The 57,671-nt window shown below is 53.1% G+C and carries 52 protein-coding genes and 3 pseudogenes (1 of these 55 cut by a window edge); 26 read left to right on the top strand and 29 right to left on the bottom strand.

Annotation, left to right across the window (positions count from 1 at the left end; genetic code table 11):
* On the top strand, positions 1 to 2,176 hold the 3' portion of the coding sequence (locus ACP4CD_RS17070; RefSeq protein ID WP_426991779.1) for a UPF0182 family protein. 455 nt of this gene lie to the left of the window's left edge; only the last 2,176 of its 2,631 coding nucleotides appear in the window; the start codon falls outside the window, past its left edge; the stop codon is at positions 2,174 to 2,176.
* A gap of 38 nt (positions 2,177 to 2,214) precedes the next feature.
* Here ACP4CD_RS17070 and ACP4CD_RS17065 read toward each other — a convergent pair whose 3' ends face one another.
* Positions 2,215 to 2,661: an Rsd/AlgQ family anti-sigma factor gene (locus ACP4CD_RS17065; protein WP_426991777.1), complete on the bottom strand. Its 447-nt coding sequence runs from the start codon at positions 2,659 to 2,661 to the stop codon at positions 2,215 to 2,217.
* Positions 2,662 to 2,760: 99 nt separating this feature from the next.
* Here ACP4CD_RS17065 and ACP4CD_RS17060 point away from each other — a divergent pair, with 99 nt between their 5' ends.
* Complete coding sequence (locus tag ACP4CD_RS17060) at positions 2,761 to 3,600, top strand: hypothetical protein (protein ID WP_426991775.1); 840 nt, start codon at positions 2,761 to 2,763, stop codon at positions 3,598 to 3,600.
* Between the two features lie 35 nt (positions 3,601 to 3,635).
* Here the strand turns inward: ACP4CD_RS17060 and ACP4CD_RS17055 are convergent, their stop codons facing one another.
* The 3 genes from ACP4CD_RS17055 to ACP4CD_RS17045 all read right to left on the bottom strand — a co-directional run bounded on the left by ACP4CD_RS17055 (position 3,636) and on the right by ACP4CD_RS17045 (position 5,607).
* Positions 3,636 to 4,022, bottom strand: coding sequence for a hypothetical protein (locus ACP4CD_RS17055; protein ID WP_064031462.1), 387 nt, complete (start codon positions 4,020 to 4,022; stop codon positions 3,636 to 3,638).
* Positions 4,023 to 4,186: 164 nt separating this feature from the next.
* Entirely contained in the window at positions 4,187 to 5,020 is an 834-nt protein-coding gene (locus ACP4CD_RS17050; protein WP_281021834.1) for an SDR family oxidoreductase, read from the bottom strand.
* Positions 5,017 to 5,607, bottom strand: a complete 591-nt coding sequence (locus ACP4CD_RS17045; RefSeq protein ID WP_426991773.1) for a DUF4124 domain-containing protein — start codon at positions 5,605 to 5,607, stop codon at positions 5,017 to 5,019. The genes ACP4CD_RS17050 and ACP4CD_RS17045 overlap by 4 nt, the downstream gene beginning before the upstream one ends.
* Positions 5,608 to 5,685: 78 nt before the next feature.
* Between ACP4CD_RS17045 and recC the strand changes: the two genes are divergently transcribed.
* From recC to ACP4CD_RS17025, 4 genes are all read left to right on the top strand, one after another.
* On the top strand, positions 5,686 to 8,493 hold the full coding sequence (gene recC, locus ACP4CD_RS17040; RefSeq protein ID WP_426991772.1) for an exodeoxyribonuclease V subunit gamma: 2,808 nt from the start codon (positions 5,686 to 5,688) through the stop codon (positions 8,491 to 8,493).
* 83 nt (positions 8,494 to 8,576) lie between these two features.
* Positions 8,577 to 8,780: a hypothetical protein gene (locus tag ACP4CD_RS17035; protein ID WP_426991771.1), complete on the top strand. Its 204-nt coding sequence runs from the start codon at positions 8,577 to 8,579 to the stop codon at positions 8,778 to 8,780.
* A complete protein-coding gene (gene recB / locus ACP4CD_RS17030) occupies positions 8,770 to 12,288 on the top strand; it encodes an exodeoxyribonuclease V subunit beta (RefSeq protein ID WP_426991769.1) in 3,519 nt (1,172 codons plus the stop codon). The genes ACP4CD_RS17035 and recB overlap by 11 nt, the downstream gene beginning before the upstream one ends.
* Positions 12,289 to 12,390: 102 nt before the next feature.
* Positions 12,391 to 12,576 carry a YjfB family protein gene (locus ACP4CD_RS17025; protein ID WP_071160817.1) on the top strand — a complete coding sequence of 62 codons (186 nt, stop codon included), beginning with the start codon at positions 12,391 to 12,393 and terminating at the stop codon, positions 12,574 to 12,576.
* Positions 12,577 to 12,615: 39 nt separating this feature from the next.
* On the opposite strand, the gene ACP4CD_RS17020 is transcribed toward ACP4CD_RS17025, so the two are convergent.
* Positions 12,616 to 13,002: a hypothetical protein gene (locus ACP4CD_RS17020; RefSeq protein WP_426991767.1), complete on the bottom strand. Its 387-nt coding sequence runs from the start codon at positions 13,000 to 13,002 to the stop codon at positions 12,616 to 12,618.
* Between the two features lie 248 nt (positions 13,003 to 13,250).
* Between ACP4CD_RS17020 and ACP4CD_RS17015 the strand changes: the two genes are divergently transcribed.
* Positions 13,251 to 13,643, top strand: a complete 393-nt coding sequence (locus tag ACP4CD_RS17015; protein WP_426991765.1) for a DUF5675 family protein — start codon at positions 13,251 to 13,253, stop codon at positions 13,641 to 13,643.
* A 61-nt stretch (positions 13,644 to 13,704) separates the two neighbouring features.
* On the opposite strand, the gene ACP4CD_RS17010 is transcribed toward ACP4CD_RS17015, so the two are convergent.
* The 3 genes from ACP4CD_RS17010 to ACP4CD_RS17000 form a co-directional block, all read right to left on the bottom strand.
* Positions 13,705 to 14,895 (bottom strand): Wadjet anti-phage system protein JetD domain-containing protein, encoded by a 1,191-nt coding sequence (locus ACP4CD_RS17010; protein ID WP_426991764.1) that lies wholly within the window; start codon positions 14,893 to 14,895, stop codon positions 13,705 to 13,707.
* Positions 14,892 to 18,269 carry an ATP-binding protein gene (locus tag ACP4CD_RS17005; protein ID WP_426994702.1) on the bottom strand — a complete coding sequence of 1,126 codons (3,378 nt, stop codon included), beginning with the start codon at positions 18,267 to 18,269 and terminating at the stop codon, positions 14,892 to 14,894. The genes ACP4CD_RS17010 and ACP4CD_RS17005 overlap by 4 nt, the downstream gene beginning before the upstream one ends.
* Before the next feature lie 127 nt (positions 18,270 to 18,396).
* Positions 18,397 to 19,029 (bottom strand): DUF4194 domain-containing protein, encoded by a 633-nt coding sequence (locus ACP4CD_RS17000; RefSeq protein ID WP_313730920.1) that lies wholly within the window; start codon positions 19,027 to 19,029, stop codon positions 18,397 to 18,399.
* 144 nt (positions 19,030 to 19,173) lie between these two features.
* On the opposite strand from ACP4CD_RS17000, the gene ACP4CD_RS16995 reads away from it, so the two are divergent.
* Together ACP4CD_RS16995 and ACP4CD_RS16990 are read left to right on the top strand one after the other, a co-directional pair.
* Positions 19,174 to 19,449: a type II toxin-antitoxin system Phd/YefM family antitoxin gene (locus ACP4CD_RS16995; RefSeq protein ID WP_426991762.1), complete on the top strand. Its 276-nt coding sequence runs from the start codon at positions 19,174 to 19,176 to the stop codon at positions 19,447 to 19,449.
* Positions 19,449 to 19,838, top strand: coding sequence for a type II toxin-antitoxin system RelE/ParE family toxin (locus tag ACP4CD_RS16990; RefSeq protein WP_426991760.1), 390 nt, complete (start codon positions 19,449 to 19,451; stop codon positions 19,836 to 19,838). Before ACP4CD_RS16995 ends, ACP4CD_RS16990 begins: the two co-directional genes overlap by 1 nt.
* A 565-nt stretch (positions 19,839 to 20,403) precedes the next feature.
* Here the strand turns inward: ACP4CD_RS16990 and ACP4CD_RS16985 are convergent.
* From ACP4CD_RS16985 to gmk, 12 genes are all read right to left on the bottom strand, one after another.
* Positions 20,404 to 21,978 carry an RNA-directed DNA polymerase gene (locus ACP4CD_RS16985; protein WP_426991759.1) on the bottom strand — a complete coding sequence of 525 codons (1,575 nt, stop codon included), beginning with the start codon at positions 21,976 to 21,978 and terminating at the stop codon, positions 20,404 to 20,406.
* Positions 21,979 to 22,118: 140 nt separating this feature from the next.
* Complete coding sequence (locus ACP4CD_RS16980; RefSeq protein WP_426991758.1) at positions 22,119 to 22,337, bottom strand: CopG family ribbon-helix-helix protein; 219 nt, start codon at positions 22,335 to 22,337, stop codon at positions 22,119 to 22,121.
* An 89-nt stretch (positions 22,338 to 22,426) separates the two neighbouring features.
* Entirely contained in the window at positions 22,427 to 22,813 is a 387-nt protein-coding gene (locus tag ACP4CD_RS16975) for a type II toxin-antitoxin system VapC family toxin (RefSeq protein WP_426991757.1), read from the bottom strand.
* A complete protein-coding gene (locus ACP4CD_RS16970) occupies positions 22,814 to 23,047 on the bottom strand; it encodes a type II toxin-antitoxin system Phd/YefM family antitoxin (protein ID WP_064031447.1) in 234 nt (77 codons plus the stop codon).
* A gap of 83 nt (positions 23,048 to 23,130) precedes the next feature.
* Positions 23,131 to 24,585, bottom strand: a complete 1,455-nt coding sequence (locus tag ACP4CD_RS16965) for a DUF3375 domain-containing protein (protein ID WP_426991756.1) — start codon at positions 24,583 to 24,585, stop codon at positions 23,131 to 23,133.
* Positions 24,582 to 25,940 carry a DNA recombination protein RmuC gene (locus ACP4CD_RS16960; protein ID WP_426991755.1) on the bottom strand — a complete coding sequence of 453 codons (1,359 nt, stop codon included), beginning with the start codon at positions 25,938 to 25,940 and terminating at the stop codon, positions 24,582 to 24,584. The genes ACP4CD_RS16965 and ACP4CD_RS16960 overlap by 4 nt, the downstream gene beginning before the upstream one ends.
* 214 nt (positions 25,941 to 26,154) lie before the next feature.
* Positions 26,155 to 27,114, bottom strand: a complete 960-nt coding sequence (locus tag ACP4CD_RS16955) for an SdiA-regulated domain-containing protein (protein ID WP_426991753.1) — start codon at positions 27,112 to 27,114, stop codon at positions 26,155 to 26,157.
* A gap of 49 nt (positions 27,115 to 27,163) precedes the next feature.
* A complete protein-coding gene (locus ACP4CD_RS16950) occupies positions 27,164 to 27,841 on the bottom strand; it encodes a lamin tail domain-containing protein (RefSeq protein ID WP_071160830.1) in 678 nt (225 codons plus the stop codon).
* 245 nt (positions 27,842 to 28,086) lie between these two features.
* Positions 28,087 to 28,293: a DUF1640 domain-containing protein gene (locus ACP4CD_RS16945; protein ID WP_426991751.1), complete on the bottom strand. Its 207-nt coding sequence runs from the start codon at positions 28,291 to 28,293 to the stop codon at positions 28,087 to 28,089.
* A 119-nt stretch (positions 28,294 to 28,412) separates the two neighbouring features.
* Positions 28,413 to 29,633 carry a glutamate-1-semialdehyde 2,1-aminomutase gene (hemL, locus tag ACP4CD_RS16940; protein ID WP_426991749.1) on the bottom strand — a complete coding sequence of 407 codons (1,221 nt, stop codon included), beginning with the start codon at positions 29,631 to 29,633 and terminating at the stop codon, positions 28,413 to 28,415.
* A 737-nt stretch (positions 29,634 to 30,370) separates the two neighbouring features.
* Complete coding sequence (locus ACP4CD_RS16935; protein ID WP_426991747.1) at positions 30,371 to 30,823, bottom strand: hypothetical protein; 453 nt, start codon at positions 30,821 to 30,823, stop codon at positions 30,371 to 30,373.
* 15 nt (positions 30,824 to 30,838) lie between these two features.
* Entirely contained in the window at positions 30,839 to 31,453 is a 615-nt protein-coding gene (gene gmk, locus ACP4CD_RS16930) for a guanylate kinase (protein WP_064031438.1), read from the bottom strand.
* A gap of 119 nt (positions 31,454 to 31,572) precedes the next feature.
* Between gmk and dnaA the strand changes: the two are divergent.
* The 4 genes and pseudogenes from dnaA (at position 31,573) to gyrB (ending at position 38,512) form a co-directional block, all read left to right on the top strand.
* A pseudogene (gene dnaA / locus ACP4CD_RS16925) lies at positions 31,573 to 32,887 on the top strand (chromosomal replication initiator protein DnaA).
* Between the two features lie 918 nt (positions 32,888 to 33,805).
* On the top strand, positions 33,806 to 34,909 hold the full coding sequence (gene dnaN, locus ACP4CD_RS16920) for a DNA polymerase III subunit beta (RefSeq protein WP_313730906.1): 1,104 nt from the start codon (positions 33,806 to 33,808) through the stop codon (positions 34,907 to 34,909).
* Positions 34,910 to 34,917: 8 nt separating this feature from the next.
* Entirely contained in the window at positions 34,918 to 35,991 is a 1,074-nt protein-coding gene (gene recF / locus ACP4CD_RS16915) for a DNA replication/repair protein RecF (RefSeq protein ID WP_426991744.1), read from the top strand.
* Positions 35,992 to 36,106: 115 nt separating this feature from the next.
* Entirely contained in the window at positions 36,107 to 38,512 is a 2,406-nt protein-coding gene (gene gyrB, locus ACP4CD_RS16910) for a DNA topoisomerase (ATP-hydrolyzing) subunit B (protein ID WP_168033531.1), read from the top strand.
* A gap of 121 nt (positions 38,513 to 38,633) precedes the next feature.
* Here the strand turns inward: gyrB and ACP4CD_RS16905 are convergent, their stop codons facing one another.
* Positions 38,634 to 39,524 carry a LysR family transcriptional regulator gene (locus ACP4CD_RS16905; RefSeq protein WP_426991741.1) on the bottom strand — a complete coding sequence of 297 codons (891 nt, stop codon included), beginning with the start codon at positions 39,522 to 39,524 and terminating at the stop codon, positions 38,634 to 38,636.
* Positions 39,525 to 39,689: 165 nt separating this feature from the next.
* Here ACP4CD_RS16905 and ACP4CD_RS16900 point away from each other — a divergent pair, with 165 nt between their 5' ends.
* The 10 genes from ACP4CD_RS16900 (at position 39,690) to ACP4CD_RS16855 (ending at position 51,491) form a co-directional block, all read left to right on the top strand.
* Positions 39,690 to 40,409, top strand: coding sequence for a pirin family protein (locus tag ACP4CD_RS16900; protein ID WP_426991739.1), 720 nt, complete (start codon positions 39,690 to 39,692; stop codon positions 40,407 to 40,409).
* A gap of 6 nt (positions 40,410 to 40,415) precedes the next feature.
* Positions 40,416 to 40,994: an antibiotic biosynthesis monooxygenase gene (locus ACP4CD_RS16895; protein ID WP_426991737.1), complete on the top strand. Its 579-nt coding sequence runs from the start codon at positions 40,416 to 40,418 to the stop codon at positions 40,992 to 40,994.
* Between the two features lie 111 nt (positions 40,995 to 41,105).
* Positions 41,106 to 41,930: a helix-turn-helix transcriptional regulator gene (locus ACP4CD_RS16890; RefSeq protein ID WP_426991735.1), complete on the top strand. Its 825-nt coding sequence runs from the start codon at positions 41,106 to 41,108 to the stop codon at positions 41,928 to 41,930.
* A 250-nt stretch (positions 41,931 to 42,180) separates the two neighbouring features.
* Complete coding sequence (locus ACP4CD_RS16885) at positions 42,181 to 42,846, top strand: hydrolase (RefSeq protein WP_020485644.1); 666 nt, start codon at positions 42,181 to 42,183, stop codon at positions 42,844 to 42,846.
* A 57-nt stretch (positions 42,847 to 42,903) separates the two neighbouring features.
* Positions 42,904 to 44,781 (top strand): amidohydrolase, encoded by a 1,878-nt coding sequence (locus ACP4CD_RS16880; protein ID WP_426991733.1) that lies wholly within the window; start codon positions 42,904 to 42,906, stop codon positions 44,779 to 44,781.
* Between the two features lie 44 nt (positions 44,782 to 44,825).
* A complete protein-coding gene (locus ACP4CD_RS16875; RefSeq protein WP_426991731.1) occupies positions 44,826 to 45,884 on the top strand; it encodes an alginate export family protein in 1,059 nt (352 codons plus the stop codon).
* On the top strand, positions 45,884 to 46,183 hold the full coding sequence (locus ACP4CD_RS16870; RefSeq protein WP_426991730.1) for an alginate export family protein: 300 nt from the start codon (positions 45,884 to 45,886) through the stop codon (positions 46,181 to 46,183). The genes ACP4CD_RS16875 and ACP4CD_RS16870 overlap by 1 nt, the downstream gene beginning before the upstream one ends.
* A 93-nt stretch (positions 46,184 to 46,276) precedes the next feature.
* Positions 46,277 to 47,698 (top strand): mechanosensitive ion channel domain-containing protein, encoded by a 1,422-nt coding sequence (locus tag ACP4CD_RS16865; protein ID WP_426991728.1) that lies wholly within the window; start codon positions 46,277 to 46,279, stop codon positions 47,696 to 47,698.
* Between the two features lie 946 nt (positions 47,699 to 48,644).
* A complete protein-coding gene (locus ACP4CD_RS16860; RefSeq protein ID WP_313729428.1) occupies positions 48,645 to 50,660 on the top strand; it encodes an AIPR family protein in 2,016 nt (671 codons plus the stop codon).
* Positions 50,661 to 50,879: 219 nt separating this feature from the next.
* On the top strand, positions 50,880 to 51,491 hold the full coding sequence (locus tag ACP4CD_RS16855; protein ID WP_426991725.1) for a hypothetical protein: 612 nt from the start codon (positions 50,880 to 50,882) through the stop codon (positions 51,489 to 51,491).
* A gap of 306 nt (positions 51,492 to 51,797) precedes the next feature.
* Here the strand turns inward: ACP4CD_RS16855 and ACP4CD_RS16850 are convergent.
* Positions 51,798 to 51,899: pseudogene (locus tag ACP4CD_RS16850) on the bottom strand (transposase domain-containing protein); the annotation flags it as partial.
* A 1-nt stretch (position 51,900) separates the two neighbouring features.
* On the opposite strand from ACP4CD_RS16850, the gene ACP4CD_RS16845 reads away from it, so the two are divergent.
* Positions 51,901 to 52,227 (top strand): hypothetical protein, encoded by a 327-nt coding sequence (locus ACP4CD_RS16845; protein WP_313729426.1) that lies wholly within the window; start codon positions 51,901 to 51,903, stop codon positions 52,225 to 52,227.
* Between the two features lie 180 nt (positions 52,228 to 52,407).
* On the opposite strand, the gene ACP4CD_RS16840 is transcribed toward ACP4CD_RS16845, so the two are convergent.
* Positions 52,408 to 52,713 (bottom strand): BrnA antitoxin family protein, encoded by a 306-nt coding sequence (locus ACP4CD_RS16840; protein ID WP_313729425.1) that lies wholly within the window; start codon positions 52,711 to 52,713, stop codon positions 52,408 to 52,410.
* Positions 52,697 to 52,966, bottom strand: coding sequence for a BrnT family toxin (locus ACP4CD_RS16835; RefSeq protein WP_313729424.1), 270 nt, complete (start codon positions 52,964 to 52,966; stop codon positions 52,697 to 52,699). The genes ACP4CD_RS16840 and ACP4CD_RS16835 overlap by 17 nt, the downstream gene beginning before the upstream one ends.
* 970 nt (positions 52,967 to 53,936) lie before the next feature.
* Here ACP4CD_RS16835 and ACP4CD_RS16830 point away from each other — a divergent pair.
* Complete coding sequence (locus ACP4CD_RS16830; RefSeq protein ID WP_064024640.1) at positions 53,937 to 54,557, top strand: hypothetical protein; 621 nt, start codon at positions 53,937 to 53,939, stop codon at positions 54,555 to 54,557.
* Positions 54,558 to 54,614: 57 nt separating this feature from the next.
* A pseudogene (locus ACP4CD_RS16825) lies at positions 54,615 to 54,740 on the top strand (IS66 family transposase); the annotation flags it as partial.
* A gap of 163 nt (positions 54,741 to 54,903) precedes the next feature.
* On the opposite strand, the gene ACP4CD_RS16820 reads toward ACP4CD_RS16825, so the two are convergent.
* From ACP4CD_RS16820 to ACP4CD_RS16800, 5 genes are all read right to left on the bottom strand, one after another.
* Entirely contained in the window at positions 54,904 to 55,350 is a 447-nt protein-coding gene (locus ACP4CD_RS16820) for an abscisic acid-deficient protein Aba4 family protein (RefSeq protein ID WP_426991722.1), read from the bottom strand.
* Positions 55,351 to 55,474: 124 nt separating this feature from the next.
* A complete protein-coding gene (locus tag ACP4CD_RS16815; protein WP_426991720.1) occupies positions 55,475 to 55,915 on the bottom strand; it encodes an SRPBCC domain-containing protein in 441 nt (146 codons plus the stop codon).
* Between the two features lie 183 nt (positions 55,916 to 56,098).
* Complete coding sequence (locus ACP4CD_RS16810) at positions 56,099 to 56,371, bottom strand: hypothetical protein (RefSeq protein WP_426991718.1); 273 nt, start codon at positions 56,369 to 56,371, stop codon at positions 56,099 to 56,101.
* A 162-nt stretch (positions 56,372 to 56,533) separates the two neighbouring features.
* On the bottom strand, positions 56,534 to 57,178 hold the full coding sequence (locus ACP4CD_RS16805; RefSeq protein ID WP_157197712.1) for a hypothetical protein: 645 nt from the start codon (positions 57,176 to 57,178) through the stop codon (positions 56,534 to 56,536).
* Positions 57,175 to 57,504 carry a hypothetical protein gene (locus tag ACP4CD_RS16800; protein WP_426991717.1) on the bottom strand — a complete coding sequence of 110 codons (330 nt, stop codon included), beginning with the start codon at positions 57,502 to 57,504 and terminating at the stop codon, positions 57,175 to 57,177. The genes ACP4CD_RS16805 and ACP4CD_RS16800 overlap by 4 nt, the downstream gene beginning before the upstream one ends.
* Positions 57,505 to 57,671 lie beyond the last annotated feature (167 nt).

Below are 57,671 nucleotides of genomic sequence, written 5' to 3'. Positions count from 1 at the left end.
CGGCAACGACGTCAGCTTTTACATGTTTGCCTACCCGATCTACATACTGATTCAGAAAGAGTTGCTGATCACCGCCACTCTAGTGTTGGCGGCCACCGGCGTGCTCTATTGGCTGGAGCACATCTTCGTTCCCAACCAGAGCAAGGAATTCCCGCTTGGCGCGAAAATCCATCTGGGCGCACTGTTCCTGTTCGTCGTTGCTTTCGTGATCTGGGGATATTTGCTGGAGCGTTTCTCGCTACTGTACGTGGACAGCAACGAACCGGTGTTTTTCGGCCCCGGCTTCGTTGAGTTGCACTATCAGCTGCCGCTGATCTGGCTGGAAATCTTCTTCGTGGTAGCGATCGCCGCGGCCGCGCTGTTCTACGTGTTTTCCGAACGCCATCGCAGCAAGGTGCCGGCGGTGCTGGCGACCTTGGGTTTACTGAGCGTGGGCGGATTGAAACACACGCATTCTATTCCCGAGATGATCGAGAAATTCATCGTCAAGCCCAATTTTACGCGTACCGAAAGCGAATCGATGTTGAGTAACATCGACGCCACGTTGGCGGCATACGACCTGAACAATATCAAAACTATTGATTTTCAGGTCAATCTGGACGCCACCAAGGACATCGAAGAGTGGTCGACCAAAAAGCATTTCGAAAATATTCCGGTTTGGGACCGCGAATTTTTGATCGACAGTTACATGCAATTGCAAGGCATACGGCCGTATTACGTGTTTCCGACCGTCGACGAGGATCGATATTTCATCAACGGCCATCATCAACAAGTCAATCTGGCCGCACGCGAGGTCAATATCGAACGCCTGCCCAAGGAAGCGCAAAACTGGGAAAACAAACACCTGCGCTATACGCACGGTTATGGCGCGGTGATTTCGCCGGCCGCTCAAGACGCCGGCATCCCTATCGTTTGGTATTTGCGCGACCTGAACATGAGTTCCGAAGTTGGCTTCTCGGTCACGCACCCGGATATTTACTACGGTCAGGAAAAGTATCAATACGCGATCGTACCGAACAATTTAACGGTCAAGGACATTTCCAGCTCGCGCGACAGCAGCAACTACGAAGGCAAATCCGGCATCCCGATTCCATCGTATTTTCGGAAAATGTTGCTGGCGTTTTATTTGCGGGACGAAAAGATCTTTTTCTCGCCGAACATTTCCAACCAAAGCAAGGTGTTGATCCGCCGCAATATCGACGAGCGGATTACCGCACTGACGCCGTTCCTGCATCTGGATAAAGATCCCTATCTGGTCGTCGACAAAGACCGGCTCTATTGGATTCAGGACGCTTACACGCTATCCAATTACTATCCGGTCTCCAAGCCGGCCGCCGACGATTATTTGGACGGCAAGCATAAATTCAATTACATTCGCAATTCGGTGAAAATCGTTGTTGACGCCTATGACGGCGACGTCGATTACTACATCTCCGATCCCAAAGATCCGATTATCGCCGCCTATAATCGGGCATATCCAGGGCTATTCAAAAAGCTCAAGGATATGCCCGACCAACTGCTGCAACATTTGCGTTATCCGCGCGATCTGTACTACATGCAGATGAAGATCTACGCAAAGTATCATCAGCGCAGCCCGGAGCTTTTCTACGAGCAGGCCGAAACCTGGGAATACGCTAGCGTGGACGGCCAATCGGTGTTGCCTTATTTCATTACGATGGACTTCGACCGCTGTAACGACGAAGAAGAATTCGTCATGATCAATCCAATGACGCCGGTGCACAGAGACAATTTGAGCATGGTAGGCGTTGCCGGCACGATGGACCCGATTAATTGCGATCACAGCTACCAACCCGGCTTGACGATATTCAAGTTTCCCAAAGCGGTCCAGGTCAACGGTCCATCCCAGGTCAATGCGCTGATCGACCAAAATCCGGAAATCGCCGCCCAATTCACGCTATGGAACCAACAAGGCTCCGAAGTCCGGAAAGGCCGTATGGTGATATTGCCGATGGGCAATTCGATACTGTATGTACAGCCGATTTATATGTTGGCGACCAAAACCCGGATACCGGAGCTGGCCAGGGTCATCGTTTCGATCGGCAATCAAGTGGTGATGGATAAAACGCTACTGGCGGCCTTCAGCCGAATGAAAGACTTGTTCGTCAAAGGTGCCAGCGGTTCGGCTTCCGGCACCTCGGGCGATGAACCGAAATAGCTTGCCGCCGGCGTTGGATCGGCGGTAGCGAAGATCGGTCAATGCAACAGCATGGAACAAAGCCGGTCTTCAAGTTCCATCCGCTCGGCAAGATGTTCGCCGAGTTCGGACAGATCGCTGGCTAAATTGTCGGTCTTGAAATTGCGCCGGCCGTCATCGTAGCGTTCGCTGAACGTCACCGCCGACTCGGTGGTATTCGAGTACACCGGATAAATCTTGCCTGCGTAAGACAGCAATTCCGACGCGCCTTTAGCGTCGCTCAATACGTGCTCGTAAATCCCAAAATGACCAAGCGACACGTAATCGATCAGCAGTTGCGAGAATTGGGATAGCATCGGCCTAACCTGACCAGCGTCTCTGAAAGGTTTCATTTCCGCGATTTGGCAATACAGGGACCAAAGCGCGCTACGTTCCTCGCGCAGGGCTTCAACCCAGTGCAGATGGGTGGATGTGGTTTCGGTCACTGACGAATGGGATGCGATCACGGTACGTCTCCTTTTCAAATTGACGAAGTCTAAATTTAAGTGAGTTATTAATAAGCTTCAACAATCTGTTAATTAATAAAGATAATTTTCTCGAAAAATGTGACCCACTCTGCACCTTACCGCTTTGTTTTTACCGCGCTCGCCTGCGAAGCCAAACCGCTGATCCGAGCCTGGAGTCTGAAAAAGACTTCCGACAGTTCGGCATTTTCGATGTACACCGGCCCTGCCGGTACCGTGGTCGTCAGCGGTATCGGCAAAACGGCGATGGCCGGCGCGGTGGCGTATGCCTTAGCCCTGCGGCCGGTAACTAATCCGGTATTGCTTAATCTCGGCGTCGCCGGTCATCCGGAATATCCGATCGGCCACGTCTGTTTGGCCGACAAGGTCGTCGACGCCGACACCGGCCGCTGTTTCTTTCCGCAGCTGCCGTTCGACCTTCTCTGCCCGACCGCCAGCCTGATCACCTCGTCGAAACCGAACACGGCATACCTCCAAGACGCCTTATATGACATGGAAGCGTCGGCGTTTTACGAAACCGCCGTCCGCTTCGGCAGCAGCGAATTGATCCATTGCTTGAAAATCGTCTCCGACAACCCCGGTCGATCGATAGCGGCGATTAGCGAAATTCAAGTCGAAAGCTGGATAGGCACTCAGGTGCCGATGATCGAGAACGTACTCGGACAATTACAGGGCTTACGTCGGCAAATCGCCGTGGGTGGCGGAAACGATTGGTATGACGCTTGTCTGGCTCGTTGGCATTTCAGCGTCAGCAATGCCGGCAAACTGAAGAACCTGCTGGCTCGGTGGGACCTACTGACAAAACACGCCGAACCCGACTGGGACCCTTCTACGTTGAGAAGCGCCGCCGATGCGTTGAATTGGCTGGAAAATAAATTGGCGGAGATGCCGTTTTCGTTGCGCGAAACCGACGGGGGATAAAAAACAGGGTGCCAAAGGCACCCTGTTAAAAAACATTACAGCAATTTTTTCAGACCTTCGGTACCGGCTTTAGCTTTTGCCAAATGCTCTTTCGCTTCTTGCAGGTTCGCGGATTTCGCGGAAGTGATAGCTGCTTTCAGGTGACCCCTGACTTTGGAGTTTTCTCTGGAAACTTTGTCGTTGGCGTTGATTTCTTCTGAGAAATCAGCGGCTTTTTTGATCAGAGCCGCAACTTCGGCGTCTTCCGCGCCGTTGTTGATTGCGGCTTCGGCTGCACTGATGCGCTCGATCACGATGTTGACCGCGTCGATTGGCTTATAACTAACCCGGCCTTTGTCGGACTCGGCGCTGGCCGAAGTCGAAAAAGAACCCATCGCGACAGCCAAGGAGAAAGCGACAACAGCACTTTTGAAAATTTTCATGTAATAAACCTCACAGTTGTTTTTATTAAGAACATAGACTGGTTAATAGACCGCGTTAACCGCCATATGTCGGGCCGGGATAATAGCATAGATCATGCGGTTTGCGACCCGTTTATTACCCCTAAATGACCTCGAAAACGGCCATTTCCTTTAAAATACCAATGTTATTCGACGCTGACCAGCAAGCGGTCCAGCCAAGCCGTCGGCAATAGCCGTTTCAACCAGGCGAACACATAGGTCGGCAGCGTGACCGGATAGCGGCTGCGCGGCTTTTCCGACTCCAACGCATGGCGGACTTTTTCGGCCACCGCCGTCGCCGGCAATGTAAACGGCGAAGCCGGACCTTGCTTTTGCAGTCGGGCTTCCATCGCCAGATAAGTGTCTCGATGCGCGCTGTGTTCCGGATCGATGTATTTTTGGTAAAGCGCGAAAGCGTTCTGCCGGAAATTGCTCTTGATCGGACCGGGTTCTATCAGCACGATGTGAATGCCGCTGCCGCGCAACTCCAATCTCAAGGTATCGGCCAAACCTTCCAACGCGTATTTGCTGGCGTTGTACGCGCCGCGAAATTTCATCGCCACAAAACCCAGCACCGAACTGTTGTAAATGATCCGGCCATGGCCCTGTTTGCGCATCAGCGGCAAGATCAGATTGGTCAATTCGTGAGTACCGAATAAATTGGTTTCGAACTGATGCCGCAACACCTCGCGGCTCAAATCCTCGACCGCGCCGGGCTGACCAAACGCGCCGTTGTTGAACAAGGCGTCGATTCGACCGCCGGTCAGTTCTACCAAGGCCGCGACGGCCACCTGGATACTGGCCGAATCGGCCAGATCCAGTTGCAGACATTCGTATCCCTCCGACCGCAAGCGTTCGACATCCTCGGGTTTACGCGCCGAGCAGATTACCCGGTGACCGCGCTCGCGTAAGTAATAGGCGGTGCTGTAGCCGATACCCGACGAACAGCCGGTGATCAGCACGATTTTGCTGGAGGTCATGGTGGACTTAATTCCGATTCAGTGAAAGTAAAGGTCTTACCGCTGCTGCAATTGATCAAAAACACCAATTGTTCCAGCTTGCTCTTGGCGGTCAATTCGTCGGCTTCGACCCGTTGACACTCGCCGCTACTCAAGGCTTTTTGCGCGGCTAGCCGACGGAATTTCTCGACATCCGGCAATCGGCTTTCGAAGGGCTTGACCTGAGCCGGCAATTTTTCGGGATCGTAAGGCGGAATCGCAAACGCCGAAAACTGCAACGGATTCTGCTTGATCAGCGCCTGCGTCAATTCGGCTTGCGCCTTGGCGTCTTGCTTACGCTGGACGATCGCGTCCAGCTTGGCCTGTTGTTCGGCCTGTTCCTGCAAGGATTGCTGTTTCTTCCGTTCGGCTTCCTCGGCCTGCAAACGCTCGCTGGCGGTCAAATCAACCTTGCCGCCGGTGATGGTATTGACCTGCTCGGCCTTGTGTTCCTCGTTGCAGGGCGAGGATTGGTAATTGGTATGGCCGGAGCCATCGGTGCATTTATAAACGCCGGCCCAGCTATCGGCGGCCAGACACAGGGTTAGAAGGCAGAAAAGTTTTCTCATTGTATTCCTGTCGGTTAAACGCTACTGTAAAACTATTACCCAGCTTACGCCGCCTGTAAATCATTTTTTCCACCGCCGATGTTCGTTCTGCACAGCTCCAACAAAACTGAAAACCTGCTGGAGCATTTGGCGACCGTCATCGGCGCGGCACCGCTGGCGTCGCCGTTCGCCCCGGAAATTTTCCTGATTCAAAGCCAAGGCATGGAACGCTGGCTGTCGCAACAACTGGCCGAACGATTTCAGGTCTGGGGCCATTTTCGCTATCTGTTTCCGGCCAAGTTTTTCGGGGAACTGGCGGCTCGGCTGCACGAGCAACTACCGGATGCAGATTTCGACCGCCAACGCCTGCTGTGGCGTTTCGAAGCCTTGCTACGCGATCTCGACGACGAAGTCTATCAGGCTCCACGCCAATATCTAGCCGGCGACAACGTCGATTTGAAACGCTACCAACTCGCACTGCAACTGGCCCGGCTATTCGACCAATACCAGATGCTCAGACCCGACCTACTGAGCGCCTGGCAAAGTCGGCAAACGTTGTACGACAACGATAATGAGCGTTGGCAAGCCGCGCTGTGGCGCCGCCTCTCGGCTGCCGGCGGCAAACATCGCGGCCAGCACTGGTTGGAAACGATCGCCAAATTGAACACCGCTCCGCCCGGCACCTGGCAGCATGATTTACCGGAACGAGTCTCGGTGTTCGGCGTCAACAGCCTGCCGCCGTTGCTACTGAACTATTTGCAAGCCTTGTCGCGCCATTGCGACGTGCATCTGTATCTATTGAATCCGGTGCAGGGCTACTGGGCCGATTTGCCCAACAAACGGCTGTTAGCCCGACTTCAGGAATTCGACGGCCACCCTTTATTGGTCAGACTAGGCCAACAAGGCCGCGAATTTCAACAAATGCTGTTGGAACAAGTCGAGTTCGCCTTCGAACCCAGCAGCTTCGAAAGCGCCGACACCGCCGGCTTGTTGGGCAGCCTGCAAAACGACATCCTCGCCAATGCCGGCGCCGCCGGCCCACAAGCGGCCGACGCCAGCTTGAGCATACACGCCTGCCACTCGCGGCTGCGCGAGGTCCAAGTTCTGAAGAATCTGCTGCTGGATGCGCTGGAAAGCGACCCCAACTTGGCCTTGCGCGACATTGTCGTGATGGCGCCGGACATTCAATTGTACGCCCCCTTCATCAGCGCGGTTTTCGACGATATTCAGCACGCCGTCGCCGATCGTAGCCTGAAAATCAGCAACGCCGCGCTGGATGCCTTCGTCCGCTTTCTGGCCTTATCGCAAAGCCGGCTGGGCTGGCAGGCGGTGCTGGATTTGCTGGAACAACCATTGATCGCTGCCGGTTTCGATCTGGACGGCAATGATTTGGAGCTGATTCGCCACTGGCTGCTCGACACCCGAGTCCGGTGGGGGCGCTCGGCCGAGGCCAAACGGAGCCAAGGTTTGCCGGCGATTGCCCAAAACACTTGGCAGGCCAGTCTGGAGCGGCTGTTTGTCGGTTACGCGGCCGCCGACACCGAGTTCATCGACGGCATTCTGCCTTACCCGGACATCGAAGGCGCTTCGGCCGCCGCGCTGGGCGGACTGGCCGACTTCCTGAAACTGCTGTTTAGGGCAGGGGACGAACTGACCGCCGCCAAGTCGCTGGCCGAATGGTGCAAAACCCTGGATTATTACGCCGGCCGCCTGCTGGCCGGCGCCGATCCGGCCGACCGCCAGCCCTTGCAGGATTTGCTGGCCGAACTCGCCGAACTGGCCGACATTCACGACCAACCGGTAGCCTTGAGCGTCGTCGTCGCCTGGTTGAGCGGACGCCTCGACGAAACCAAGTCCGGTAACGGCTTTTTACGCGGCCAGCTGACGTTCTGCTCGATGCTGCCGATGCGTTCGATTCCGTGTCAAGTCATCGCCTTACTCGGCATGAACGACGGCGAATTTCCCAAACTCGACCGCCAACCCACTTTCGATCTGCTGGCCGAACATCCCCGCCTCGGCGACCGCTCCCGGCGGGCCGACGACCGCTACCAGTTTCTGGAAATCCTGCTGTCGGCGCGGCGCCGGCTGATTCTGACTTACGTTGGCCAATCGCAACGCGACAACAGCGAAATCCCGCCGTCGCCGATCGTCAGCGAATTGCTGGACGTGTTGCGCGACCATTACGGCTTGGCCGATCCGGTCATCCGTCATCCGCTGCATGCCTTCAGTCCGCGCTATTTCAACGGTGCCGAACCGACCTTGTTCAGCTACGCCGGCCACGATTGCGCAACCGCCGCACAATTGCGCGGCGAGCGCCGCCCGACCGAAGCCTGGTGGCGGGGCGAATTGGAAGCCGAACCGTTGGCTATCGTCGAAATTGCCGAATTACTGAATTTTTTCCAGCATCCGCAACGCTATTTTCTGCGCCGGCAACTGGACGTAAGGCTGCCGGTGTTGATTGCCGATGCCGAAGAACGCGAGCCGTTCGCGGTGAACGGCCTGGACGACTATCAAATCGCTCAGGACTGGGTGGCCGCCGAGTTGGCCGGCCGGCCGTTTTCGCTGGCCAAGCTGCAAGCCCAAGGCCGCTGGCCGGCGGCAGGTCCCGGCGAACTCGCTTGGCGGCGCCGCGAGCCGGGCGTTGCCGAATTCGCCGAGCGGATTCGGGCGCTGGCCTTGGGTGCCGCGCTGCCGGCCATCCATCTGGAATTGAATGTCGGCGACCAGCGTCTGATCGGCAAATTGGGCAATCTCTACGAAAACGGCGGATTGTTGTACCGCTACAGCAAACTGAAAGGCCGCGACCTGCTGGCCGCCTGGTTGCATCATCTGCTGATCAATCGCCGGCAGCCACAATCGACTTATCTATTGGCCGCCGACGCCGAACTGCATTTTTCCCTGACCTAGCCGATCCCGCCCAACTACCCTATTGGCTCGGGCTGTTCGAGCAAGGCCGGCGTCGGCCGGATGCGTTTTTCAGCGAAGCCGCGTTGGCCTACTTGCCGCACGACGAACCCGAGCGAGCGCGCAAGGCCGCGCTGGACCAAATCGTCAACGCGGTCGCGCTGGGTTACGAGCCGGAGATTGCTCAGTTGCTGGCTTACCGCGACCTGGACAGCTTAATCGACCCCGACTTCGAAACCGCGTGCCGGGACTGGCTGCAACCGATCTGGAGGGCCGCGCATGGCGCATGAAGCCTTCGATGCGATCGCCACGCCGCTGAATACCGGCATCAATCTGTTGGAGGCCAGCGCCGGCACCGGTAAGACCTACACGATCGCGATGCTGGTGTTGCGTTTCGTGGTCGAACGCGAACTGGACATCAAGCAGTTACTGGTGGTGACCTTCACCAAAGCGGCTACCGAAGAACTCAAGGAGCGTATTCGCGCCCGTCTGGCCGAAGCCCGCCAGGCCTTACTGAACCCAACCGCCGCCGCCGATTCGACGATCGCCGCTTGGCTGGCCGGCTTGGGGCTAGCGCCGGACATCGTCCGCCAACGCCTGGACGCCGCGTTGCTGGACATCGATCAGGCGGCGATCTTCACGATCCACGGCTTCTGCCAGCGCGCCCTAGCCGAGCACGCGCTGGCCAGCGGCCAGTTGTTCGATTGCGAATTAAGCGGCGATATCGCCGAACTGCAACAGCAATGCGCCGACGATTTCTGGCGCCGCCGGGTCGCCGACCGGCCTGCCTGGCAAATCGCGGTGCTGACCCGTGCTTTTCCGACGCCGGACAGCCTACTAGCCAGCGTCGTCCGGGTCGGCGGTCAGCAAGCCTTTCAACCGGCCGACACCGATCTGGATAGACAACTAGCCGAACTGGACAATGCGATTGCCGCCGCCAGCAGCGGTTTGGCGACGCTGGCCGCCACGCTGCAAACCGCCTTCCCGGACGGCCTGTTCAGCGCCAGCTTCGTCCGCGATTTTCCGGCCCGCTTTGAGGCCTGGAAAACCTGGCTGGCCGACCGCGCGGCCGAACTGCCGAGTCTGGACGGCCTAACCCGCGAAGCCCTGCTCGGCGGTTTGAACGGCGTCAAGTTCAAGACCGGCAAGGCCAAACCGCAAACGCCGGCCGAACAGAAACAAGCTTATCTGGACGGTCTCGGCGTCGATACGACAGCCTTCGATGGCTTGGCCGCGGCAGCCGACCAGCTGCAAACCGGACTGCGCGCCGCGCTGTTGGCAGATTTACGCGCCACGCTGGACGGCTTGCTGCAACAGCGCAACCTGATGTCTTTCGACGATTTGATCGTCCGGCTGGCCGGCGCGCTGACCGGCGCCAACGGCGAATTGTTGATCGCCGAATTGCGCCGGCGTTTCGCGGCGGCGCTGATCGACGAGTTTCAAGACACCGACCTGCACCAATGGCAAATCTTCTCGACCTTGTTCGCGGCGCCGACGCTGTACTTGTATTTGATCGGCGATCCTAAACAGGCCATCTATAAATTTCGCGGCGCCGACATCTTTTCCTATTTCGCCGCCCAGCGCCAAGCCGCGCAACATTACACACTGTCGCACAACTGGCGCTCGCATCCCGATCTGGTCGGCGCGGTCAACCGACTGTTTCAACGGCCAAGACCGTTTTTATTCGAGCAACTGGACTTTCATCCGGTCCTGGCCGGCCGGGACTGCGCCGACGGCAAACTCGCCGACGGCGCGCCGCTGGTATTGTGGCAGTTGGATAAAAATTCGGACAAACAGGAGCACTGGACCGCCCGGCAGGGCAGTTCCAGCGAAGTGGCCGAACGGCTGCGCGCCGCGACCGTCGCCGAAATCGGTCGGCTGCTGGCGGACGGTACCATCGTCGAAAACAACCAAACTCGCCCATTGGCGGCCGGCGACATCGCGGTGCTGGTCCGCAGCAACCGCGCCGCCGCCGATTACCAAACCGCGCTGCAAAGCGCCGGCATCGCCGCCGTATTGAACAGCAAGCAGTCGGTATTTGCTTCCGAACAAGCACTGGAATTACATGCCGTGCTGCAAGCCGTGGCGCAAGCCGGCCAGTTGGAAGCCTTGAAATCGGCGCTGACCGTATCCTGGTTCGGTTTGACCGGTCAGGCGCTTTACCGCTTGTTGCAAGACGAAACCGCGCTGGACGGCTGGATGAATCGCTTTCAGGATTATCTGCAATGCTGGCAACGCCACGGGCTGCTGGCGATGCTACAGCAACTGCTACGGCGCGAGGGCGTCGAAACCCGCTTGTCCGGGCAAATCCAGGCAGAGCGAGCGTTGACCAATATTCACCACCTCGCCGAACGTCTGCAACAGGCCGCGCTGGACGAGCATCTGGCGCTCCACAAAACCCTGGATTGGTTGCGGCGCGCGATCTTGCAAGCCGAGCGCGACAACGGCGACGATCGGCAATTGCGGCTGGAAAGCGATGCCGACGCGGTCAAGATCGTCACCACGCACAGCGCCAAGGGTCTGGAATATCCGGTGGTATTTTGCCCTGACTTGTGGCGACGTAGCGACCGACTGAGAAACGAGCGCTGGCTGGTGCAATGCCACGAAGACGGCGCGATGATGGCGGATTTGGGTTCCGCCGAGTTCGAGCGGCGCCGGGAACTCGCCTTGCGGGAAGAACTGGCCGAAGATCTGCGCTTGTTTTATGTCGCCGTCACCCGCGCCAAATACCGCTGCTATCTGTTTTGGGCCGACGTACGCGGCAAGGAGCGGCCCAACGAGTCGGCGATGGCTTATTTGTTCGAGTTCGCCGATCTGGATTTCGCCGGTCAACGACAAGTGTTGTCCGGTCTGGCCCAGGCCGCGCCGGCCTGTTTCGAGCACCGCCTGTTGGCAAGCGATGCCGTCGCGCCCGCCAGGCCGGCAACCAGGCCGCAACGGCCGAGCGCCGCTGCCGCGCTGGAATACCGTCGGCAAACCCGGGACCTGCGCAGCCTGTGGCAAATGAGCAGCTATACCGCTTTGGCCGAATCCGGCCACGATGCCGCCCCGGAACTGCCGGCCGACAAGGCCGCCGAACCGGCCGACGCCTACGTCGAAGCCAACGGCCTGCCCAAGGGCGCCGCCACCGGCAACGTCGTACACAGTTTGTTGGAGACGCTGAGCTTTCAAGCCTTGGCCGCCGGCGCGGATTTGGGCCGGCCGCGCGACATGGCTTGTCTGCGCCATGGACTACACCTGACTCAACCGGAGTTGCTTGACCAGCTGCTGGCCGCGACAGTCAGCACGCCGTTAACCGCAAGCGGCGGGTTTCGGCTAGCGGATTTACCGGCCGAGCGCTGCATCAAGGAAATGCCGTTTTATCTGTCGCTAACCGATCCTATCGATACCGCCCGCATCAACCGGCTGTTGGCCGGGTGTCCGACCTATCAAGCCCTGGCTCCAAAACGTCTGAACGGCTATCTAACCGGCTTCATCGACTTGGTTTGCGAATACGGCGGCCGATATTTTCTGATGGATTACAAGACCAACACCTTAGCCGATTACGGCCACGACTCGCTCACGTTGGCGATGCGCGAACACAACTACGGTTTGCAATATTGGTTGTACAGCGTGGTGCTGGACCGCTATTTGCGGCTACGCTTGCCGGATTACGACTATCAACGCCATTTCGGCGGCATCAAATATTTGTTCGTGCGTGGCATGCGCCCGGACCAACCCGGCCGCGCGGTCTATGCCGACCGACCCGACCGGGAAACCTTGAACGGCTTGGCGGCAATTTTCTTCCCCGCCGGCTGAAACCCGGCCGGATTGAATTTGGGTAACCCTCAAGTTTTCGGCCCATCGTCCGCTAACCAGACAGGCCGACTATCGCCGGCCCCAACTTAAAGAGGTATCGCCATGCTGGATTCCGTCCCGTCCATCGCCGCGTTCGCGACGCAATTGTCCAACCAAAAAACCGGCCAGCAACTCGAAGTCGCCGTGCTGAACAAAGCCAAGGAATTGCAGGAGCAACAAGGCCAGGCCGCGCTGAAACTGCTGGAATCGGCCGCCGCGCCGGCCGGCGGCATCGACGTCAGAGTCTAAGCACGGCCCACGCCGGCTCCGTCACGGCGGAGCCTGCGTTCATTTCTTGGCCTTTTTACTGTAACGGCGGCCGGACTGCACCGCATAATGCTTGGCCTTGTCCTTGCTCGGTTCCTTGAAGTAATTCTGATAAGTTTCGCTGCCGCGATTAGCGATCGCCTGAGCGAAATCCTTGAATAAATAGGTGTCGTCCAACACCGCGCGCGGACTGACGCCGTGCTGTTTGGTCAGATAAAACGACACGCTCATCAAATAAGCCTTTTCCCGGCCGTTCAATTTCAACAGACTATGCTTGGCCTTGACGTAAACGAAATACGACGTCAGCGCCAGAATGCTAAGCCCGAAAAACTTGGTCCAGAGCAGGATGTAGTCATCGTCCTCGTACAAGGTTTTACCCTTACGCAAGATCGCCTCGGTTAAATTCATAAAACTCCCCGGTTGGTTGAGGCGGGCATGTTAATGCATTGTCGGAGGATTTTGGCGGGGAATCTGCGTCCGGAACACTTAGGCGAATTGGTCGGTCTGCGATTAGAATTCAGCGTGAATAAGCCGCTCGCTCGGCGAAGATCGCTCCCGCTTGACAAACCCGGTGCTTCGAGCGAAATAATCGCCGGCCAGCCGCACCAAAAATCGGCGAAATCCATTTTTGAAAATCCTAGCTTCGAGGAGGCCACATGGAGCTGAACCTGACCCGCGTCGAATTCACCGACGAAAGCACAATAGGCGAACTAAGTATTAACGGAGCCTTCGAATGTTACACCTTGGAGGACAAAGTCCGTCCGGTCAAAGTCAAGGGCATGACCGCGATTCCAGCCGGCTCCTACGAAATCATCATCAATTTTTCCGAGCGCTTTAAAAAACCGTTGCCGCTACTGCTAAACGTGCCGAATTTCGACGGCGTCCGGATACATCCCGGCAATAGCGCCAAGGATACCGAGGGCTGCATTCTGGTCGGGAAATCGAAATCGGCCGATTTCGTCGGCTCCAGCCGGGCGACTTTCGAAACGCTGTTCGAGAAACTCAAACGCGCCGCCGAAAACGAGAAAATCTTTATCCACATCGTTTGAAATTGCCCGGCGCTTGGGAAAACTTTTGCCGCTTTGAATGCCGGGTTCCGCTTCATCCTGGCTAGGCTTCCGCTTGGAGCCGCGCCAGCAACGCGCCGAGCGCGGCAAAACCGACATACTCCTGCTCCAACCTCAGGTTTTGGCCGAAACGGTTATCGCGCAACGCGTCGTAAAGCGCGGTTTCCTCAAAGGTTAAACCGGATAAATCGGCGCGGCCCGGAGTGGTTTCCGCAACCCAGGACTCGCGGTGCGCCAACAAGGTCGCTTGGTCCATCAGCAATGAGTGGGTTCGCGGAAAGTATTGGCGAAACTGGCTCAGAATCGCGAAGCCGTGAGTGTCGATGTCGCCCCAATAGTGAATTTCCTTATCCTTCAACCATTCGGCTTGCGCCAAGGCATCGAAGCCGTAGCCTCTGCCGAAGATCACCATACTATCGGCAAACGGCGGAAACGCCAGGCCGTTGATGTCGTTTTCGGTGACGAATACCCGCTTGACCTGCAAATTCAAAGTCGCGAATTCGCCGGCGGTCACCGTCAGATCGCTCAAGCCGGCGATATGCAGCCGGCTATCCAGCAAGCGAAAGCGAATCGTCGCCGGCTTGGCCAAAAAGCCGTAACGCGCCTCGAAGCCTGTTACGCCGGTTTGCGCGGTATCGATCGCCGCGGCAGGCAACAGCAAATCCAGCCATTCGCCAAGCAACTTCTTGCGGCTTTCGATGAATTTGCTGTCGATGCCGGGCAGGCTGATTTGGCGTAGATAAATGCCTGGCCGAGGATGTTTTACGACCCAGCCGGCCACGCTCAACAATTTTTGCCATTCCTCGGCGTGCTCCAAGGCGCGTAACGGATATTTCAATAGCCAAGACCTAAGTGCCGTGAATTCGCCGGCCAGCGATGCCGCCAACTGCCCGAAAACCACCAATTCCTTGGCTTTTTTCAAATACGCCGCCGCGTCGTCCGGCTTGTCGAAAACCACCGCCGCCGGCAAACGGTTGCGCCCCGACAGCCGATGATTGATGTCGCGCCATTCGACGGCAAAATGCTTGGCGTCAACGGCCAACCAAGGCTCCACCCAAACCTGTACGGCGGTGAAATCGGCGGCCAATTGCGCCGGGCTGGGTGACTTTAACGGAATACGTAACGGAAACAAGCCGCTGGATGCCAGGCTTTCCGTCAGGATTTGCCCGCGTTGCCAGCGTTTATCCAATTCGGCACGCAACTCGGCCGGTAAGGTCCAGACCGGCTTGCTCATCCGCCGCGTGCCGCGCGTTCGGCGCGGTACTCTTCGATACTCAGATTGCGCAGCTTGGACGCCCGTCCTTCCTCGTTATGCACGAAGCCGACCGCCGCAACGTAGGGCTCAATGATGTGAATTTTCTGCAGCGGCGTGACGATCAGCAATTGCAGATTGAGCTTTTCGAACAGCCGTAAGCCGTATTGCGCCGATTCGTCGGAGCCGCGGCCGAAGGCCTCGTCGATCACCACGAAGCGGAAGGAACGCGAGCGCACCGCGCCCCATTCCAAACCGAATTGATAGGCCAAGCTGGCGGCCAGGATCGTGTAAGCCAGTTTTTCCTTCTGGCCGCCGGATTTGCCGCCGGAGTCGGAATAATGCTCGTGCTCACTGTTGTCCTCACGCCAACGCTCGCTGGCGCCGAAGCTGAACCAGTTGCGCACGTCGGTAACCTTGGCTGTCCAGCGCCGGTCTTGCTCGGCCTGGCCCTCGCGGCCGCGAAAGCGCTCGATGATTTTTTTGACTTCCAGAAACTTGTTTTCCGAATATTGCTCGTCGTCGGAACCGGTCAGCGCGCCCTCGGTGCAGGCGCGTAACTCGCTTTGAAAGTCGCGCACGTCGGCGTCCGGCGTCGGTTGCGCTTCCAGCACGATGAAGCGGTTGGTGTTGTAGTCGATCTGAGTCAAGGACTCGTTGATCAGGGCGATGCGCTCCTTGATGGTTTCCCGCTCGCGGGCCAGTTGCGACTGGAAGTTAGCGACCTCGCGGATGGTATTTTCGTTGAGCAATTCCTTGAAGCGGGCTTCGAAGCGCGGCAAGTCGTCGCTTTGCAAACCTTCCAGCATGGTTTGATATTCGTGGGCAGCGGCGATGCCGACATCGACTTCCTGGGTTTCCAGCGGGAAGGCCGCGCAATAGCCGCGCATCGCGTCGATGATCTTGTCGCGCAGATAATTGAGCTTTTTGGTCTCGTTTTCGATTTTGGTCTGCAACCAATCACGCATCTCGCGTTCGCGGTTGTCGCAGGACTCCACCGTAACTTGCCGCTCGGCCAGCACTTCGCCGCGCAGCACTTCCAGAGCCGGGTAATGCGCGGCGTGTGCGTCGCCGGCTTCGTTCAGGATGTCGGAAGTCTGCGTCAGCAACGCTTCGGCGGCCTGTTTGCGTTGCTCGGTGGCGCCGATTTCCTTGATTTTGTCATTTAGCGCGTGCTCGGTATCGGCCATAGCATGTTGCAGCGCTTCCAGCCGCTCCGTCAGTTGCTTGAGCAGATCGGACGCCGCTTCCAGCTCGCGCTTCTCGTGTTCCAGCCGAGCAATCTCCGCTGCCAAAGGCTGCCAGTCCAGTTCGCGGAAATCGCGGTATTCGCCCAACTTGCTTAAGGTTTCCAATTGCGCCTTGACCGTGACTTGTGCTTTGGCGATGTCGGCCAAGCGACCGGCCAGATCGGCTAGCTGATTTTCCAATAGCTTGGCCTTGGCTTCCAGCGCGGCGATCTTGGCGGCATTGGACCAGCCCAACACATAGCGGCTGCGGTCGTCCAGGCGGTGGCGGTCGTCTTTTTCGTGGCGTTCGCCGGGTGCCTTGATCTGGCCGGCGCGGGTGATGGCTTTTTGCTCGCGGCGGAATTGCTCCTGGGTAGCGCAGCAAGCTACGTCGAAGCGGTGACCGATCTCGCGCTCCAGCCAATCGTAAAACGCCGAATCGGGTTTAATCGCCAATTTGCGCGCCATCGAATCGCGGTGCGGCTCCGGCAGCTCGGCGCGCTGGCCGGGCCTGACCCGGAAATAGACCAGGCGGCCGCGCAAATGGGTTTGGTCCACCCAATCGGCTACCGCCGAATAATGCGCATCCGGCACCAGCAGCGATAGGCCGAAATTGCGCAACATGCGTTCGGCGGCGCCTTCCCAATCCTTGTCCTCGTCGCGCACCTGAATCAATTCGCCGGCGAACGGCATCCGGTCCTCGGCCAAATTCAGCGCTTCACAAAGCGCCTGGCGCATTTTGATTTGCGCATCGTCGATATTGCTACGCCGGGCCTTCAGGCTGGTCAATTCGGCTTGCAGGAGTTGATGTTCGTTGCGTCCTTGCGCAAACGCCACGCCAATTTCGCTAGCCTGGTTTTGCAGATCGGCTTCGCGCGCGGACGCACTGTCCCGTAACTCCAGAAAACGGACTTGCTGCGCCAGAAAGGCTTCGGCGTCTACCGGTGCCGGCAAATCCAAGCTTTGCAGCAGTTTTTCGTAGCGGGCGGATTTATCGCGGCGGCGCGCCATATCATCTTGCAGACGCTCGATTTCCAATCCCAATTGAGCGATGCGGTCGCCGCCGTTGGCGGCAATATGGCGTTGCAGTTCGCCCGCCTGCATTTGCTGTTGTCGCTTGCGCTCGCTCAGCCGCTCGAGCTGGGCGTTTTGCCGGGCAAGCTCTTCATCCAATGTTGCCAGACGCTTTTCCAGCAAACCTTGCTTTAGGCCCGCGAAAAACGAACGCAAGGCTTCGCGGCAGGCGCGCAGGATTTCGGTTTGCTCGTTGAGTTGAGTGTGACGCTGGCAATCGGCGACCAGAGGCGTTAACAGGCTCATCTGCCGCTTGGCCTTCAAAACCGCGTCGTGGGCGCGGTTCAGGTCGTCGAAATGGTTGATCAAAGCGGTGATGCGCGGCGCGACTTCCGAGGGTTCCAGCATGTGGCTGCGCACAAAGTCGGTCAGATTGCCGACCGACTTCATCGACACGGTTTGATGGAACAATTCCAGCGCCTGCTCGTTGTCGATGCCGAAACGACGGCGGAACCAGGCGCCATAAGGCGGAAAGCTGTCATGCAACTCCGCGCCCAAGCCGCGCAGCTTCTTGCGCAGTTGACCGATGTCGCTGCCGAAGTCGGAAAAATCGCGAGCTATGCTCAAGTCCCGTTCGGCGCCGACGAACAGCCGCGCCGGCTGGCCCTGGCGGTCGCTGATCCAGAACACTTGGGCCAGCGTCACGGTCTGATCGTAGCCGGCGTTGTGGAAAACGCCCAAGATCACCGAATAACTGTTGTCGCCGCGCAAGGCCACTGGCTTGGCGCTGCCGCTGACCTCATTGCGCTCGGACTTGTAATGGCCCAGCACATAGGATCGCAGGCTGCGCTCTTTGGCGTCGGCGCCGGCCGCCTTGTTATAGGCGATACGATGGGCCGGCACCAATAAGGTCGTGACCGCATCGACCAGGGTCGATTTGCCGGAACCGATGTCGCCGGTCAACAAAGCGTTGCGGCCATTCAAGTTCAAGACCCAAACCCGGCCGTCGAAGGTTCCCCAATTATAGACTTCCAGACGTTGCAGCCGGAAGCCGGACAGGGTGTCGTCGTCGACGAAATCCAGCGACAGTTGCAGGTTGTTATTGGTGATCATCACGCGGTGGATTTTGGTTGATAAACGCCCTGAGCCTTTTTCCAAAGCAAGGCGTCGTAAAACGGGCTGGAAGTCCCCTCTCCCTGAGGGAGAGGGCTAGGGTGAGGGGAATCAAGCTTAAAACCAATCATTCGCCACCCTCCGCACCGCCGGCCAGTTGCGTCTGATACTCCGCCAGCCGCGAATCCAATTCCGACAACCATTGCGCATCGACAAAAGCCTTGAGTATCCGCCTGACCTCGTAACTGGCGGCTTGATTGGTGCTGGTCTTGAGCTTGCGCAAAAAACCCAGTTCGACCACCTTGTTGATATGGGTTTCGATCTGATCGATCAGCCTAGCCTCGTTGCTACGCTGCGGCAAAAACACCCGGATCAATTCGACGATGTCCTCGCGCGATAACACCAGCCGAGTCTCGCCGCCGCCCTTGTCAAACTCGGCCAAGCGCTTGCGCAACAAGGCCAGCAACAAACTGACCGGAAACGACAACGGCCGACGCGCGATCAAACGCGGCAACTTGGGTGCCGCATCGTCGTCTTCGACGTCCGTCTGGCGCGAACGTAAGAACGCATAACCCTCGGCCTCGTCCAACACCAATTCCAAACCCAGCACCGAGATGTAGTCCCGCACCCTGGCCTGTAGATTCAGCAAGGCATTCCACAAACCGCCGTCGCTTTCCTGATAGACCACACCTTTCAATAATGGAATGACCACGGCCGACAGGTCGTATTGGGGTGCGGCTTCGAGCTCGGTTTCTGTCATCGCGTTTGGGATCGCTGGGATAAAGTCGGGGATTTTACGGGGAAGACACGGAGAAATCGAACCTACTTGCTTTACACGCGCAAGCATTGCCTCAGAACTTTTTAAAGACTATATTAAGTCCTTTCTAAAAAGTTCGAGGCAGTCATGCGTTACTCATCTCAAGTCAAACCGATCAGTTACCTGAAAGCCAACGCCGCCGAAGTGTTGTTAAAACTGGCCGAATGCCGCGAACCTTTGGTCATTACCCAAAATGGCGAAGCCAAGGCGGTATTGCAGGACGTGGCCTCCTACGAGGAAACCCAGGAAACCCTGGCCTTATTGAAAGTATTGGCTTTGGGCAACCGGGAAATCGAGAGCGGCAACGTCAAACCCGTGGCCGAAGTCGCCGCCCGACTGCGCGCGAAAAAGACTAGCAGCTAATGCCCGAAGCATCCTATCAAGTCTTGTTGACTCGCGGTGCCGAGCGGGATTTGGAAAGCCTGTACGATTACATCGCCGAATTCGATACACCGGCCAATGCCGACGCCGTCTTGGACAAGTTGTTGCAAACGCTGGACGATTTGGCGAGTTTCCCGGAACGCGGCAATTTCCCGAAAGAGCTCGCGGCCATCGGTGTACAAGAATACCGCCAAGTCTTCTTCAAACCCTACCGCATCGTCTATCGCATCATAGCCCGACAAGCCTATGTATATCTGATCGCCGACGGCCGGCGGGACATGCAGGCTTTGCTGGCGAGGCGGTTGCTGGGGGATAAGGCGGATTTGATCACGGATGCTTTGCGGAGCCGACCCTTGCTGGCCGGTAGCTGAATTCTTTCCATTGCGAACGGCTGTGTTTCTTCCGTAACTGACGGCGGCAAAAGTTTGCCAGTCAAATTTTGCAACAGTTGATCCCGATTTACTCGTAGGGTGCGAGTGAGTTTACGAACCGCACCAATCGCGAATGATGCGGTGCACGTTGTTTACCGCATCCTACGGCCCTTCAGCATCTGCGACAGACCTGCATCCAAACAACACGATAACGTGCGCTGCAACAAATAGCTTGTGTCGAGCATTGCGGGCGCAACGGTCGCGAACGATGCGCCTAACAGCAACATCCTATGGCGCACGTTATCGCGTTACGTGATTTTCTTTAGTGCCACTGAGCAAGAAGTAACCATTATCAGGGTGCTCCACGGCGCCCGTGACATCCCGGGTGAGTTCGTCGCAGATCAGTAGCAATCCGATATAAACGCGATAACGTGCGCTGCCAAAAATTGATTGTGTCTAGCTTTGTGGACGCAACGGTCACGAACGATGCACCTAACGGCAGCATCCTATAGCGCAGGTTATCGCGTTATCAACTTGACTACCTTATGGCACTATTAAATTTTTGTTATTTCTGTTTCTTAGGATCGAAGGATTCAATTGCAAAATAATCTTCCGCTGAATGTACTTTAACGTTCTTTAACCAAGGTCTCTTCTCTTCCTCAGAAAGTACAGAATCAACAATTTTAATGATTGCTCTCTTTTCCCATTGATCAGCCCTTGAATAATATTGGCGGATTTCCAACACATCTGTCCGATTAGCATTTTCTGAAAGAGCATCTAGTACAGCTCTGCCTACGTAAGCACCAGAATTTCTTTTTAAACTCCTAAATAGCTCCATCAATGAAACACTATTAGCAAAGCCTTTCGAACCGAGGAGCCTTACGACAGAAATCAACATATATTCAGGATATTTCACCCCTTCCTCTAACAAGGCCGAGAAATAGTCTTTAATCGATTCTTTTAATGCAACTGGAATTTGAGACTCTTTTTTAATCAATAAATCAACAAGTAATGGAGTAAACTGGGGGAATTTTTCAACTAAAGATTTATATAAAGAAAGCTTGTTGTAGTCATCACTAGCCACGACAATTCTAAGAAATCTCCGAACATCATCTGGTTGCAAAATCTGATTCGACGTGATTTTTTCTTCCAATTCTTCTGTAGCTACTTCCTTTAATTCATTTATTTCTCGCTCTGATAATTCTCTAAATTTGGTTGGGATTGTTCCGGTATATCCGACTATAATTCTTCCTTGGCGAAGTTCATTGGCAACCTGCCTGGCTTCTTCTGTTATAGCGGGTGATGATTTAGTCTTTTTGGACACATCTTCTATAACTGTTTTTGCTGGATTTATCGTCAAACCCTCCAAATACAGGCGCTCTACTAAAATTGTAAGCCAAGCATGGGCAGTCTTGGCGTCTGGTGCAAATAGACGGTAATCATCAACAAACCTGCAGAATTGGACTTTTAAAGAGCGCAAGTAATCATCTACTGAAATCAGCGATGCTTCCGCTAATATTCGGCTTGCATTGCCACCTATTGGAAGACTATAAGAATCTCGGTTGGCCCAAAACAATAACAGCTCATTTGTTAGCTTCACCCACTTTTTATCTATGGGTAGACTGAGCAATGTGGACTCTAGGCGATGCAGATTTAAGCGATCGTAGAAATTAGAAATATCGCATTTAACTAAAACCTTTACTCGGCGGCTTTTCTGTTTCTCCGTAGCATGAGATTGAAATGATGTGAAATTATACTTAGGATCAAATAGGTAACCTGATTTTGGTTTGAAACGGTATGAAAATACTATATTGTGTCGCTTTTCTATTCGATGCTTTTCTATAATGTCCGCGTACATTATTACCATTGCTAAATAAACGATAGTATCAACAGGCTGAATCAGCGCTGCTCGCCTAAAATCATAGGCATCTTTTTTTGGAAAAAAGACGTGACTTATCGAATATACCTTTAGGCCAGACAGTGAGTTTGAATTAATTCTGGATTTAATCTGATTGAACAAAAAAGTTCGGTAGTGCTCATTTTTCAGCAACGCGACTTCGAATGGAGTTGAGAATATATCGGTAAGCCCTTCTTTACGAACGTTGTCTATTGCCAGCACTATCGCCTTATCAATGTCCATTAGATGTCCTTATGAAATAAAACGTTTATGTTAAAGGCCTTAAGGCGCAATCGTAGGGCGTCGTATTGCGCCGCATGTTGGCCTTTAATCATGCGGCGCATTACGCTGCCACTAATGTGCCCAACGATTTACGGGCTTATTCAAAACCCCAACGCATCCAATTCGTCCAACAACCGCAAAGCGCGCTTAGGGCCACCTCGCAACTGGGCGGCCAAGAAGCGTTGTCTGGCCTCTTCTTCCGCCAAGGCTTGGGTGGGTAACTCGAACATCAGTTTGTTGAGGCTGATGTCGCGGACTTTGGCAATCTGTTTCAGCCTTTCGGCCATATCGTCGGGCAATCGAATGGATAAGGTTGTCATGATCTTAATAAGCTCATTATTTGCTCAGCCCACCACTTAAATGCCTCAATTGATTCGAGTCGGGGCAACATGAATTTTCTGATCTCCATTCACCAAATCCGCCTAACCCCATAACTATCGAACAACGCCTCATTGCTGATCAGGGCAATATTCTCGGCCTGAGCTTGGGCGATCAACATTCGGTCGAAAGGGTCGCGGTGCGGGCCGGGCAGGCTGCCGGCTCTCAACGCGTGGTCGGTTGTGATAGCCAGCTGGGTAAAACCTTGTTCCTTCAGGCAATCCTGGTAGCTATCGACCACGGCTTCGGCACCCGGCAATTTGCCGACACGTACCTTGGTGGCGATCTCCCAGGCCGAAGCGGCGCTGATCAGCACGACGTGGCTGGGCTCGGCAATCCATTCTTTTGCAATCGGAGACAGCTTCTCGTCGCCGTCCAACCACCACAACAAAGTATGGGTATCCAGCAGCGCTTTCATCTATTGCGCCCAGGCATCCAATTCGTCGTCCGGTAATGCCTCGAAGAAGGCTTCGGTCACCGGAGCTTGACCTTTCATGGCGCCGAATCGCCGTTGCGGACGACTTTCGGTGATCGGCACCAGCTTGACCAACGGCACCTTGCCCTTGGCGATGATCACTTCCTCACCGGCAAATGCTTGTTCGACTAAGCTGGATAAATGGGTTTTGGCGTTATAAAGCGTATAGGTGCTCATAAGCATACTCCTTGACCAAGTAATTTGACTAACCCAGTATAGCAAACCCCCGCATCGTGGCAACGCAACCTACTGTTGAGCAGTCACCGGACAAAAATCACCCTTGGCAACTTCGCCTGTTTACTTAATTCCCGTCCTTCGCCATCCATAGCCTGCCAAACGATCACATCCTCCACGCCTTCATCGACCGTGGTTTTAAAGCTGTCGCCGCCGAGTTGCAGATAGGCGACCAGTTCCGCCAGGCCGTGTTGCAGCGGGCGGGCGCGGCAGAGTTCGGCCAGCGTGATTTGCGGTTTGTCTTGCAGGGCGTGGCGGATGTGGCGGGCCAGTTGCGTCTTGTCGATGACGATTTGCGAGAACAGCGCGGCGGCGTCCAGGTCTTCGTCGCCGGTTTGCGGGATGATGCTTTCGATGCGCGGTTTGACCGGTGGCGTGTGTAGCGGCCGTTCCATCGGCAGCTCGATGTCGGCGGCGGCTTCGGCGATGATCATGACTTCACCGGCGGGTTGATTTTCGCGTAAGGCCAGGGCCTTGGCTTCGATGCCGTGCAGGATTTCCATGATCCGGCGATTTTCCAGCCAGGCCTGGTCGTCGAGAAAGCGGCGCAATTGCCGGCTCAGTTCGGCGACGGTGCGCTGGGTATGCTCGCCGGCTTCCAACCAATCGTAATGCACCCGGCGAATGCGGGCGTCGGGCTTGAGTTCGGCGACAGGCTCCAAAGCCAACACCCGTTCCAGCAAGGCCGACAATTCTTCCTGGCGGCGGCTGGACATTAGAAAATCCCAGAAGGCGCGGAAACTGCGGCCTTGGTCGGAGTCGGCTATGGCGTCGCGTTCGCCCATGATGTCTTGCAGCAATTCGCCCTTGCCGCCTTCCCACAAAGCGATGCGCTCCCGCACTCGCCGGTCCAGGCCGCGAAAGTTATGTTCAACTTCGCGAAAGTCGCCCAGCAGTTCACGGGCCAGCCCGGTGAATTGCTGGAAGCGGTCCTTCAACGCGGTGTCGTCCAGCACTTGCAGATCGCCGGCGCGGATGCGGGCGATTTCGGCATCGAGATCGGCACGGCGTTTTTCCAGTTCGACGATGCGGGTTTCCGGGTCGGTCTCGCTGCCTGCGCTGATTTGTTTGAGCAGCTCGAATAAGGTCAACAGTCTGGACTCGGTGCCGACGAAGGCGCGTTCGGTCAGGCTATCCAACCAAGCGATGGCTTTTTCGGTGGCTGGCGTCAGGTCGAAAAACGGCTCGTCGGAACCTTGCCGGTAAAACTTGCGCAACCAAGCCTTGTCGTTGCCGGCCCAGTCGTTCAGATAGTCCAGCGCGGGCTTAGGGAAAGCATCGTTACCCAGCCGTTCGCGTAACGCAAACAACTCATCTTCCAGCGCTTCGGCCAGATCGGCCTGACCGATCAGACGCTGATTGGGGGCGACGAAGGCCCGGTGCAGAAAGCCGGCGATCAGCGGCGCATGGTCGGAGCGCAATAACCGCCAGGCCGGATGGTTTTGTTTCAGCAGCTCCAGCGTGGCATAGTCCAGGCTCATTCGGCGGCGTCCGCATCCATTTGTTCGGTCAGGCTCTTGGGTAGTTTCTTTTTCACTTTAACGCCCAATTCTTCGAGTGCGCCGGCTTGGCGCAACAAGTTGCCGCTACCGCTGCTGAGTTTGTTGACGATGCCGTCGTAGGTTTTGTGGACAGTGTTGAGCTGGTTGCCGAGCTTTTCGATGTCTTCGACAAAACCTCTGATCTTGTCGTACAAACCGCCGGCCTTGTCGGCAATCAGGCGGGCATTCTCGTTTTGTTGTTCGTAACGCCAGATGTTTTGAACCGTGCGTAATGTTGCCAGCAAGGTAGTCGGGGTGACGACGACGATTTTGTGTTCGAAGGCGTCGTTGAACAGCTTTTCGTCGCCCTGAAAGGCGGCCATGAAGGCGGCTTCGATCGGCATGAACAGCAGTACGAAGTCCAGCGAACGCAGGCCTTTCAGGCTGGAATAATCCTTGCCGCTCAAGCCTTTGATGTGGGCGCGCACCGCTTCGACGTGTTGTTTCAGGGCTTCGCTGCGTTCAGCGTCGTCTTCGCTGGAACAGTAGCGCTCGTAAGCGTTCAACGAAACTTTGGAATCTATGACGACATCCTTGTTTTCCGGCAGGCGGACGATCACATCGGGTTTGAACAACCGGTTATCTTCGTCGCGGAAGGCACCCTGAGTTTCATATTCGATGCCTTTGCGCAAGCCGGATTGCTCCAGCACCCTTTCCAGAATCATCTCGCCCCAATTGCCTTGAGTCTTGTGATCGCCTTTTAAGGCGCGGGTCAGGTTCAGCGCTTCCTGATTCATCTTGGCGGTGTCGCGGCGTAGCGAGACGATTTCCTCGCGTAGCGAGATACGATCCTTGGTTTCGTTGTCGTAGACGCTTTCGACCCGGTTTTTGAATTCGCCGAGTTGCTGTTTCAACGGCGCCACCAAGCCTTCGATACTGACTTTGTTATGTTCGGCAAACTGCTTGCCGCGTTCTTCGAAGATCCTGTGCGCCAGATTCTCGAACTGGGTTTTTAACTGATTTTCCGCATCTTGCAGTAGGCGGATTTTCTCTTCGTTGTGTTTATGCTGCTCCTCCTGACGGGTATTAAGTTCGGCGTTTTCGGTTTTCAATGCCAGAAGCTGTTGTTGCAAGGCTTGCAACTCGGATTCGCGCCGATTCAATAGGCTTAGCCTTTCCTCGGCCACCGCCAGCTTTACGGTTTGTTGCTGTAAAACCTGTTGTTGCAGATCGATTTGCGCTTGCAGGGTCTGGCGCCGTGCGCCCATCAGGCGGGCGCCGATAAAGTAGCCAAGCGATGCGGCAACGGCTAGGCTAGCCGGCCAAAGCCACGGAGTGATTTCCAAGAATGTCATTTTCGATGCAACGCCGACGCGTGCTTGAGGGGTGAATTGAACCGGGTTGGACGAGTCGGTCAATTGTAAGGGAAGTCGGCGCCGACAGTCTGGAAAAACCGGCGCGACGACGGCAAGCTGAGGTTCGCCAGTTTGGCGGAGGATGGACGATGGACCGCCCGACGGCAAGCCGGAGTATTCGGCCTGCCGTCGGGCTTGTATGAAGGAACGCCGGTTAGGCTGATTTACGGCGAACCGCGAGGATACCGGCCAAGGCCGAACCGAACAACCACAACGCGCCCGGTAACGGAACCGCGGTCGGCGTCAGCACGAACAAGCGCGAGTTGGGGTAGGCGCTGCCGTTGTTCTCGGCAACCAAGTAGATGTTGCCTAGCGTATCCACGGTGACGCCTTCGATGGCTTGCTGGGTAACGGAGGACAGATCGAAGCTGCTGACTATTTGACCGGCCGTCGTCAATTCCACCAACATTTTTGAATCCAGACTCAGAATCAGCAAGTTGTCGGCCCCCGCGCCGCCGGCCAAGCTATCGACGGCGGACAAGGTTTGCACGTCGGACAGACTGTTCAAGCCAAACAACGAACCGCTACCGGAAAACAGCGTCGTCGTCGATGCGGTGCCGTAGCCGACCGCAAAGTCCAGCGTACTTTTACGCAACTGCGCCGGATTGTCTTGCTTGACCGAGTAAAAGCTGCCATCGCGCGGATCGACGCTGATGCCTTCGGTTCCGACATTGCCGACACTGGCCGTGCTGCCGGTAATCGCCACTTTCGGCTGATTGTTTAGCGCCACGCTGCCGCCGGCACTGTAGGTAAATTGATAAGCCACTTGCGGACGTTCGTCGACAACGACCAGCCGGCCATTGCCCAAATAGGTCAGGCCTTCTGCATCGTTATTGCTGCTCCCGGTTCCCGCCCAATTGAACGCCATGGAACCCAGGGTTTGCCCGGTCAACGACACTTCGACGACGCCGAGGCCTTCGTCGCCGACGAAGAACAGCGTGTTGCGGTCTCTGGCGTAAGTCACCGCCGAGGCTTCCAGACCGATACCACCCAAGGTATCCAGCGCGTAGTTGCCAGTTAATTGGTAGTTGGCCAAATTCAAAGAGCTTGCCGCTTGGACGCCGCCGGCACTGACCGCCAGCGCGATTGCGCCGATCAAGGATTGGAGTTTCATAGTCTAAATTCCTGAAAAAAGATAAATAACAAAACGGGATAGCTGAAGCCTATGCGCGTTTCTTACGACCTATCGAGAACAGAGCCAATCCGCTCAACATTAACGGAAACGCCGCCGGAACCGGCACGGCCGCCGGGGCCAACGCGAATCTGCCGGGGTTGGCGACAAATTCGCCGGACACGCTGGCTATGGAGCCGAAACTGTCGCCTACGCTAGACAATACCCAGTCCGAAGTTACGTTGTCTTGATCCAAGACGGCCAAGTTGCCGGGATTGCCGCTGACATTTTGAGTACGGATCGTGCCGGGAAAATTGCCGTCGCCGTAACTCAGCCGGTCGATCAGCATGTTGGCGGCGTTATAAAGATTGATTTCGTCGTTGCGGCCGAGATTTACCGTGTTACCGCCAATGATTTTGACCGACGCCGACAAATTCCAGTGGCTCCTGAACGTAGCGGCATCGTTTTCCGCCAGAATCACTGACTCGCCAGCCGCGACTAAGCCGAAAGCCGAGAGACTGACCGTGCCGGGAGAACGTGAGTCGTCGTCGTAACTCCAGCCGCTGAAATCGACGGCCGCGTTGGTCAGGTTGGTGAATTCGATAAACTCGTCACCGTTATACATCCATTCGGTAACGGCCACGGTGGACGCCGAAGCGGTCGCGGCGAACAGCGAGGAAGCGGCGAATATGCCGAAAGCCGCGGCGCGGCGGAATTTTTTGACTGACATGATACCTTCCGAAATTGTTGAATTGGGGGAACAAGCGACGGATCGGCCGCTTGCGCGGCGAAAGCCGATCCCCGCCGGAAGGTACAAAAAAATGTGACGCGGTTATTACTTTTGCAGCGTCTTGAATAGCATTGCGCGAATCATCGCAGCGGCAATCGATGTCGTTCGCAATGTCCGCCGATCGCAAAAATATAAATATAGTGGTCGTCGAACTTATAAATCAGCCAGATAAACACAGCGTATGTTCAAGCCAAAAGCTTGGCAAGCAGCGGCATGACTTCGGCGGCAAATACCAAGCCGAGCATCCATTTGACGATCAATAAATCCGATTTGACCGGCGCAAGCTCGATTTGCACATCCTTTTTGGTGAGCGGATCGGCTTCGGTTTGGGCGTCACGAAAAGCTTCCGATACAGCTTCCGCCTGTTTTTCGTCAAAACCGGCTTCTTTCAACTTACGCACAAATTTGTGAGTATCAAAAGTCACAGTAGCCATTGCATATCTCCTTTCAATGTGCGTGTCAGTGTATCAGAACTGAGTGAGTTTTCAGGGATTGAAACCATACGCTACATTCAATTCCGCAGGTACTTAAATACCTCAGCCGCAGCATCTACGGTCGCCTGCAAATCCTCATCCATATGCGCGGCAGAAACGAAACCGGCCTCGAACGCCGACGGCGCCAGATAAACTCCGTGTTCCAACATCGCATGGAAGAAATGTTTGAAGCTCTCGATGTCACAGGCCATCACTTGCGCGAAACGGCTGACGGTTTTTTCTTCAGTGAAAAACAATCCGAACATCGCCCCGACCTGATTGGTGGTGAAAGCGATGCCAGCCTGATCGGCGGCGTTCTGCAAGCCGGCCAGCAATTGCGTGGTTTTGGCGGTCAAGGCCTCGTAGAAACCGGATACGGAAATCAATTCCAGGGTTTTCAATCCGGCGGCCATCGCCACAGGACACCCGGACAGCGTGCCGGCTTGATAAACCGGGCCCAGCGGTGCCAGATATTCCATGATCTTGCGGCTGCCGCCGAAAGCGCCGACTGGCAAGCCGCCGCCGATGATTTTACCGAGCGTGGTCAAATCCGGTTTGATGCCGTACAGACCTTGTGCGCCTTGCAAACCAACGCGGAAGCCGGTCATTACTTCGTCGAAGATCAACACGCTGCCGTACTGGTCGCAGACTTCCCGCAAGGTTTGTAAAAAGCCCGGTTCCGGCGGAATGCAGTTCATGTTGCCGGCCACCGGTTCGACGATGATGCAAGCGATTTTATCGCCGACTTCGGCAAAGGTCTGCTTCACCGCGTCGCTGTCATTGTAAGCCAGCGTGATGGTATCGGCGGCCAGCGCGGCCGGCACGCCGGGCGAGCTGGGTACTCCCAGCGTCAATGCGCCGGAACCGGCTTTTACTAATAAGGAATCGGAATGGCCGTGATAGCAGCCTTCGAATTTGACGATCTTGTCGCGGCCGGTGTAACCGCGCGCCAAGCGCAACGCGCTCATGGTGGCTTCGGTGCCGGAGCTGACCATGCGGATCATTTCTATCGAAGGCAGCAACTCGCAAACCGTTTGCGCCATCAGCGTTTCGATCTCGGTCGGCGCGCCGAAACTTAGACCTTTTTCCGCGCTGAGTTTGACTGCATCGATCACGGCCGGATAGGCGTGGCCGACAATCATCGGCCCCCAGGAGCCGACGTAATCGATATAGCGCTTGCCTTCGGCGTCCCAAACGTAAGCGCCTTGAGCGCGATCGAAATACACCGGCGTGCCACCGACACCCTTGAAGGCCCGCACCGGCGAGTTGACGCCGCCGGGAATGACTTGTTGAGCTTGAGAAAAAGTTCGCTGGATGAGGTCATGATGAAAAAATCCGTTGGCAAATCGCTATCGCTAATCGAGGGAAAAGGGCATTTCCGGCCATTCTCCGGCAGACTAGTTTTCAAGCGGTTGACTGTGAAATAAAGTTAAAACCCGAGGAGACTCCGGACAATATAATTGGTTTAGGGTTTTTCTACCTCGCCAAAAACGGAATCCACCGTTTTCCGTGAATCCCGAACTCATTGCTCCGGCTAGAAATTGTCTGGGCTATTCGCATTGAGCCGTTCGACCAGGCGGGGAAAGACTTGTCGAAACACCAGCCGCCCTCACTATAAAAGTCACCGGACGCCGCCACCCAATCCGGTGTCGGAATGCTGTCAATCGCGGCTAAAGCCGCTCCCACAGGTCTTATGTTTCGGCGGCGAATGCTGGTTTATTGTTGACCAGCATCAGCCTAAACCGGTTTGGGTATACTAAGGTTTGCCGTAACTATTCAGCGCGAAGTAAAAACGCCTTCTCCCGACGGAGCAGGGGAATGAACACCTCAACGTCAGCTACGCCGCTCGCTGAGCGGAGTCGAAGCGAAATCGCTGGCTTCGGCTCCGCTCAGCCAACGCCTTATTTCTACTCCGCTTAGTCAACTGCTTACATCGACTGTAACCGTTCAACTTAACGCCAATGGTAACCAACTTACCCAAGCGCCCTCTGAACAGTTACGGTTTGCCGAACAAATGCGGACCTTTGGGTAAGGGTTTGTTTTGCAGGCAAAAATAGGCCGCCGCATCGAACTTGATTTGCAGCGAGTGGGTATCTTCGTGTTCTTTCAAATACTTTTCGGCTTCGGTATCTGCCAAGTCTTCGGACATGTGGCGAGCGATGCAACCGCAGCTTTCTTCCAGGCGCGGTTTATCCACATCCGGGTTGTTCGAGTTGTGCAGTTCGCGTTCAGTACACTTTTGCGCGAATTCCTTTTCGAATCGAAACTTGGCGGTGTCGGTGGCTTCGCCGTGCTCTACGTGTTTTTTCTCCGGCGCCTTGGCCTTGGCGGCGGATTTTTCCGAACCGGCCGGCTGCGACTTATCGTCCGAACAAGCGGTGATCGTCAAGGCCGCCACGGATAGCAGAACCGCGCCGATAAGTTTTGATTTGGGATGGATGGTCTTCATGTGGCTTATCTATAGTTAGTTGAGTAAGTTTTCCAGCAAACCGGCAATTTGTTGCTGTTGTCGCCGCTGAGCGACCCGGTTGGCGATCACGATGCTTTTTAATTGGTTTAGCGCGGTTTCGAAGTCGTCGTTGACCACCAGATAATCGAATTCCGGATAGTGGCTGATTTCGGTGACGGCGTCTTGCATCCGGCGGGCGATGGTTTCCTCGGTATCCTGACCGCGCCCGCGCAAGCGCTGTTTTAAAATCTCGATCGACGGCGGCAAGACAAAGATAGACTCGCTGTCCGGCAGCATATTCCTAACTTGTTGAGCGCCTTGCCAATCGATTTCCAAAATCACATCGGTACCGTCCGCCAACGCCAATTCGACGGTCCGTTGGGCCGTGCCATAGAAATTGTCGAATACCTGAGCGTGTTCAAGAAAGGCTTGCCGTTCTATCATGGCTTTGAATTCGTCCAGCGACACGAAAAAATAATCGACGCCGTTTTGTTCGCCGACCCGCATCGGTCGCGTCGTATGCGAAATCGATACGGTCAGACCGTCCAGTTCGGCGGTCAAACGTTTGACCAAACTGGTTTTCCCTGCGCCGGAAGGCGCGGAAACGATGTAAAGTTTGCCGGTAGTCATTGTAAAAAGCTGGAAATCGATGCGGCCGCCATTCTTTTCTGATAACGACCAAGAGTCAAGCCCTATCCCGCCGCTGTGCTATCATTTGCCGTCTTTTTTAGACGTCTTAGACACCCCCAATGAGTGTGATTTGGAACAACTGCCTGGCCAAGCTGGAACATGAAATTCCCGGCGCCGACCTGAATACGTGGATCCGGCCACTGCAAGCGGTGGAAACCGACAGCCAGTTAAAACTGCTCGCGCCCAATCGCTTCATCATTGATCATATCAAGCAACATTTTCTGACCCGCATCGAAGACGCGGTCAACGAATTTTCCAACGCCACGCTAGCGGTGCATTTCGAAATCGGCAGCAAGAAAGCGTCGGCGATCAAAACGCAAACGCTGAACAAAAGTCCGGTTCAGAAAAAACCAGCCCAACTTTTTAAATAAGGCGTTCACCTTCGAAAGCTTCGTCGAGGGTAAATCCAACCAATTGGCGCGCGCCGCGTCGGTCACGGTTTCCGACAACATCGGCAAGGTATACAACCCGCTCTTTGTTTACGGCAGTTCCGGCTTGGGCAAAACCCATTTGATGCACGCTATCGGCAATGCAGTGCTGCAGAAAAAACCGGACGCCAACATCGTCTATCTGCATTCGGAAAAATTCGTGCAGGATATGGTCAAGGCCTTGCAACAAAACCAGATCAATCATTTCAAGGATTACTATCGCAACATCGATGTTTTGTTGATGGACGATATTCAATTTCTGGCCGGCAAGGAACGTTCGCAGGAAGAGTTTTTCCACACCTTTAATAATCTGCTCGACCAAAAACATCAGGTGGTACTAACTTGCGATAAGTACCCAAAAGAAATCGAGGGCCTGGAAGACCGTTTGAAGTCCCGCTTCAGTTGGGGTTTGCCGGTGGCGATAGAACCGCCCGACCTGGAAACCCGCACCGCTATTTTAATCAAGAAAGCCCAACAGGTTGGCGTGGACCTTAGCCACGACGTGGCCTTTTTCATCGCCAAGCGCATTCCGTCCAACGTGCGGGATTTGGAAGGCGCGCTACGGCGGGTGGTCGCGAATTCGCAATTCACCGGCCGCGACATCACCGTCGAATTTACCAAGGAAGCCTTGCACGATTTGATCAGCTTGCAGGACAAACTGGTCAGCATCGACAATATCCAAAAAACCGTCGCCGAATACTTCAAAATCCGGGTCGCCGACTTATCGTCGAAAAACCGCAAGCAGTCGATTACCCGCCCTAGACAAATCGCCATGACTTTAGCCAGGGAACTGACTTCGCACAGCTACCCGGAAATCGGCGATGCTTTCGGCGGCCGCGACCACACCACCGTTATCAATGCTTGCAAACGAGTCGCCGAACTCAAGGACGAAGACGTCAAAATGGCGGAAGACTACAAAAACCTGCTGCGCACGCTGTCGCACTAAGCATTGCAGCGGGCGGTATCGCTCGCTGCCGCCAACTCCGGGCGCTTTCCGCCCAAAGCCACCACGCCGGCTCAAACACTAAACCTCGAAGTTCAGGCATCGACCGCTCTTCCTGTTTCTCGGTCGTATCCCCATTCGCGCGGAAAGACCGGTCATTCCGACATCAATCTTTCGAATTACCCGCTTGACCGAAACGCGAACGATGTTTGTCGCAAACTTCTTATTTCTCCAATCCCTAAAAATTAGTCCTTCCCGCTCGAACAGCCGCCAATCAAACGGGTATCTTCGGCCTAATCCATTGCCTACACCGTCGATTCGCGCGTCGAGAAACCGTCATTTCTGCTGTTGACTATCCTGTCTTTATCCCCCCGAGTAGATTGTGGTTCAGCTGTGCATAACTTCAAGACTCGAAGTTGTCCACAGTTGCCGCACAGGCGTTACCTACCCGAAAAGACAAGATTCGCCAGACACTAAGACTATGAAAGCACTTCTAAAATTGGGCTTACCCACAACCAAAGGGCTTGCTAATAGCAGTAATAAACTATATTTCTTTTACATTGTTATTGATTAATTCGACGCGAGACGGTCGAAACGAAAAGTCGGTAAACAGACAGACAAAGCCAGTGGAACTCGTTTTTCGAGATTTGCGCGGGTGACGAAAACCGTCAAGCACGCACTAGCTTTTTCCACGATAATACGCCGACCAATTGTGGAAAACCCTGTCATTAGGACCTGGCGCTCTTGGCACGAAACTTGTGGATAAAGTTGCCATCTCTCGTTGTCCACAAATCGTCAACAGGCTATGGATCGAGATTGCCGCCTTGTTACGTACAAGACAATCGTTTGTTTTATATTGTGTAAATCGGGTTTTCCACAGCTTTGCGACTTGTTAATAGTAAAAATAAAAAATAGATATCTATGAAATTTGTTATTAGCCGAGATCTGATTCTGCCATCGTTGCAGCAAATCGTCAGTGTTATAGAAAAGCGCCAGACCATGCCTATTCTTTCCAACGTGCTGTTGTGGGCGGATGAAAGTTCTCTGGTGATGACCGGTACCGATACCGAAATCCAAATCGTCAGCAAGGTCTATTGTGAATCGATAGAAAACCCTGGCGTCATCACGGTACCGGCTCGCAAGTTTTTAGATATCTGCCGGTTATTGCCTGGCGGTGCGGAGCTCAAGTTCGAGTTACACGAAGACAAGGTAAAACTATCCTCGGGCCGTAGCCGATTTTCGTTGAGCACCTTGCCGGCGGAGCATTATCCGGAGTTCAACGAATCGGAATACGAATACCGGTTTGCGTTGAATGCCGGCAAATTTAAGAAGGGCCTGGATAAAACCCTGTTTTGCATGGCCAACCAGGATGTCAGGTATTACCTGAACGGTTTATTGCTTCACGTCAGTAATTCGAAGATGAAACTGGTGGCGTCCGACGGCCATCGCTTGGCGATTTTCGAGGACGACATCGGTTTCGCCACCGGCTACGAATCGCGCATCATCATTCCCCGCAAAGCGGTTCAGGAGCTAAACCGTTTGCTGGACGATCCCGAAGCGGAATTGGATGTACAGTTCTCGGCCAACCATATCAAGGTCCAATTCAAAGATGTGGTATTCTCCTCAAAGCTGATAGATGCCAAGTTTCCCGACTTCAGTAAAGTCTTCAACCAATCTTTCATGACGCCGTTGCTGATTCAAAAGCAGGTGTTGCGCGACGCCCTGACTCGGGTGGCGATCTTGTCCAACGAAAAATACAAAGGCGTGACCTTCGATATCGGCGGCGACGTTCTTAAACTGAGCACGCATAACCCGGAACACGACGAAGCGGAAGAAGAACTGATCATCGATTATCACGGTCAGACGCTGAGTATTTCCTTCAACTCGCAATACATGCTGGATGCGGTTTCGAATCTTGATTCCGAATTGGCGGTGCTGACGATAGCGGGCAATGCCAGCAGTTGTTTTATCGAAGAACCCGAACAACCCTTATTTAAATTCATTGTCATGCCGATGCGCCTGTAAGCGGGACAATGACCTTGATCGCACTGGATGTTTTTTCGGTTAGAAACATCCGTGAAGCCAGCCTTACTCCTTCGCCGGCAATCAACCTGATTACCGGCGCCAATGCCAGCGGCAAAAGTTCGTTGCTGGAAGCCATTTTCATTCTTGGGCGCGCCCGGTCCTTTCGCACCACGCATATTAAGCAAGCCATTGCCTTCGACCAAACCCACCTGGTGGTGTCCGCGCAAAACCGCCAGCAAGGCCAATCGCTAAGTCGGATTGGGATTCAAATCGACGCCAAGCAATGCGAAATTCGCATCGACGGCGAGAATCGGCAAAAGTCGGATTTGGCCTATGCACTGCCGGTACAGTTGATCGATCCGAAGAGTTACCGCCTGCTTGACGCCGGTCCGCAAGTTCGCCGCGAGTTTCTGGATTGGGGGATTTTCAATCAGCACAAACAGTTTCTGGGTCATTGGCGGAAATACGCCAAGGCACTGCAGCAACGTAACAGTCTGTTGAAGTCTCGCCAACTCAGACAAATTCCGGCGTGGGACCGAGAGTTGGCCGAGCACGGCAAGGTCATCAACCAATTTCGACAAGCCTATGTTGACGAACTGTTGCCGGTGTTTAACGAAACCGCACGGCAATTTTTAACGGACGTTCAAGCGGATGTTCGTTTTCATCCGGGATGGCCTGATGAAAACGAATTGGAACATTACCTGAAACAGGATTTGGATAGAGATCTGCGTTACGGATTTACCCATAGCGGGCCGCATCGCGCAGACTTCATCTGTTATTGCGACAAACGCCCAGCCAAGGACTTCCTATCCAGAGGACAGCAAAAGCTCTATGTACTGGCTTTACTGATGGCGCAAGTAACGTTGTTGAACCGGATTAGCCCGAATGCCTGCTGCATTTTGATCGACGACTTAGCGGCGGAATTGGATACAGAAAACAAGGCAAAATTGTTAAAATATCTGGCTGAACTGAACTGCCAAGTCTTTATCACCAGTACCGATTTTTCTGACTTCGGCGATTTGGCGCCTCTCAAAACTTATAAAAGGTTTCACGTGGAACACGGAAGAATTCAAACGCCGTGATCGCAACGCGAACAAGACAACACAATAACTATAACTCTCACCAGCAGAAGCAACGATGCAGGAATAGATCCCCTCTGGCGTCAATGCGGCAAAACCCTACATTACGGAACACACCATGAGTGAACAATACGACAGTTCGAACATCACAGTACTGAAAGGCCTGGATGCGGTCAGAAAACGTCCCGGCATGTACATAGGCGATACCGACGACGGTTCCGGCTTGCATCACATGGTGTTCGAAGTAGTCGACAATTCCATTGACGAAGCCTTGGCCGGCTACTGTAAAGGTGTCGATGTGGTGATACACGAAAACGGTTCGGTATCGGTCTACGACGACGGTCGCGGTATCCCGGTCGATATTCACAAGGAAGAAGGCCGTTCCGCCGCCGAAGTCATCATGACCGTCTTGCACGCCGGCGGTAAGTTCGACGACAACGCCTACAAGGTGTCAGGCGGCTTGCACGGCGTCGGGGTTTCGGTCGTGAATGCGTTATCCGAAGAGCTGACATTGAAGGTGCGCAAGAACGGTAAATTGCACATGCAAAAATATGTGCTCGGCGAACCGGTCGCGCCGCTGGCCATCGTTGGCGATGCCGAAGGCAGCGGCACCTACATCAACTTCAAGCCCAGCCCGACCATCTTCACCAACATCGAATTCCACTACGACATACTTGCCAAACGGCTGCGCGAATTATCCTTCCTCAACTCCGGCGTCAGAATCTCGCTACGCGATGAACGTAGCGGCAAGGAAGACGTGTTCGAATTCGAAGGCGGCATCAGCGCCTTTGTTCAACACCTGAATAAAAATAAAACCCCGCTGTTCGAAAAAGTGTTTCACTTCCAGGCCGAGAAAGAAGGCGTCACTGTTGAAGTCGCGATGCAATGGAACGATTCCTATCAGGAAAACGTGTTCTGCTACACCAACAATATTCCGCAACGCGATGGCGGTACCCACTTGGCCGGCTTCCGGGCCGCGCTGACTCGCACCATCAACCAATACATCGAAAGCAACGGTCTGGCTAAAAAGGAAAAGGTCGCCACCACCGGCGACGATGCTCGCGAAGGTTTGACCGCCGTATTGTCGGTGAAAGTCCCCGATCCCAAGTTCTCGTCGCAAACCAAGGACAAACTGGTGTCCTCGGAAGTCAAACCGCTGGTCGAATCGACGATGAACGAGAAACTCCAGGAATTTCTGCTGGAGCAGCCTCAAGTTGCTAAAGCCATCGCCGGCAAGATTATCGACGCCGCCCGCGCCCGCGAAGCGGCCCGCAAGGCCCGCGAAATGACTCGCCGCAAAACCACGCTGGATATCGCCGGCCTGCCCGGTAAATTGGCCGACTGTCAGGAAAAAGACCCGGCCTTGTCCGAACTGTTCATCGTGGAAGGGGACTCGGCCGGCGGTTCCGCCAAACAAGGCCGCGACCGCCGCACCCAGGCCATCCTGCCGCTGAAAGGTAAAATTCTGAACGTGGAACGCGCCCGCTTCGACAGAATGATTTCATCGGAAGAAGTCGGCACCTTGATTACCGCGCTGGGCTGCGGCATCGGCAAGGACGAATACAACGTCGATAAACTGCGCTACCACCGCATCATCATCATGACCGACGCCGACGTCGACGGCTCGCACATCCGCACCCTGCTGCTGACCTTCTTCTATCGGCAATTGCCGGAGCTGGTCGAACGCGGCCATATCTACATCGCCCAACCGCCGCTTTACAAAGTCAAAAAAGGCAAACAAGAACATTACGTCAAGGACGACAGCGCCTTGAACCAATACCTGATCCAATTGGCGCTGGACAAGGCCCAACTGCAAACCGACGCCGATACGCCGATCATCCAGGGCCAGGGCCTGGAAAAGCTGGCAACCGAATTCGCCGAGGTCATGGCGGTCATAAATCGCCTGTCCAGACGCTACGACGATCTATACCTGGAACAAATGACCTATTTACAGCCCCTGGACGCCACCGCCAAGGCCGACGAAGCGAAACTGAGCGCCTGGTTTGCCGATTTGGAGCAGAAGCTCAACAGCGGCGACCACAAGGCCGTATTCAGTACCGAGGTTAAATATCACGGTGCCGACGACTTCGACATCACCGTCAACAAGCGCCTGCACGGCATCACCAAAAGCTTCGTGCTGCACTCAACCTTCTTTACCGGCATGGACTATCAAAAAATCGCCCGCTACGCCGAGCAAACCCTGAGCCTGTTCGGTCCGGATTCAGTAATGCGGATGGGCGAGCGCGAACAAAGCGTCGCCAACTTCAAGGAAGCCTTCGAATGGATGATGAAGGAAGTCAAAAAAGGCCAACACATCCAGCGCTACAAAGGTCTAGGCGAAATGAACCCCGAGCAACTCTGGGAAACCACGCTGGACAGCAACAGCCGCCGCCTGCTGCAAGTCACCATCAACGACGTCATCGCCGCCGACGAAATCTTCACCACGCTAATGGGCGACGTCGTTGAACCGCGGCGGGATTTCATCGTCAAGAACGCGCTGGATGTGGCGAATTTGGATGTTTAGAGATGTATCGGAATTACCCAAATGGGTGGTGCTGGGCATTAGTATTTCCAAATGAGATCGAAACTACTCGGATAACCGGTAAAGCAGACGCTAAGCTTGGGCGACGGTATGCGCCAATATTTCAAACGTCGCTTAACAGTGGCCGGCTTAATGTTTGGTACCACCAATTGGCCGCTTCACCTTTATTTGCAGTGCGCATTGCCAGCCACACCGGTTCCGACGGACGCGCTTCCTCAACCTGCAATTCCATCAGCGATCCGGTTTCCAGATCTTGGGTAACTAATCGTCGCGGTAAAAAGCCAAAGCCCAAACCGGCCCGTTGAAATTGGATTTTGGTGTCGATATTCGGCACCGTAATGCGTTTTTGCCCGGACAATAAACCTACTGTTTTTGCCGGCAGCGACCGGGCGCTGTCGGCGACGGCGATAACCGTATGCATATGCAGGATGTCGGTTTTAATTGGCTGATTCGCCGCAGCCAACGGGTGGACGGGCGCGACGCAAAACGCAAAATCCACTGTATCGATCTGCCTGACTTGATAGCCGCTCCAATTCGGACAATCGCCGACGGCAACGACGATATCCGCCCGTTCCTCACGTAATGCCTCCCATACGCCGCTCATCACTTCCGCGGTGAAGCGAATGCGGGTTCCGCATTCCAGGGTATTAAACTCATGTAGATCGTTAATAAACACCCTGCTGGGTATCAGCGAATCAAACACCACGGTCAGTTCGGCTTCATATCCAGAAGCGATTTTATACAGCCGAGATTCGAGGTCGCCAAAGGCGTGCAATAACAAACGCCCTTCGTTTAACAAGGCATTTCCGGCCGGAGTCAGCGAAAGCTTGGGGCCATTGCGTTCGAATAACTTCAGATTCAATTGTTCCTCCAATTTGCCGACGGCATAGGAAATGGTGGAGGGTACGCGATGCAGCAGTTCCGCCGCGCCCGACATCGATCCGGTGCGGTCGATCGCATCGATAATTTGAATAGCTTCCAGCGATAACTTCATTAGATCTCCAAAACCACTTTCGAAAAAATCGAATATTAAAAGCAAAATAACTCGTTTTAAATACTAAAAACTCAGGAGTATTCTAATTTCACTCGCTGAAAACCCCAAGATTTCAGACAAAAGCTGAGTGAATGTTAATTCGAAATTTTTGAAAGGAGCTTGATCATGTTGGAAATTCGTCCCGCCCACCGCCGAGGTAGCGCTCAGTTCGACTGGCTATTCTCAAGACACACTTTTTCCTTCGGCAATTACTACGATCCGCAGCAAAGCGGATTTTCCGATTTGTTGGTGATCAATGAAGATATCGTGCAGCCGGGTAAAGGCTTTGGCACGCATCCGCATCGGGACATGGAAATCTTTACCTATGTCATCGACGGTGCGTTGGCACACAAAGACTCGATGAACAACGGCTCGGTGATCGAAGCCGGCGACGTTCAGTTAATGACTGCCGGAACCGGCGTGACTCATAGCGAGTTCAATCATTCGCAGAGCGAGTTAGTGCATTTTCTGCAAATTTGGCTAGTGCCGAATAGCAAAGGCGTCGAGCCGCGCTATCAGCAAAGTCATTTTAGCCCCGCGCAAAAACAAGGCCGTCTGGCGCTGATTATTTCGCCGGACGGTGCGGAAGGATCATTGTCGGTTTACCAGGACGTGCGGGTTTACGCCGGCTGTTTCGATGTCGGCGAACAGGCGCAGTTAATGCTCGCGGATAACCGTTATGCTTACGTGCATCTGGTAAGCGGCACCTTGACCGTGAACGGCACTGTGCTGCACGCAGGCGATGGCGCCCGCATCCGCGGCGAGCGCCTAATCGACATACAACAGGGTCACAATGCCGAAATGTTGGTGTTTGATTTACGCCCGCATGAGAAACCCAGCCGGTAGTGTGCCATGAACGAAATCAGCCAAACGTCGCCCAACAACGAACAAGTTTTTTTCGCCATCCGCCATCGGCTGAAAAAAGGTAAGCGCAACCTTCAGCAATACGAGCGTTGGTTAAGCAAAATCATGCCGATTGCGGCAAGCTTTCCGGGGCATTTGGGCGTACAAGTTGTCCGGCCGCCGGACGGCCACAACGAGTATCTGATCGTGGTGCGCTTTGCCGGAATCCAGGCCTTGGAATTCTGGCAGCGGTCTCCGGAACGCCAGCAGTTGCTTCAGGAAATTGCCGGGATTCTGGACAGCGAAGAAGCGATCGACATCAAAACCGGCATCGATTACTGGTTTACCCCGCCGGTGGTGGGTAAGCATCCGCGGCGTTGGAAGCAATGGCTGGTGACGACGTCGGTGATCTGGCCGCTGACGATGTATGTGCCGCCAGCGATGGAACCCGTGTTTGTAAAGTATCCGCAGCTGGGGGAGTTCGGCATTCGCCAGGGTGTATTGGCTTTGGTTATCGTCGGTTTGGTGGTGTATTTAATTATGCCGCTCTATGTCCGGCTAATCGCGAAATGGTTTTTTAAAAGTTAGCGTCCGGATTATGTCTTGGGCGTAAGTCAACGGCAGCGGACTGTGGCAATCGTTACCGCAGTCGCGGCAAAGCCTATTTAAATTACCTTTATTAACGGGACAGATTGAACTATGGGACAAACTACTACCAGCAAAATATTGAACTGGCAGATTGAAGGATGTCACTTTTCTCGCTTCGATATATCGCCCGAGCAGTCGATTTCATTGGAAAAAATCTTTCACGATGAAATTGCCATTATCGGTTTTTCCGGTGCGGTTTGGAAAAGCCGGCAAAATGGTCAGAACTATCTTGAAACGCCAAATTGTCTAGTGATGCGCGATGCGGGGCAAATATTCTCCCTGAAATCGGCTTTTATAAACAAGGACGGTGCAATTTGTCGCGAAATCAAAATCAGCCCTCGGCAACTGATCGATTATTGCGAAAAGCATGAGTTAAGCAAGTTTGTATTGGATTTTAAAAATCCGATCATTGATAACCTGTATTTACGGAATTACTTTGCCGATACGCATAGAGTTTTAGAAGCCAGCCAATGTGCCCTGGAACAATCGACTTGTCTGGCTCTATTCGTAAATCGGTTTTTGCAGCAAGTGACAGGCAATCATTACGCTTGCCCGCAACTATTAAAGCCTTCGAAAGTGAAAATATCCATTGAATATTTGCGGACTTTTTATAATCGAAACATTTCTCTGAACGAGCTTTCGGAAGTCACTAAATCGAATCCGTTTGTGCTATTAAGGAATTTTAAAAAATGCTTGGGAATTACGCCCCACGAATATTTGCAAGCGTATCGAATTATTCAAGCCAAAAAGTTTATTTCTACCGGAATTGCATTAACCGACGTTGCGATATTGTGCGGTTTTGCCGATCAAAGTCATCTAAATCGCGTGTTTAAAAGAAAGGTCGGGGTAACGCCTGGCCAATTTCGAAACGTCTAATTGTTATTGTTTACCTGCCGAATTATTGTCGTTTTTACGGTAAAAATAGCATAGGCTTTGTAGCACTTTTCCTACCGGCTCCTCCATGTTTCGCTTTGCCTTTTGTTTACAGGAGAGATATTAAACCATTTTATTTATACGTTAATTTTTAAGAAAAAAGTCAATATTGTTCAATACCCAAGCCACAGAGCTTGGTCAAATACAAGTCCGTGAATTCTGACTTAATCAATTTAGTTTAAAGGAGCAATCAATGAGCGCAGCCACCGAAAAACTTATTACCCCCGATAATTGTGCGTTTATTTTTATCGACCATCAACCGCAAATGGCTTTTGGCGTGACCAATATCGACCGCCAATTACTCAAGAACAACGCTGTCGCGATGGCCAAAACGGCCAAGTTGTTCAATATTCCTACCGTTCTCACCGCCGTCGAAACCGAATCATTCAGCGGCTATATTTGGCCCGAGTTGATGGATGTGTTGCAGCAGGACCCGATCGAACGTTCCAGCATGAATAGCTGGGAAGACGAGGCCTTCGTCGCCGCCGTTAAAAAGACCGGACGGAAAAAATTGGTGATGGCCGCGTTATGGACGGAAGCTTGTCTGATCTTCCCAACCATCTGCGCGCTGGCGGAAGGCTTCGAAGTCATCATGAATACCGATGCCTCGGGCGGTACTTCGCTAGAAGCGCACAACGCCGCCATCAGGCGCGCCGAACAACATGGGGCGGAGTCAATCACCTCGCTGCAGGTACTCTTGGAACTGCAACGCGATTGGAGTCGTAAAGAAACCTATGTCGGCACAACGGATATTGCCCGCGAACATTTTGGCGCGTACGGCATGGGTATCGACTATGCGGCCAGCCTGGTGCACGACTATGGGCAACGTGCCAAATATCCGCACAAAGTTAATCAATAAGCGGCGGCGGATTGAATGCGTTTTCCTGATAAATTCAGTTGATGAGGTGCGTGGCATATGAATCCTTCTAGCCCGGAGACCATTTTATTTAATGGCAAAATCACGACATTGGATCCTGCTCAGCCGGAGGTCAGCGCGATCGCCATCGCCGCCGACAAAGTGCTTGCGTTAGGCTCGGATGCACAGATCCAGGTGATGGCGACCGCCGATACCGTCGCCATTGATTTGCGCGGTAAACGGGTCGTGCCGGGCTTGAACGACTCGCACCTGCATTTAATTCGCGGCGGCTTGAATTACAACATGGAACTGCGCTGGGAAGGTGTCGGTAGCATCGCCGATGCCTTGGCGATGCTGCAACTGCAAGCGGCCAGAACGCCGGCCCCGCAATGGGTGCGGGTGGTTGGCGGCTGGAGCGAGTTTCAATTTAAAGAAAGGCGGATGCCGACCCTGGCGGAAATCAACGCGGTTTCGCCGGATACGCCGGTGTTTATCCTGCATCTATACGATCGGGCGTTATTGAACGGCGCCGCGCTGCGTGCCGCCGGCATCGGTAAAGACACGCCCGATCCGCCGGGCGGCAAAATTCAGCGCGACGCCAACGGCAATCCAACCGGGATGTTGATTGCCGAACCCAATGCGATGATTTTGTATTCGACCTTGGCCAAGGGTCCGAAATTGCCGCTAGACGATCAGATCAACTCCACCCGGCATTTCATGCGCGAGTTGAATCGTTTGGGCGTGACCAGTTGCATCGATGCCGGTGGCGGTTTTCAAAATTACCCGGAAGACTATCAGGTGATTGAAAAACTGCATGCAGACGGACAGATGACCGTGCGCATCGCCTACAATTTGTTTACCCAAAATAAGGGCGGGGAATTGGCGGATTTTCAGAAATGGGCCGGCGTTGTCAAACCCTACAGCGGCGACAGTTACTTTCGCCAGAATGGCGCGGGCGAGATGCTGGTGTTTTCCGCCGCCGATTTCGAGGATTTTCTGCAACCCCGCCCGGACATGGCGGCCTGCATGGAAAAAGAGCTGGGCGACGTGGTTCGATTTTTGGTGGAGAATCGCTGGCCGTTCCGGCTGCATGCTACTTACGACGAAACCATAGACCGGGCGCTGGACGTGTTCGAGGCGATTGATCGCGACACCCGTTTCAACGATTTGCGCTGGTTTTTCGACCATGCGGAAACTGTCAGCGAAAAAAATCTGGCGCGGATCAAGCAGTTGGGTGGCGGCATTGCGGTACAGCACCGCATGGCCTTTCAAGGCGAATATTTTGTAGACCGCTATGGTAAAAAGGCAGCCGAGCATACGCCGCCGCTGCGAAAAATGTTGGAAATGGGCATCCCGGTGGGTGGCGGCACCGATGCCACCCGGGTTGCCAGTTTTAATCCCTGGGTCTCTTTGTATTGGCTGGTGACAGGCAGAACGGTCGGCGGGTTGCCGCTCTACGGCGAGAGCAATTGCCTGGAACGCGAAGAGGCCTTGCGTCTGTGGACCGCCGGCAGCGCATATAAATCGAACGAAGAGACCGTAAAAGGCGCTTTGTCGCCAGGCATGTATGCCGACCTGATAGTGACATCTCACGATTTCATGACCGTCGCCGACGAGGCCATAAAGGCCATTAGCTCGCTGCTGACCATGGTGGGCGGCAGGATTGTTTACGCGGCGGATGATTTCAGCCGTTTCGATACGCCATTGCCGCCAGCCAGTCCCGATTGGTCACCAGTGCGCTATTTTGGCGGCCATCAAACACCGCAAACGCATTATGCGTTACCGCCCGCTTCATGCGCAGCGCACACCTGTGCGATTCACGGTCATCGCCCAGGCCACGATGGCAAGCTGTCGCGCTGGTTGGGGCTGGATAATGCTGGAAAACAAGCACAGTTTGACAATCCGTGGGCACTGGGCTGCGGCTGTTTTGCCTACTGATAGCGGCTAGCCTTCATGCGATAACGTGAAAGAGGTCATTGCCAATGAAACCCGGACTCATGCCATTGGCCTTATTGCTGGTTAGCACCGCAGGGATCGCGCAAGAGACCGAGCCGGGTTTTAACAGCAACCGCTGGCAGGAAAATTACCAATACCTTGCCAAGCACACTCGGCGGAGCAGCTATGAATCGCTCAAATACCTGCCGCTGACCGCCGACCGCGAGGACGTGTATTTATCTTTGGGCGGAAATTTTCGGGAACGTTTCAATAGCTACGACAATGATTTGTTCGGACTGAAAACACACGCCAACGGCCAGCAATTTTTGCATCGCTTTTTGCTGCACGCCGATCTGCATGTCACCGAACACTTGAGGGCCTTTGTGCAATTGGGCAGCTATCTGTCTAATAACCTAGGTCTGCAGCAAGGGCCTTTGGATAACGATAGCGCTGATTTGCAGCAGGGTTTTATCGACTTGCATTTTCAAGCCTTGACCGCTCGAGTGGGGAGGCAAGAGTTTGCGCTGGGTTCGTCCCGTTTGATCAGCGTACGTGAAGGCCAAAATGCGCGGCGAGCTTTCGATGGCGTGCGACTCTCGCTAAAAAACGACTATCTGGACCTGGATGCGTTCGGTTTTGAAGAAGTGGCGATAACACCGGCGAGTTTCGACGATCGGGGAAATACCCAAGAAAAACTCTGGGGGCTGAACAGCAAATGGTCGTTCAAGCCGACCGATGCCGAAATCTATTACATTGGCCTGCAACGTAAAGAAGCCCATTATCAAAACACCATCGCCGACGAATCCCGCCATTCGTTCGGCAGCCGCGTCTTCGGCAAGCGGTTCGGTTGGGATTGGAATTTTGAAGGCATTTACCAAATCGGCAGCTTCGGACCTTTGACTATCAATGCCTGGACTGCGGCATCCAACACCGGCTATACCTTTGCCACCCCAAGCTGGCGACCGCGCTTGGGTTTAAGCGCCAATATTGCCAGTGGCGACAGGAATGCCAAAGACCGGCAGCTGAATACCTTTAATCCCTTATACCCCAATCTGTCATATTTTGAGGAAGCGGCGATACTGGCGCCGCAGAATTTTTTAATGTGATGCCGAATCTCTCCTTGCAGCCGCTGCCGGGCATCCGGCTGTCCGTTGATTGGAACTTTTACTGGCGATTATCAAAAAACGATGCGGTATATACGCGAGGACTCAACCCATTGGAGCAGACGCTAGGGACTAACGGTCGATTTGTCACCCAAGCTCTTTCCACCAATATAGAGTGGGAAATCGATAAGCATTTTTCGCTTGGCCTGAGTTACAGCCATTTTTTTGCGGAACAGGTGATTACCGAAGCGGGAGGACGGGATACCGACTACGTCCGTACCCAATTCAACGCGGTATTCTAAAAACGGGTTCCGTTGCAGTTGGTTGATGCAATTGCCGGCGAGTTTGCCCCATAATCGGGGAAATTTTTCCGGTTTTTACGACTAAGTTAATTTATGGCTATGGGTTCATCCGCCTTGCTGTCCCAACCTTTCCTATTCTTTGAAACGCCAATATTTACGCTGGGTACGCAATCGGTCAATGTCATTTGGTTGGCTAAATTCACGCTGTGTCTAGGGTTGATGCTGTTGGTCGTCCGCTGGATACGCCATATCCTGAATACGCGCTTGTTGGTCGGCCTGGTTGTCAACGAAGGCGATCGCAAACTGATCGCCAATCTCGCCGGCTTTACGCTGTTGGCGGTTGGTATCGTAGTTCTCATGCAAGTCATGGGCATCAACTTCGAGACACTGGCGCTCATTTTCGGCGGCCTGGGAGTCGCGGTCGGTTTTGGCTTGCAAGACATCACCAAGAACATTGCCAGCGGCATTACCTTGATGAGCGAACGCAAACTAAAAGTGGGCGATCTTATTTATTTTGCCGGTGGCGAAGGACGCATCCGGGATATTTTTCTGCGCTCGACCGTGATTACATCGTTCCAAGGTTCGGAACTGATCATTCCCAATGTTCAGCTCACCAACAATATCGTGGAAAAATGGGGGTATCAAGCCAAGCGTGGGCGGGTTGAAATTCCACTTGTGGTCGAACAGCACAGCAATCTGGTATTGGTAACCGAGTTGTTATTGAAAGCCGCCGGCCAGGAACCCAACGTATTAAGCGATCCGGCACCCAAAGCCTTGCTTCAGGGGTTTGGCGATATCGGGTTGAATTTCGAACTGTGGGTTTGGACCGATCATATCGATCAACGTAGCCTGATCAGAAGTGCGTTAAACTTTCGGATTGAATACTTATTTCGACTGCATGCCATTAAAATTCCCTATCATCCGACGAATAACCGGAACCTTTACCCGGTCACCGATGCGGCCACCAACCTGATCAACGGTTCGCCGGAAGCGGCAAGCATGCCGTCCATACACAATGCCCTCATTGAGCTGCCTTATTTTCAGTATTTCGATGAACTGGAAATACGCGAACTGATAGAACAGGGCTCGCCGCGTTATTTCAATCCTGGCGACATTTTGGTTAAACAGGACGAATACTTTCCATTTTTCTGCGTCATGCTCAAAGGCGAGGTCGATGCGATATTCGAGAACGAGAAAGTCAGTCAGCGCTTGTTTAGCCTGCAACATCGCGATTTTTTCGGCGAACTGCCCTTGCTTTTGAAGATTCCCTATCCGACATCGATGCGCGCCGTCGGCGAAGTTGTTTTGTTTACAATACCTGAGGATTGCTTTGCGGACCTGTTAAGCCGTTATCCGCAAATCAAGGCCGCCGTAAGCGAAGAAATGCTGAAGCGGCAGGAATACATTCAACTCTGTCAATCGTCGTTGAAAAAAATGGGTTTGCTCCCTGAAGAATTCGACAATAATCCGGTCACATGGCTAAAAAGCCGGCTCATGAAGCTGTGGGGGAATTGATCTCTTTCATTTTTTACAGACAAGCCGTAATCTCGGTTGTTGCTGAGGCTCGGATCATGCAATATGCCTAACCCCCGGGCCGGATAGAATAGGTTTAAGAGGATGAGCGCGCCTGGGATCTTCTGGAGGTTGGCTGACCAGAATCTGAAAGAGAGAAACTCCAATGAGTGGCAAGGCTTGATCTCGATTGAATGTCACTATAAGTACAACTTTAGTGTGTTCAAAATCCGTTTTGCTAGTCCTGTAAGCTATTGAATTCAATGGGGGTAAATTCCCGCCATCACAAATTATGAGATCTGACATGCCGATTGAAAATCATGAAACCGTCGGAAGCGCTCAAATCCAAACGCATGGCGATACGCCAGATCGTTGGCCGGTTTCGAGCTGTCGAGTGACACAAAAAGTGAAAACTGTGCCAAATGAGTGAAAAACTAATGACACAAAAAATGAAAAAATCCGACAGTACTTGCTCATTTATTTCAAACTGAGCACTCGCGAGGCAGGTGCCCTTTCTTGGGATGGTACCTGCTCTCCTAAATTGATTTTGATTGTCAGGATTTTTGGTTTGATAGGGAAAAATCTAAGGGAATGGAAAAAATGCACATAGTGTGTCGGTCAATTCTGGCAAAAGCAGTCTACAGCAGCCATATTGATTCAATTGTGCACTGAATGCCACTGCATATTCCCGGCCTATACCAGCGCAATATTCCACCCCAAACCATCCCCAATTCCAATATGTTTGCGACAGTACAGAGCGAGGATTTTTGATAACTCGAACTGTCGCTATCGACCCGTTGCGGCCTGTCTTCCGAAGTGATTCAATGGCAGCAACTTGACCGTCACCAGTCATAAATGCAGAAAAATAAATTCTCGCTCAGCTGTGCATTTTTAGATTGGATATGCAGTTAACGAATTCATTGGTAACTTATTCATCAAAATCCGCAGCATGGCAAAGAACGACCGACTTCTATTAGATGGAATTATTGACGATCGTGTTGTAAGCAAACAACCATCGGAAAAGCGTGATGAGGCGTTTGAGTACCTCGCATTGGAGCAAATCCTAAAAGAATTCGATCTCTCGACTGATGAGATTCTTTACGGATCAATTGACGGAAGGGGGGACGGTGGAATCGATGGTTTTTTCATCCTAGTAAATGGTCATCTGCTACAGGATGTCGAATCTTTTGTATGGCCCCGCTCCAACTCAGAGCTTAAGCTAGTTCTGATTAGCTGCAAGCATCACGATACCTTTAAGCAAGCAACATTAGACTCACTTATTGCAACTCTTACAGAGTTGCTAGATTTTTCAATTGATGACGTAGAGCTAAAAGGAGGGTATTCCGAAGACCTGCTGCGTATGCGTGGAAACCTGAAGTTCGCATATAGAAAGCTCTCGCCACGACTCGCAAACTTTACAGTTAATGTGTACTACGCATCGCGTGGGGACACTGGTGAAATTGGTGACGAGGTTGCAGCCCGCGGACGACAAATAGCATTGCTTGCAGAAGATAGCTTTCGATCCTGTACATCCAATTTCACCTTCGTCGGCGCTACTGAGCTTGTAGAACTCCATCGAAAATTTCCAAACTACTCGTTGGAGTTACCATTCGTCGAGGCACTGTCAAAAGGCGAACGTTATGTGGTTCTTGCACGACTTTCCGACTACTATAAATTCATTTCCGATGGAGGAAAGCTCCGGCGCTACCTATTTGAGTCCAATGTCAGAGACTTCATGGGTCTCAATCGCGTGAATGAAGACATAAAGGTAACGCTCGATAACAAGAATTCGCCTGATTTCTGGTGGCTAAACAATGGTGTGACTGTTCTGGCTACTTCTGCTGCGATTACAGGCAAATCAATCCAAGTAAGTGATATTCAAATCGTTAATGGCCTTCAAACAACGGAGTCAATTTTTAGACACTTTGAGCAAGAACCGGGGAGTCTTGATGATCGTTGTGTCCTGGTAAAGGTGATTGTCACAAAAGACGAAGCCATACGTGACGCCATTATTCGCGCAACAAACAACCAAACAGACGTCGAGTTGGCTTCGCTCCACGCTACTGACAAAATTCAACGAGATATTGAGGATGTCTTTTTGCGGCATGGACTGTTCTACGAGCGAAGGAAAAACTTTTACGCAAACCAAGGGCACCCTCCTGCCGAGTTGGTGACTCCACTATATGCAGCCGCCGGCTATGTCGCTCTCATGCTCAAGAAACCACACATTGCGGCTTCACTCAGATCCAAGTTCATGAGATCAACGGAAACTTACGAGGCTGTCTTTGATGAGGCAGTACAGCTCGATGTCTGGCCTAGGATTGTTCAGCTCCTGAAGAAAGTCGATATCGAGTTGGAGATTCTGCGACCACAAGGGAAAGCAACAGACAGGTTCCTTAAAGGTTGGCGCTATGTGACGGCATTTTTGGTTTTGGCACAACACTTTCGCAAGTTTACGTATTCGGCCACAGAGCTTGCCACCTTAGATGTCTCCCAAATTACGCCCCAAGCAATCGAGCAGGTTTGGCATCAACTGAATGCCCAAGAATCCGCGAGCGCTCGAATGGGAGGCTGGACATCGCGTAAGAATGTGCTTGCAGCATGTGAAAAGGCGGCAAGCACGTTTGGTATAACGGGCGGGAAGGCGCTCTCGAACACCCAACCTGTAATTTACCAGCCGTCGTGCCGAACTCCGTTACGCCCCGTTATTACTAGCGAATTTGTTGAAAGGGTACGAGCTTTGCTACCACCTCAACCCTGGAAGCCGGGAATAAATAAAAAGGTATGTGCAGAATTGGGGTGTGAAACCTCGGCCTACTTTGCCGCTGTCGAGATGTTGATCGAAGATGGTGTATTTCTTAGGCAACGAGATGGTGTTCTTTACGATCCCGAAGGCAATGTAGTTGCTTTCGATACAGAACGAGTGGATCCGGATACCCTTGAACTACTAACGAACAAAACCTAATACTGCGCTCAGCCTGAACGTTACCGCATGCTGTTTCAATGCACCGAGGGCGTTGGTCGGGCCATATTTGGCCATTATTTCTGATCACCGAATGATATACCGTGTAGGAAGTTCTATACCAACCAATCAGTTATCGCTCAAATGAGATTTTGCTTGGTAATTTACTGAAACACTTCTTTATTGGTTAGCTGTCAAACCCATGATCGTACCTTGAGGTCTATGTCTCTTATAAAAATTGTCTTCGCTATTGCGGCCTTTGTGCTCGCCTCTTTCTCGGTGTGTGCTGAAGAAGCCAAGGCTTGTCCTTCACGCCCCCAAGCACGGAAGAATGTAACAGCCTCTTCAGCGAAACCAAACGTCCATGAAGTGACCGTTTTTTGCGGTTCGGCAACAGTGACTCAATATGTCGGTGACCCCATGGTCGAAAAGTCTGCGACGGATGGGCATTCCGAACCAACGTCTCTTGAAAAGTTACTCGAAGCGATAGCAAAAATTCTTTCCAGCATTGCTTGGCCCATCGCCGCAGTCTTTATTGCCCATTATTTCAAGAAAGAACTGGCAATTCTCCTGGCTCGTCTTAAGCGTCTCAAAGCTGGCGCAGCGGAAGCAGAGTTTGCTGATCAGTTGAGAGAAACTGAAGAGGAAGTTGAGATTGAGCGAACACCCGATGCTCAAGCGGTAACGCCTGCTGCTATCGAGGTGCCGCTGCCAATCCAAGAGGAACAATCTTATCTGCTTGGCTTGAGGTTGAAGCCGCAATCCAATGGCTCCATGAAGTTAAAGGGCTCGCTCGGCCAGCGGTTCGACCAATCAGAGGGGTTTTACCATTGATGCGAGAAATTCAAAGGGCAGAAATCCTTGACTTCAATTACGTTGCTCTTTTTCACGATCTCCGATCCCTTCGAAACAACGCAGTACATGACCCAGATTTCAATCCTCCGGCCGAGTCAGTGGTCCATTACGTTCAGCTTGCACGAGAGTTAACGTCAGCGTTGAAGAAAGCCGCTATGGAGGTTTAATGCATTCACCCTCCGGATGCTTAGTGATGAAGTTGCGCAGGGCCGGTTACCTCACCGTTATGCGTAAGCGCTTTATGAACCCCGTCATTGATTTTCCGAACAGAGCGTTACGGGTTTGTTAGGTTATTGAATTGTTGAAATGCCAAGGCAGCAATGCCTCGAAGTCTTCGACGGTTTTGGCCTGGGGTAACTGGCGGAACAACGCCACCAGATAGGTGTAGGTGTTAGCGGAAAATGTTAAAGATGCATACCCTAATGTATGTATCCAAATCTGGCATCCTGAAAAAGACCTATATCAATATCTCTATTTCCAGACGGCTCATTTCGATTCCGGTGCGACCGAAGCGCCAATCCATTTGCCACCAACGGCAGCAGAATATAGAAAACAGATGAATATGATTCGGGAATCTGATTTTGGAAAAATTCTCTTTGACTCACCGGCAGCCAAGGAACAACTTATTGGGCTAGATCTCATTGCTTATCGTCATTTTCAAACACCGATTCCACCTTCAGTTTGGTATTCGCTTCTAAACAATGTTGCTATTTAAGTTACAAAGTACTTTATATGAGTCCCTTTCAAGGTCAAATGGCTTCTAGGGAGCACAGAAACGGGGTCAAGTATTGCATAAAGCATTTACAGGTAAATACGTAAAGGCAGCTATCTATTCAAGAGCTGTCATACGTAATAGTAACGTAACGACTTGAAGGCGTTGTGACCATGATGAAAATCAGCCCGTTCTATTTTCCGGGTGTTCTTTCAACCACGTTTTCAGGGCGTCATTGATGCGGGTTTGCCAGCCGCTTCCGGTTGCCTTGAAAGCCTCGACAATATCGGCATCCAGACGAATGGCGGTAAATACTTTGGGATTAGCCTTGCGCGGCCTGCCGCCTTTGGGTTTTAGCATTTCAGCTGCGATTTCCTCACCAAAAAGTTCCGGTAGCACCTCTGATGACGGGCGAGCGCGGGCAAAGTCTTGTTCTGTCCATTCCGGGTTATCCTCGTCGAGCGAAGCGGGGTTAATTCGATTGGCCATAGCGTTTTTCCTCTCGTTTATTCGCTTTTCTAAAACTGATGATATGCAGGGCATCGTCACGGGTTGTAAACACCACGGCAAAAAGACGGTCTTCAATCCTGCCGAATGCTCTGAAGCGCCGTTCACCATAATCCTGGCGGGTGTCTTCCATGATCAAGGCATGTTGCCAAGCGAAGTTTTCGACCATAGTGAAAGGCAAACCGCGTTCCTGGATATTTCGGGCGTTCTTGGCGGGATCAAAAGTCAATCTCATCAGGTTATTGTATAGACAAAATCATGATAAGCCCATCATGACTCATCCCACTTTCATGAATTTACGATGCTGACCTTAGAAAGGCTAACAACAAGATGCCATCGATACTCTGGGCAAGTTTTTTCTCTGGCTCGTGACAGACAAAATGCCATGGAGGTATACGCCGAAGCGTTGCAAGTCCAAGGTCTACTCGCTCTGAACGTATTAGACGACAGGCATGATGCGTCACACATTAGAGTGGTATTGAAACTGGGATTAGGACGGCCAGTTTTAGCCAAGACGGATAGGATCGGTGTACTTTCCCATCTCCCATCATTTGGCTCAAAATTGGTTCTATCTGGCAAGCTTGAGCGCAAACAACGGCGCCAAGTGCCATATATAAAAATAAGCGATTGTAATAAAAGGTGTTTTCTTGTGGCTCACGATTGATTTATGAGCCAAGCTTACCAGTCAAAATCGGCGAGACCCCCAGAAATTGCGGCATAAAATCGGCTTGAACGCACTCCCATGAGCCCCGACCGCATATAAACCCAAGCCGAAAGCGTATAAAAAACGCTAGAAGTTGCCTTCCGGCCTTTGGAAGGTGCCTTCGGCTGGCTTGAGCGTGCCTTCCGGTGTTTCGGATGCGCCTTCCTGGGTTGCGAAGGTGCCTTCCGGACATTTTTATGTGCCTTCGGGTTGGATTTATGCGTCTTCCAAGCCTTTGGGAACGCCTTCGCGGCCGTCGGAAACCCACTCGGATGCTTCGGAAATGACCACAAGGCGATTGCTCATGCCTTCGCCCGGTTTTATCGGCCAATAGTGCGACATTTTACCGCACTTGTAGAAGCGGAGAGCTTACCTATAATTCGTCGCGACCTATTTCTAGTGTTAGGAATCCCGTCGATGGATCATTTCCGCTATGCCGGCTTTCGGATTCGCCGATCGTTGCATGGCTTTAATCGCTTTGTTTTAAAAAGGAGAGCATCCCATGGCTAAATCGGATTATTTTCCGCGTCCCGATGGCGAGTTATTGATGTGGCATGATCGATTTATCTTGAATCTTGCCAGTTTGAAAACGCAGCTGGGCTTATCCGATGAGGATATTGCCGGCTGCGGTAGCGATAATAAGGAACTGCACGGTAAAGTGGCCGCCGCCAATATTGCCGCGGCTGCCTCTCATCATGCCACCGCCGAGAAACAAGCGTATCGCAATCAATTGGAAGATAAGGTAAGAGCTTTGGCTCGGCGTATCAAATCTCATCCCAGTTACACGGATGCGCTCGGCAATCTGCTGGGTATCGTCGGCGCGGAAATCAGTACGGATTTATCGGATGCCAAACCGATTTTGAAAGCGGTCGATCAGACCGGCGGTATTGTGGTGTTGAGTTTTCAAAAGTCCAAAAGCGACGGCATCAATATTTATTCGCAGCGCGACAACGATAGCGAGTTTTTGTTTTTAGCGCGCGATACGCTAACCCGCTATGTCGATAACCGTCCGCTGTTGATTGCCGGCAAGCCGGAGTTACGGCGTTATACGGCGGTTTATGTGGTCAAGGATGTCGAAGTCGGCCAATTCAGCGACGAGTTGGTCGTCAGTTGCGCGCCTTAATCGGATAACCCAAGTCTTACCGAGCGGCCTGATCGGCAAAGCCTTCGCGTACCGGGCACGCATTGGGCCGCGCTCACCGTCTATCGCGAAGAAGGGCGGCTGGACTTCGACAACAATGCCGTCGAACGCGCCATTCGCCCCTTCCGGATCGGCCACAACAATTGGATTTTCCGATACCGTTAACGGCGCCAAGGCCAGCGCCAACCGGTACAGCCTGGAACCTTGCCGCTATCCGATGCATATTTTTACAGGACTGCGCAAGGCTCGGACGCTTGCGGATATCGAACGACGAATGCCATGGGCCGCCGAATCCTACTATAACTAACTGAACTAAGTGGGGTAGACCTCACTGCGCCCGCGCCCGCTTTGCGCTGAGTAGCGCTCGACCTGCCAAGTAAAGCAATAGTCCGAGCGGGCCAAACAGGAACGTGGCGGGCAGGGCGATAACAAGCGGAAGGCGGGAATTGCCTTCGGACGACGCGTCGTCGACCAACCACCTGCCGACGAGAAGGTCGAAGGCGAGAAAGTGCGTCCAAGCGCCGAGCATCTTGCCAGGGGCGGCGAACAGAATCTGCACGGCCTCAAGCGACTGAAATCCTCCGCCGGGCGTTGAACCCCAGTACCGAGCGAGAAACGCGACATAAGCCGTGCAGAGCAGGAGTGGTGCTACTCGACCGCTGACGAACAAGATGTTCTCGCGAGTTCGGCCGGCCGGTAGTGGAGCCGCGACCGCAAGGCCCAACCAGGCCGCCATGGCGGCAATGCTCACGATGGAAAAGGCGCTCTCGGGCAAGGTGATGTCCCCTATTTGGCCGCATGCGCGACGGGTTTGTTATGACGCCTCAAGCTAACCGGTCGCGGCACGGAAAGCTGAAAAATAATACCGTCGTAAAACCGAGCTCCGGTCGAGCGCCATGTTATGCATTGGGGCCTTTGCCGAGCACACGTGTCAGACGATCAATATTCTGCTCGTTTGCGGAGCCAACCCTTTGCTTGACGGCTTGAGCTGTTTCGGCGTCTTCGAATACCTGTTCCCAAGTCAAGTGCGTACCTTCGCTGACAGGAACGAGTTGCACGGTAAGCTTGAAGTTTGGAGGGCAATCATGATGGATCACGATTTTGGTATCAGGTACAAGTTCCTCGAAGAAACTGTCATTGGGATAGTTGTTCCCATCAGGGCCGTGCATGATGAACTTCCAGCGACCACCTTCAGTGAACTCAAAAATTTCAAAGGTGTTGGAAAAACCTTCAGGCCCCCACCATAAAGCCAACAAATCAGCTGATGAAAAAGCGCGGTATATTTCCTTGGGCGTGTATGGCAAGTTTCTGTAAGTGCGCATTGTTCTATCTTCACTCATAACCATGACTCCGAGGTAAGTTGGGTTATTACTGCATAACGTCTTAATTCACCGGCCTACTCAACTTTTCGCGCAAGCGGGCATGTGAGTGGTTCTTCGATTGCGGTTGGTTTTTATTTTGAAACAACATGCGGGTTAGTATTGAATTTCAAGCAACGCTGATGGCGCCAGGAATGAAGCGTATTAACCGGGCGCAATATCTAACTTTTTTGTTTGACCTGGCGCTAGAGTAAAACGAACGGAATTTTTACCACATTCGCGCAAAATCCATGGATAGGATGCAGCGACTTCGTAATCTCCGGGAGGTAAATCATAGACATATTTCCCCCAAGGTTTGCGTTCTATATTTCCGTTGATCGTAATCGTAGCAGTGAGTGCTTTATAGAAGAACGCAAAAGGGTTGTGCGTAACTGTTACCTCAATACTACTTTTTGCATTTGAAGCGGCTGTGGTCATAAATATTCCTCGCCTAACGCTTAAATTAAGGTGTGCCGTGAGGCGTCCCGCTTGAATGAGGGGTTGGACGGCGATTTCACTTTTGCAACGGGCTGCTGGGATTAGCTTGTGTTCGCACAATTCAAACCAACATTCCTCCGATTATGCTATCGCTAATAGTATCTACGCGGGCTTATTTGATGCTTTGAATCTTAGCATTCCAAATGCTGCGGCAATGCCACTGGCAAATAGTGCTAAAGCACTTGGTAGTGGCACTGGTGACGCCTCGACGTGAAAGCTATAGTAACCTCCTGACCAGTCATGCGACAGATACCCGTCGATTATAAGATGTGTGCCATCAAATGTGCCCACAAGACTTTCAGGAACGCCCCAATGCAAAGTTGTATTTGAGCACATATATCCCATTGCGGTTTCAAGAGCGCAAAAATTCCACTCAAAACCGGATATTTCTGTGCCAAACATGTTAAAAGGACCGATGCTATATATAGGACTGAAACCAGATACTTCAGGTGGAAGATCTAATGTTGGAAAATTTATACTAATGTTACGTAAAGTTAAAGGCTCATAACTTGGAGTACCGTCATACTTAGTATCGATATAGTAATCAGTTTGTAAGACCCGAACTAATCCACCAAAATTAGCATTAATTAGCTCTCTAGGCTCATCCCAATATGATGGGTTGTAAGTAAGTATACTTGATGACTCATTAATAATAAGGATGGTCGTTGTATCTGTTGCTGTATTTGCCCCTGCCGCCAGCAAGGGAAATGACATAAGCGTTGCAGTTGATAATAGTTTTTTAATCATAAGTTTTCTACTTTCCTATGTATTGTATTTATAAGGTACCAAAATATTAATGTGTAGGAACTTGTCGGTCCCTTACCTTTGTTAGGCTTCTTGGACTTACGCGCGATATTATCCGCTTTGAGAAGTGCCTCGCACTCACCAGACGATGGAACCGTGCGATCCGCATTAATGGTATGCCAGCCACCACGGTTCGGATCTGAGTAACCACATACCGTAAAGCGCACCGGATGATTCATCAGTCCTTCACGCTTTTGAACGGCATTCGTGCGCTCTTCATCCTTGATGATATCTACGATGGCTGATCGACCGAGAAATGGGCGTGACATAGTAGCTCCGGAAAATTTGAGGTGCCTAACGTAGAGCTAACCGGGCGCGACACAGAAAGCTGAGGAATAAAGCCGCGTTATAACCGCGCTCCGATTGAGCGCCATGTTGGACGAAGCCGCTAACGCGGAGAATATCCCGATTGGCAGGTAGTTCATAAAATGTAACC

Origin of the sequence: Methylomonas stagni (assembly GCF_050154735.1) — a bacterium.
Taxonomy (GTDB): Bacteria; Pseudomonadota; Gammaproteobacteria; order Methylococcales; family Methylomonadaceae; genus Methylomonas; species Methylomonas koyamae_A.
Note: the sequence above shows the minus strand (reverse complement) of the source record. Positions and strands in the feature narration are given on the sequence as shown.

Coding starts and splice junctions, on each gene's coding strand:
- ACP4CD_RS16840 (WP_313729425.1), bottom strand. CDS start 52,713: ATGGCCAATCGAATTAACCCCGCTTCGCTCGACGAGGATAACCCGGAA.
- dnaN (WP_313730906.1), top strand. CDS start 33,806: ATGAAATTTGTTATTAGCCGAGATCTGATTCTGCCATCGTTGCAGCAA.
- ACP4CD_RS16935 (WP_426991747.1), bottom strand. CDS start 30,823: ATGAAGACCATCCATCCCAAATCAAAACTTATCGGCGCGGTTCTGCTA.
- ACP4CD_RS16815 (WP_426991720.1), bottom strand. CDS start 55,915: ATGAGTGAAGATAGAACAATGCGCACTTACAGAAACTTGCCATACACG.
- recB (WP_426991769.1), top strand. CDS start 8,770: ATGGCGCATGAAGCCTTCGATGCGATCGCCACGCCGCTGAATACCGGC.
- ACP4CD_RS16810 (WP_426991718.1), bottom strand. CDS start 56,371: ATGACCACAGCCGCTTCAAATGCAAAAAGTAGTATTGAGGTAACAGTT.
- ACP4CD_RS17005 (WP_426994702.1), bottom strand. CDS start 18,269: ATGATCACCAATAACAACCTGCAACTGTCGCTGGATTTCGTCGACGAC.
- ACP4CD_RS16835 (WP_313729424.1), bottom strand. CDS start 52,966: ATGAGATTGACTTTTGATCCCGCCAAGAACGCCCGAAATATCCAGGAA.
- ACP4CD_RS16975 (WP_426991757.1), bottom strand. CDS start 22,813: ATGAAAGCGCTGCTGGATACCCATACTTTGTTGTGGTGGTTGGACGGC.
- ACP4CD_RS17020 (WP_426991767.1), bottom strand. CDS start 13,002: ATGAATTTAACCGAGGCGATCTTGCGTAAGGGTAAAACCTTGTACGAG.
- recF (WP_426991744.1), top strand. CDS start 34,918: ATGACCTTGATCGCACTGGATGTTTTTTCGGTTAGAAACATCCGTGAA.
- ACP4CD_RS17015 (WP_426991765.1), top strand. CDS start 13,251: ATGGAGCTGAACCTGACCCGCGTCGAATTCACCGACGAAAGCACAATA.
- ACP4CD_RS16950 (WP_071160830.1), bottom strand. CDS start 27,841: ATGTCAGTCAAAAAATTCCGCCGCGCCGCGGCTTTCGGCATATTCGCC.
- ACP4CD_RS16965 (WP_426991756.1), bottom strand. CDS start 24,585: ATGAGCCTGGACTATGCCACGCTGGAGCTGCTGAAACAAAACCATCCG.
- ACP4CD_RS16860 (WP_313729428.1), top strand. CDS start 48,645: ATGGCAAAGAACGACCGACTTCTATTAGATGGAATTATTGACGATCGT.
- ACP4CD_RS16865 (WP_426991728.1), top strand. CDS start 46,277: ATGGCTATGGGTTCATCCGCCTTGCTGTCCCAACCTTTCCTATTCTTT.
- ACP4CD_RS16875 (WP_426991731.1), top strand. CDS start 44,826: ATGAAACCCGGACTCATGCCATTGGCCTTATTGCTGGTTAGCACCGCA.
- ACP4CD_RS17055 (WP_064031462.1), bottom strand. CDS start 4,022: ATGAAAATTTTCAAAAGTGCTGTTGTCGCTTTCTCCTTGGCTGTCGCG.
- ACP4CD_RS16890 (WP_426991735.1), top strand. CDS start 41,106: ATGGGACAAACTACTACCAGCAAAATATTGAACTGGCAGATTGAAGGA.
- ACP4CD_RS16970 (WP_064031447.1), bottom strand. CDS start 23,047: ATGAGCACCTATACGCTTTATAACGCCAAAACCCATTTATCCAGCTTA.
- ACP4CD_RS17025 (WP_071160817.1), top strand. CDS start 12,391: ATGCTGGATTCCGTCCCGTCCATCGCCGCGTTCGCGACGCAATTGTCC.
- ACP4CD_RS16900 (WP_426991739.1), top strand. CDS start 39,690: ATGTTGGAAATTCGTCCCGCCCACCGCCGAGGTAGCGCTCAGTTCGAC.
- ACP4CD_RS16995 (WP_426991762.1), top strand. CDS start 19,174: ATGCGTTACTCATCTCAAGTCAAACCGATCAGTTACCTGAAAGCCAAC.
- ACP4CD_RS16880 (WP_426991733.1), top strand. CDS start 42,904: ATGAATCCTTCTAGCCCGGAGACCATTTTATTTAATGGCAAAATCACG.
- ACP4CD_RS16905 (WP_426991741.1), bottom strand. CDS start 39,524: ATGAAGTTATCGCTGGAAGCTATTCAAATTATCGATGCGATCGACCGC.
- ACP4CD_RS16885 (WP_020485644.1), top strand. CDS start 42,181: ATGAGCGCAGCCACCGAAAAACTTATTACCCCCGATAATTGTGCGTTT.
- ACP4CD_RS17045 (WP_426991773.1), bottom strand. CDS start 5,607: ATGAGAAAACTTTTCTGCCTTCTAACCCTGTGTCTGGCCGCCGATAGC.
- ACP4CD_RS17010 (WP_426991764.1), bottom strand. CDS start 14,895: ATGAGCAAGCCGGTCTGGACCTTACCGGCCGAGTTGCGTGCCGAATTG.
- ACP4CD_RS17050 (WP_281021834.1), bottom strand. CDS start 5,020: ATGACCTCCAGCAAAATCGTGCTGATCACCGGCTGTTCGTCGGGTATC.
- ACP4CD_RS16830 (WP_064024640.1), top strand. CDS start 53,937: ATGGCTAAATCGGATTATTTTCCGCGTCCCGATGGCGAGTTATTGATG.
- ACP4CD_RS17000 (WP_313730920.1), bottom strand. CDS start 19,029: ATGACAGAAACCGAGCTCGAAGCCGCACCCCAATACGACCTGTCGGCC.
- gmk (WP_064031438.1), bottom strand. CDS start 31,453: ATGACTACCGGCAAACTTTACATCGTTTCCGCGCCTTCCGGCGCAGGG.
- ACP4CD_RS16960 (WP_426991755.1), bottom strand. CDS start 25,940: ATGACATTCTTGGAAATCACTCCGTGGCTTTGGCCGGCTAGCCTAGCC.
- ACP4CD_RS16805 (WP_157197712.1), bottom strand. CDS start 57,178: ATGATTAAAAAACTATTATCAACTGCAACGCTTATGTCATTTCCCTTG.
- ACP4CD_RS16980 (WP_426991758.1), bottom strand. CDS start 22,337: ATGACAACCTTATCCATTCGATTGCCCGACGATATGGCCGAAAGGCTG.
- ACP4CD_RS16985 (WP_426991759.1), bottom strand. CDS start 21,978: ATGGACATTGATAAGGCGATAGTGCTGGCAATAGACAACGTTCGTAAA.
- ACP4CD_RS16955 (WP_426991753.1), bottom strand. CDS start 27,114: ATGAAACTCCAATCCTTGATCGGCGCAATCGCGCTGGCGGTCAGTGCC.
- gyrB (WP_168033531.1), top strand. CDS start 36,107: ATGAGTGAACAATACGACAGTTCGAACATCACAGTACTGAAAGGCCTG.
- recC (WP_426991772.1), top strand. CDS start 5,686: ATGTTCGTTCTGCACAGCTCCAACAAAACTGAAAACCTGCTGGAGCAT.
- ACP4CD_RS16990 (WP_426991760.1), top strand. CDS start 19,449: ATGCCCGAAGCATCCTATCAAGTCTTGTTGACTCGCGGTGCCGAGCGG.
- ACP4CD_RS16870 (WP_426991730.1), top strand. CDS start 45,884: ATGCCGAATCTCTCCTTGCAGCCGCTGCCGGGCATCCGGCTGTCCGTT.
- ACP4CD_RS16895 (WP_426991737.1), top strand. CDS start 40,416: ATGAACGAAATCAGCCAAACGTCGCCCAACAACGAACAAGTTTTTTTC.
- ACP4CD_RS16800 (WP_426991717.1), bottom strand. CDS start 57,504: ATGTCACGCCCATTTCTCGGTCGATCAGCCATCGTAGATATCATCAAG.
- ACP4CD_RS16855 (WP_426991725.1), top strand. CDS start 50,880: ATGTCTCTTATAAAAATTGTCTTCGCTATTGCGGCCTTTGTGCTCGCC.